Source organism: Mesorhizobium sp. B3-1-8 (genome assembly GCF_006439495.1).
GTDB lineage: Bacteria > Pseudomonadota > Alphaproteobacteria > Rhizobiales > Rhizobiaceae > Mesorhizobium.
The window spans coordinates 112,803-168,513 of sequence record NZ_VFTK01000004.1; the positions used below are offsets into that span (position 1 = coordinate 112,803).

The window sequence follows — 55,711 nt, forward strand, 5'->3', positions numbered from 1 at the left end:
CTTCCGTCATCGCATCATCGAGGGCCCTGAGGACCGCTTGCCGAACCCATATCTTAGCCAAGGCGAAATTCTCCCAATACGCAGGTCGGATGGTTGATGCAGGCTTGCGAAGCTAGCGCAGGCAACGAAATTTGGAAACGTTTTTATTTGGTCCAGATCACTCCGGCTTATAGCTCCCGAAGGCTTGCGCCGATTGGATCAGTTCGACGCGGAAACCGTCTGGATCGATGAGATAAACCGCCTTGCCGCCCTTGTTCGGACCGATCGTCGGCGTGACCGGGGCGGAGACCGATTTCACGCCTTTGGCCACCAGCTCCTCGTAGAGGCTCATCAGGTCGTCGACGTTGAACGCAATGTGGCCATTGCCGATGTTGCCGTTGCGCATGTCGACCCGGACCTGTTCGATATTGCGGTATTCGAGCAGCTCGAGGCATACATCCGTGCCCGGCAGCCGAAGAATGGCGCCGTGCAGATCCACGCTCGGATAGCCGACAAGCTCACCGATGTATTCGGCCTGCGGGTTCCATTGGAAGGCCAGCTCGAAGCCCAATATGTCGCGATAGAAGGCGATCGAGCGTTCGAGCGAGCGCACGGTGAATCCGGTATGATGGGCTTTGGTGATCCTTGCCAAGTCAGCCTCCGGCCGGTGGTCGGCCCATGCGTTCGGTGTTCATGCCGTTAGATATCCGTCGTCGCACATGACGATGTGTCCGGTGACGAGTTCGGACGCATCGCTCGCCAGAAACACGGCCGTTCCGATCAACTCGCGCGGCAGCCCGAGCCGGGGCCGTAGCATGCGCGCCTTGATGAAATCCGCCGTGATCGACGAGCGGGAAGCCGCGGCCTTGGTGAGCGGCGATTCCATCAGCGTCGGACCGATGCCGTTGACGCGCACGCCGCGGTCTCGCCACTCCAGCGCCAGTGCCTTGGTCATCTGCAGCACGCCGCCCTTGGAGGCCAGATAGGCGCTGGCCCAGGGATAAGCGTTGAACGAGCCGATCGAGGCGAGGTTGATGATGCTGCCCCTGCCCTGCGCCAGCATCACATTGCCGAAAGCCTGGCAGCAGAAATAGGTGCCCTTGAGGTTGAGATCGAGGATGAAGTTGAACTTGTCCTCCGGAAACTCCTCGGCCGGACTGCGGAAGGCGGAGCCGGCGCTGTTCACCAGAATATCGACGCTGCCATGGTCGGCTTTGACTTTCCTGGCGAGGTCGAAGCAGCGATCCCGCTTGGTGACGTCGAGTTCGGCAGCGACGGCTTTGCCGCCCTGCTCGGTGATCGTCGCCAGCGTCGCCGCCATTCCCGCGGCGTTGATATCGGCGAGCACGACAGTGACGCCGAGTTGCGCATAACCGATCGCGATCGCCGCGCCCAGCCCGCTGCCTGCGCCGGTGACGACGGCGACGCGGCCGGAAATGTCGAAAAGACCTGCCGTATAGTTCGCGGGTACTGTGATCTCATCGTCCGCCATGACAGCTCTCGCCTGTACCGGTGCGTTCCTACTGCAGGATGTTGTCTGGATCCTGGTGCGGCTGGCTCAGGCACCACGCCTTGTCGATCATCTTGCCGAAGCCCGGCCCCTGCGGCAGCGGCTTCATCAGTCCGCCTGCCATGATCTGCGGCTGCGCGAGGGCATCGTCATAAGGGTGCACCCCTGTCCACGGCACGCCCCATTCGATCGGCTTGTCGTCGAAGCCCCAGGCGCTGAACACCTGACTGTGGGTATGCGGGAACATGTGCGGGCCGAAATCGACGCCCGCCGCGAGGCACTCGTCGATGACGGCGCGGCCGCCGGTGATACCCCCCATGCAGGTCAGGTCGACGCGGACGCGATCGACGGACCCAGCCATGATCAGGGCTTCCGGGTAGTAGGAGCCACCCTGTTCATCGCCCTGCCAGATCGGCATGGGAACGCGCTTGCGGAGCGCCGCGAGCATGCCGGCATTGCCGGGCGGGAAAATGTCTTCGATGCAGCCCATGTCGATGTCGGCGATGCTGTCGGCGTAGGCGGCTGCCTCGTCGACGGTCTTGAACATCCAGACAAGATCGGTGCCGAGCCAGGCATCGGGCGCCGCGTTGCGTATCGCGCGCAGCCGCGCCGCCGACAGCTCCCAGGTAGCCGCCATCGGGGCTTTGAAGCGCCGCCATCCTTTGGCGTAGAAGTCGGCCGCCTGCGCGCCGGTCTTGTCCGGCGGCATGATCGCGGGCGGATAGCCGATGATGCAGGTTGCAGGCATCGGCTTCACCTTGCCGCCGAGGAACTCGGCGATCGACTTGTCGGCGATCTTCGCGGCCGCGTCCCAGGCGGCGAGGTCGACGATCGAAAGCGCCCGCAGGCCAACGCCGGCGCTATGCGAACCGTAGGTGCGTCCCTTCGCGGTCCGGAAGGTCGCTTCGCGGTCGGCGATGTCGGTGCCGGCATAGACCGGGGCGATGCTCTTGCGGATCTGCTCGGCGACGGCGCCGTCGCGCGTCAGCGTGAACGCCCACCCCTCGTGCCCCGACGACGTGCGTATTCGCACCGTGGCGAATTCGCGCATCTTCATGACCCAGTCGCCGAAAATCACCGGCGCCGGCAGCTGAGCCTGAATGGTGGCTACGCTGACGTCGACAACAGTAGAAGGACTAGGCATTCCATCCCCTCCCAAGGGTCCGGCCGAGCCGGGAATTTGCCGCCACCATAACGACGCATTTTTGCTCGGTCAACCGATTGATTACCGTTAGTCAAACGATTGACATGGTTTTCGCGATTGCCTAGTCTCGACTTCCGTTCACGGGGTCCAAGGGTATTTTGCGGCCTTTGTTTCAGGTACCGGTTCGGCATCATCGGCGCGCGGTCCCAACCGGGATCGCGGCACCAATTTTGAGGCGACGAAGAGTTTCTGGATGGGGTCGATCGGTCTTCGCAAGGTTGGTAAGCTCTACGGCCCGGTGCAGGCCTTGAAGGATGTCAACCTGGAAATACGCGACGGCGAATTTGTTGTCTTCGTCGGACCTTCCGGCTGCGGAAAATCCACATTGCTGAGAATGATCGCCGGGCTTGAATCGGTCACGTCGGGAGAGATCAGCATCAATGGCAAGACCATGAACGACGTGTCGCCACGCGACCGCGACATCGCGATGGTTTTCCAGAACTATGCGCTTTACCCCCAGATGACCGTGCGCGAGAACATCGCTTTCGCGCTGGAACTGCGCAAGACGCCGAAGTCGGAAATCGACAAACGGGTTGCCGAAGCCGCCCGCATCCTCGACCTGTCGGAGTTGCTCGACCGCAAGCCGCGCGAGCTCTCCGGCGGCCAGCGCCAGCGCGTCGCCATGGGCCGCGCCATCGTCCGCAATCCGGAAGCGTTCCTGCTTGACGAGCCGCTCTCCAACCTCGACGCCAAGCTGCGCGTGCAATTGCGGGCCGAGCTGTCGCGTCTGCACACAAGGCTTGGCGTCACGACGATCCACGTTACCCACGACCAGGTCGAGGCGATGACGCTCGGCAGCCGCGTCGCCGTATTCTCGCGCGGAACGCTGCAACAATACGACACGCCGCACGCGCTGTACCACGCACCGGCCAACATATTCGTCGCCGGCTTCATCGGCAGCCCTGCCATGAACTTCCTCGAGGCAAAGGTCATCGAGACGCGATCCGATGCTCTCGTTGTATCTATCGGCGATCGGCAGGTCAGCGTGCGACCAAAGGTGAAAGAACCTGGGCTCGCGGCCGGCGGCACCGTCATACTTGGCATCAGGCCCGAGCATTTGTCCTGGCAGCCTGCCGGCAGCGGTGCCGGCATTCCGGCCAAGGTCGAGTTGGTCGAACAACTGGAGCCGGAATCGTTCATCGCGGTATCGCCCGCAAGCACCTCGGTCATCATCCGGACAGCCGACGACTACGCCCGCGGCGCGGTTGTCGATCCGGCGGAGTTGGTCCGTATCGACGCCCGGCTTCTCGTGCTGCGCGTCGGAGCCAGCCGCGTGCCGGCACGCCAAACCAGCCTCGAACTCGTCGTCGACGGCGAGCGGGTCCACCTTTTCGATAGCAGCACGGGCAAGGCGTTGTGATAGGGAGGAAAGCCATTCCGATTTTGCTGGGAATTACGGCCGGCGGTCGCGGTTTGCACGCCGTCTTCCGTCTCCGGGGCAAAGTTTCGATTGGCGAAAATCCTCCTTTTGGCAATGTTTTGATGGAGATCAGATAATGCGTTCCACGCTCAAGATGCCCAAGGTCGGCGACGCGGTCGACGAGGTGGTGATCAACGAAATTCAGGTCCAGGTCGGTGCCAAGGTCAACGAGGGCCAGACCCTGTTCGTGGTGGAGACCGACAAGACCCAGGTAGAAATCCCGTCCCCGTTCGCCGGCACCGTTGCGGAAATCCTGATCAAGGTCGGCGACGACGTCCGGACCGGCGCGCCGACTTTGGTGCTCGAGGGCTGAAATGGCGAAAATCCACTCCGCGCGCGACGAAAGGTTCGGTGGGTATCTCGACGACTACCGGACCGGCGATGTTTTCGAACATTGGCCGGGCAAGACCATCACGGAGGCGGACAACCATCTGTTCTGCCTTTTGACGATGGCCGCCAGCCCACTGCATATCGACCGGCGCTTCGCGGAGACGGAGATGGCCGAGGGCCGCAACATCGTTGTCGGCACCTACGTCTATTCGCTGCTGCTAGGGATGAGCGTGCCCGACATTTCCGGCCGCGCCATCGCCAATCTCGGCGTCAGCGAACTTCGCCATCTCAAGCCGCTGTTCCATGGCGACACGCTCTACGGCCAGACCGAGATACTTGAGACGCGGCCATCCGCCTCCCGCCCCGGCGAAGGCATTCTCACCGTTCGCACCGATGGCTTCAACCAGGACCGGGCAAAGGTCTGCACATTCACCCGCGCCGTGCTTTTGCCGATGCGCGCCGGCCGGCCGGCTGGTCGCGGTCGGACGGCTTCGGTGGCGGCCGAAACCTGATGCGCAACGCATGGGTCAAAACGCATTTGCATGGAAGTGTCGGCGGCGGAGAGCGATCGCATGACGGACAAGGCTGATCCCGAACCGGCGCGCGAGACGCCCGGGCCTCTTGATGGCATACGCGTCGTGGAACTGGCCACCGTCGTCGCCGGACCGGGTGCCGGGCGATACCTGGCCGACTACGGCGCCGAAGTGATCAAGGTCGAAGGCCCCAACGGCGATCCGACCCGTCGCATGGGCTGGACCGGCCCGGACGAGACCGATTCGTATTTCTGGAAGCTGGTGAACCGCAACAAGCAGGTCGTCTCGCTCGATCTCAAAACCGAGAGCGGACAGCGCAATCTTTGGTCGCTGCTCGAAGGCGCCGACGTGCTGATAGAGAACATGCGCCCGGGCAAGCTCGAAGCGCTCGGTTTCGGCCCGGACGAATTGCAGCGGCGCAATCCGAAGATGGTGGTGCTGCGCGTGACCGGCTTCGGTCAGGACGGGCCTTATGCCTTGCACCCGGGTTTTGCGACGATCGCCGAGGCGATGAGCGGATTTTCCAATCTGCTGGGTGAGGCAGGCGGCCAGCCGCTGCTGCCGCCGGTGGCGTTGACCGACGAGGTGACGGCCCTGGTCGGCGCCTTCGCCACGCTGGCCGCGCTGCGCCACGCCGAGCGCACCGGCGAGGGACAAACGATCGACGTCAACCTTCTGACCTCGATGTTCCAGATTATGGGTCCGCTGCCCTCGGCTTATGCCCATATGGGCTATCTGCAGCCGCGGCTTGGCTCGGGTATTCCCTACACGGTACCGCGCGGCACTTACCGATGCGCCGATGGCGTCTGGGTGGCGATTTCCAGCTCGGCGGATTCGATCGCCAAACGGGTGCTGGCGCTGGTTGGTCTGGGCAGCGACGACCGCTTCTCGACATTCCAGGGCCGCAGCCGCAATCGCGAAGCGCTCGAGGTCTACGTCGCCGACTGGGTGGCGTCGCGACCCTCGCAAGAAGTGATCCGCGAGTTCCGCCGCGTCGACGCAGCCATCGCCAAGGTGCTCGACATGAAGGATATCTTTGCCGACGAGCATTATCGCGCCCGCAACATGATCACGCAGGTTGACGGCGTTGCAATGCAAAACGTCGTCGCAGGATTTTCGAAGACGCCCGGCCGCGTGCGTCATGCAGGACGTCCATTCGACGCGGATACGAAGGCGGTGCTCGACCGCTTTGCAGCCACCAGCTCCAAAGCCGAAAGCTGATGTTTGGCTTATGCCAGGAAGATCAACCGCCAGCCACCACCGATGAAAGCTGGCGCCTCAAGAGCTTCCCATTGGCATTGCGAGGCAAGCTCGGGACGAAGAACACCTGCTTCGGGCGTTTATAGGCGGCAAGGCGCCGCTCGGCGATCGCAATGATGTCATCGGCTGTGGTTCTGCTGTCCCCGTCACGCACGACAAAGACGGCAATCACGGTAACGTCGCTCCGCACATGGTGCTCAGCCGCCGCAATCTCGGCAACCCCCGCGCATCCGGTCAGCGCGGCCTCGACCTCCAGCGGCGACACGCGATAGCCCCCTGCATTCATGATGTCGTCGGCACGCCCGCGATGCCAGAGATAGCCGTCGCCATCGAACGCGGCGAGATCGCCGCCGACAAACCAATCACCGCGAAACACAGCCTGCTGCTCCTCGGGCCGCTGCCAATAGCCGAGCATCAGACCGGGATCGCTACGGTGAATGGCAAGCAAACCCGTCTCGCCGGCAGCAACGGGCTCCACGCCGCCGTCCAGCGGCAACACCGCGATCGGCCGTCCGGCTTGCGGCTTGCCGGGACTCCCCGGCCTGACAGGCATGCCCGGATGATTTGACACGAAGGTCGAGCATTCGCTCATCCCGAAAGCCTCATACAGTTGCTTGCCTGTGGCGGCGTGCCAGCCGTGGAGGATCGCCGGGCTCAGCGCTTCGCCGGCGGCAAGCGCGTGGCGAAGCTTCGGCAGACATCCTGGCTGCAAGCTGCAATATTTCAGCATCTGGCGATACAGCGAAGGCACTGCCGCAAACAGCGTTGCACCCACGGCATCGATAAGCTTCGGCCAGATCGCGATGTCGTTTGGCCCGTTGTAGAGCACTGCCATGGCGCCGCATGCCCAAGGGTCGAGGAGCCCGACACCGAGCGTATAGCTCCAGTTGAAGGCGCCGGCATGCAGCACGACATCGGATGCCGAAAGGCCTTGCCAGTCGATGTGCATTGGTTTTCGCCCGAGAACCGTGCGGTGCGCGTGGACGACGCCTTTGGGCCGACTGGACGTTCCCGACGTATAGATCATGTAGGCCGGTGCTTCGGCGTCGGTATCGGCAAAGCCAGCCGGCTCCGCTGTATTTTTCAGTCGTATCAAGGCCGCGTCATCCAGAACCTTGCATGCGGAAGGAGCGGTTACGGAGGCCAGCGACGATGTCTCGACCATCGCCGCAGCGCCGGAATCGCCGACAAGGGACGCCGTTTCGCTGCCGGTGAGTTGCGCCGAGATGGGAACCGGCACCAGGCCGGCCGCCATCGCGCCAAGAAACAGCAGGGCATAGTCGCTCGTGTTCGGCAACCGCAGCACGATACGATCGCGGGGCGAAAGACCTTCCGCCAGAAGACCTGCCGCCACCCGGCGCACGGCAAGATCGAGCGCCGCATAGGTCCAACGCTCAGCATCCTGCGGCCTGTCGGCGTCGCTCACGACAAGAAGCGCGGTCTTGCCCGGACTCGTCGCAGCCGCGCGGCCGATGCAATATTCCGCAAGATTTAGCTTTGCCGGCATCATGAGGCTGGCGTTTGCAGCCAGGTCGGCGCCTCGGGAATACCTTGTACGATCCAGCCACCGTCAACCACGACCGTTTGGCCCGTCATGTAGGACGACTCGTCGCCGGCAAGAAACCGGACGGCCTCGGCGATCTCCTCGGTCCGCGCCAACCGCTTCATCGGTACACGGGCCACCATCCAGTCTTCCTGCAAAGAGCCATCCTTCAAACCTTGCTCTATGAACTTGGTGCGCGTGAAGCCGGGTGCCACCGCATTGACCCTTATGCCCGCGGTCGCGACTTCAAGCGACAGCGCGCGCGTCAGTCCGAGAATGCCTGCTTTGGCGGCGCAGTAAGGCCCCCGCCCCGGCAGGCCGACGAAAGCGGCGGTGGATGCGATGCTGACGATTGCCCCGCCGGCGCCGCGCTCGACCATGCGCGGTACGACTTCTGAGGCGCACAGGAAGAGGCCGTGCAAATGGGTGGCGATCACCGAAGAGAAGTCGGCGAACGATATCTTGCCGACCAGGCCGACACGCTGGATGCCGGCGTTGCTGACGAGGATGTCGACTTGACCCGCTTTGTCGTCGACGGCCTTGAACGCAGCGCCCACACTGGCCGGATCGGTCACATCCGTCTCGATGTAAGTGACGCCCCTGCGCGGCTCGTCTGGAAGCATTTTGTCCAGCGCAAAGACTTTTGCGCCGTCGGCAATCAGTCGGCCCGCGATGGCATCGCCGATGCCGCGCCCCGCGCCCGTGACGACCGCGACTTTTCCCGAAAGCGATCCTGACACGGTTCATCCTCCTCTGATCTGGACCTGGCCTTCTTGCGGTCGTCGTCAGTACATCAGCCAGCCGCCGCTGACGTTGATGGTAGCGCCGGTAATGTAGCCGGCATGGTCTGAGGCCAGGAACAGCACCGTACCTGCCAGATCCGACGGCGCGGCCATGTAGCCAAGCGGTATCTGGGCGACTTGCGCGTCGAGCGCCGCCTGATCCATTCCGGAGCGCATCATGGCCGTGTCGGCCGCGCCCGGGGATACCGCATTTACGGTTATCTTGTCCTTGGCGAGCGACCGCGCCAGTCCGCGCGTCATCGACACGACGCCGCCTTTGGTGGCGGCATACGCCACGGAGCCGCCGAAACCGCCGCTCTGCCAGCCTTGCGAGGTGAAATTGATAATGCGGCCGCCCCTTCCCTGATCCTTCATGACCCGCGCCACCGCCTGATTCAGGAAGAAGGATGCTTTCAGGTTGACGTCATGCTGGAGGTCCCAGTCCGCCTCGCTCACGTCGAAAACGCTGGGCCGGCGGATCAGGACCGCAGCCGTGCAGACCAGGACGTCGATGCCGCCGAACACGGTCACGACCTTTTCTATCAGCGTCTTGTGATGTGCGATCGGCTTCAGGTCACATGCGATCGGAAGATGCGGACCGGCTTCCATTTCGGCAGCGACCGCATCGACCTTGCCCTGATCGAGATCGACGACCGCGACGCGTGATCCGGCGGCAGCGAAGGCCCGGCAGGCCTCGCGGCCTATGCCGCCGCTGCCGCCGGTGACAACGACGCTTTTGCCTTCCAGCCCGGAACCGATGTTGAAAGCCATGGAGCCGTCCTTCAGCCAATTGCCGGTGGTTGCACCGCCGTCTGCTCGGTGACGAAACATGCCTGTATTTCGCGGGTGAATTTCTTCCGATCTTCGACGAGGAGGCTCTTGAATGGTTCGGTGGCGAAGGCTTTCAGCGCGTCCTCGACGCTGTCGAACCAAATCTCGCCGACGCCGTCCCAGGCATCCTCCGCCGGCGTCCAGCTTTGCACGCGGCCGAAGCGAAGCCCGCGCAGGCCCGGCATCTGGCGCACGATATCGGCATGCGGCCCTGTCCAGTGAGCGAAGAAATCTTCCTGGCTCATGCCTTCCTTGCGGCGCAGGAAACTGATGCGCTTGATCATGCGGATCGATCCTTCCTCGGTGTCTGGAAAAGTTCCAGCGTAATGCCGTCGTGAATGCGCAGATAAGCCGCCTGAGCGCCGATGTTGGGGCCGCCGTCGATCGCCACCGGACCATCCGGCGAGATCGGCTTCGCGCCGCAATCGACAGCGCGCTGCCAGGTGGAGCGCGCATCGGCGACTTTCAGGCAAAGATGCACGTTGCCGGGGTTGGCGGTCGCGTCCGCGTTCGCCGTCCGGCCGGCAACCTGATAATCGAGCAATTCGATGACACCACCGCCAGGCAGGTCGATGAACGCCGCGTTGATGGCGACGTTCGGATAACCGACGACGCGGCTGAGATAAGGCCTGTCGAGCACGGTGGTCCAGCGTGCAGGCTTGCCCAGAAATGCCTCCCAGAAGCGGAGCGCGGTTTCAAGGCTGGCCACCGTCATGCCGATGTGGTGCACCGCTTCTATTGTATGGGCGGTTTCGCTCATCGTGCCATCAAATCCTGAACAGCCGCTCTGCATTACCGGAAAACATCGCTGCTTGCTCGATTTTCGGAAAGCCGGAAATGATCTCGGCATAGGCGTTTATGACATCCGGATATGAGCTGAACATGCGGTCGACCGGCCAGTTCGTGCCAAAGACCACCCTGTCCGCTCCGAACGCCTCGATGCTGCCCAGCACGTAAGGGCGGATGGTTTCGACCGTCCACTGCGGATCGCCCATACCCAGCCCTGAAATCTTCATGGTGACATTGGATGACTTCGCCATCACGTCCATTGCGCCGCGCCAACGCCGGAAGCTCGCCTGATCGCGGCCGATCGGAATCGCGCAATGGTCGATACAGATCTGCGTGTCCGGAAAGGCCCGGGCGAGGTCCAGAATGTCGTCGGCCAGTTCGACCCGCGTGTCGATGCAGGAAACCAGATTGCGGGAGCCGAGCTCGGCGAAGCCGCGCCGCCAGGCGGCATCGACAAGGTAGCGCCCGTCGCCAAAATTGCGAATGCCGCGAACATTCGGATACTTCAGATGCTGGTCGAGCACGCTCGCCGCGTCGGGTCGGGCGAGATGGCATTCCGCGATGATGCCGTGCGGATAGCCCGTCTGGTCGGCAAAGGCCTGCAGCCAGGCAGTTTCGACCACCGGATCGGGCGTATTGACCGCCGCTTGAACGTGCACCGCCTTGGGCACATTGGAAAAGCGGATTTCGGCGATGTAGTCCTTGACGAGATAATGCTGCGATTTCAGTGGATCGGTGTCAGCCAGAAAGCCATGAACCGCGTCGGGTTCAAGCCAGCCATAGCGAAGCTGCCGGTGCTTCATGTCGTGCAGATGGAAATGCGTATCGACGAAGGGCAGCTCAGCCATGGCGACGCGTCTCCGCGGGGTGGGCTGAAACGGCATCGGCTATGGCCTGGCCGAGCGCGCTGGTCGAGGCCGTGCCACCCATGTCGCGCGTCAGGTTCTCGCCTGACAGAAGCACCCGCTCGATCGCCGAGACGATGGCAGCAGCGGCTTCGGTCGCCCCTAGGTGGTCCAGCATCATCGCGCCCGACCAGATCTGGCCAATCGGATTGGCGATGCTCCTGCCGGCGATGTCAGGCGCTGAGCCGTGCACGGGCTCGAACATGGATGGAAACCTGCGCTCCGGATTGAGGTTGCCGGAAGGTGCAATGCCGATCGTTCCGGTCACCGCCGGGCCGAGATCCGACAGGATATCGCCGAACAGATTGCTTGCCACCACCACGTCGAAGCGCGATGGGCGCCCGACGAAATGCGCGGCCAGAATGTCGATGTGAAATTGCTCGGTCGCGACCGCGGGGTAATCCTTGGCGACGGCACGGAATCTCTCGTCCCAAAATGGCATTGTGTGAATGATGCCATTGGATTTGGTTGCGGAGGTCAGCCTGCGTTTGCGCTTCATGGCGAGCTCGAAGGCAAAGCGCATCACGCGATCGCAGCCGAAGCGGGTCAGCACCGTGTTTTGGATGACCATCTCCTGATCCATGCCGGGAAACATCCGGCCGCCGATCTCGGAGTATTCGCCCTCATTGTTTTCCCGCACGATGTAAAAGTCGATCACGCCGGGCTGTGCCAGCGGCGACGGCACGCCGCCGAACAGCCGCACGGGCCGCAGATTGACATACTGCTGGAAGTTGCGTCGGATCGGCATCAGCAACGTCCACAGCGATTCCACGTCGGACACGGTTGGCCAACCGATGGCGCCGAGGAAGATCGCATCATGCCCGGCGATCTTGTCGAGGCCGGCTTCCGGCATCATCCGCCCGAAGCGGGCGTGATGGTCGCACCCCCAGTCGAACGCCTCGAAACGCAAATCCAGCCCGAAAACACGCGCCGCTGCTTCAAGGACCTTACGTCCCTCGGGTACGACTTCCTTGCCGATGCCGTCTCCGTCGATAACCGCGATTCTGGCCGATGACATGATCCTCAATTCTCCACGGCGATCGGGCCCCTTTGGGAAAATATCGTTTCAATTCATAGTCACCACTTAGCCTCTTTGCAAGCGTCCCCTGCAGCACGATTTGGAAGAAAAGGAGGCGCGCCGCTCTCGACCGGCATGCGCGTCAAAGTCTCAAAATATTGACCAAGCCGCGACTGAATACTGCATTTTGCGGCTATTTTCGTCGGCTCAAGACGAAATCACCGAGAGGGATATGCTCAAGCGAACGTGATCCGTCGAGCCCGCGTTTGAGAGCCGAACAGAAATTGCTTGCATGTCTTGATAACGTTTCAATATAGTTCGAGGGATATCGCACGGCACCTTCTTCCTGACGTGGTTTGAAGCTGCCGCGGGTCGGCCGCTGGGAGGTAGGACATCTGAATGGGTTCGCCAGCGCGAAATCGTCGCGGCGTCGTGACCGGAGCCGGCAGCGGCATCGGCAAGGCTGCCGCATTGCGGCTTATGCGACAAGGCATTGACGTCATTGCTGTCGATATCGATGAAGAAAAGCTCGCCGATGTCAAATCCGCCGGATGCAAAACATTGACGATCGACCTGTCTGATGCCGATGCCCGCGCCCGTCTTGCCGAGGCTGCCGACGGTTTCGACTACATGGTGAACTCGCACGGCATTATTTTGATCAAGTCGATCTTCGACGTTAGCCTTGAAGACTGGCGGCGGATTCAGACCGTCAACGCCGAGTCGATTTTTTTCCTCTGCCAGCAGATCGGCCCGCGCCTGAAACCGGGCGGCGCGATCGTCAACCTGTCTTCGAGTTCCGCGAAACTGGCTGCAACCGTCGAGGTCGCCGCCTATGCGGCTTCCAAGACGACTATTACCTCCATTACCCGCTCCTTTGCCTATGCGCTGGCATCGCGACCTGTAAGGGTCAATGCAATCTGCCCGGGCATTGTCGACACGCCGATGCAAGATCACGTGCTGGCAGGCGTGTCGAAGCTGCGCCAAGCCGAGATCGCGGAACTGGAGAGCGCTCGCACCCGCGCCGTGCCGCTGGGCCGCGCGGCGACGGCTGACGAGTGCGCAGGCCTCATTTGGTTCCTGTTGTCGGATGCGGCGTCATACATGACCGGCCAGGCGGTGAATTTCACCGGCGGAATGGTCACCTGGTGAAGGGAGGAGAATCGTGAAGAAACCGCAGGTCATCCGGGCCAAGGGGCTCGGGCATCCCGAAGGTCCCTACGAACTTGACGACGGGCGCGTCATCTACGCCAACACCTACGCCAGCGAGATCGGAGTCTGGGATCCGAAGACCGGCAAGCAAGGGCAATATGCCTTTGTCGGCGGCGGCCCGAACGCCTGCATGCTGGGCAGCGACGGCGCAGTCTATTCGACGCAGACCCCGAATGTCGGTTCGTGGGTCGCGCCGGTGCACAGACCGCCGTCCATCCAGAAGACCTTGCCCAACGGGAAAGTCGAAATTCTCGTGACGGAAGCCGACGGCAAGAAGTTCGACGGTCCGAACGACCTGAGCTTCGGTCCGGACGGCAGGCTTTACTTCACCGATTCAGGCGATTGGAACCAGGCCGACAAGCCGCATCCGGGCCGGATCGTGGTCATCGAAAAGAACGGCGTCGCCAGGATCCTCGAGGAGCTCGATCACGTCTATCCGAATGGCATCGTTGTCGAGAAGGACGGTTCGATCGTCTGGGTCGAATCTTACACGTTGAACGTCATTCGCCGCAAACCCGACGGCAGCAAGTCGCTGTTGTGCAAAATGCCGGAGGGACACATTCCTGACGGGTTGAAGATCGATGAGAAAGGCGATTTCTGGATCACCGCCGTCGCGGCCGGTGGCGTCGACCATTTCTCCAGGGACGGCAGGCACGTCGAGTTCCTGGAAACCGGCGGCACCATCCTCAATTGTTGCTTTGGCAAGGGCGGCAAGCTGTTCTGCTGCGACATGGGGCCGTTCGATACGAGCGGCGCCGCGATGACCGGAAACCTCATAGAAGTAAGCCTCGGCGTCGAAGGCATGCCGCTGTTCCGCGGCGCGATCGGATAAGGACCGGCCCACCATGAAGATCGCCAGGATCGAAGCCATTCCGGTCAGCTACCCGGAACCCAACGACTTCAACGCGCTGCGGCATTTGTGCCTCGCCAAGATTACCGCCGATGACGGTCAGGTCGGCTGGGGTGAATCGATTACCCAGTTCCCCGAAGCGAATTTTGCCGCCAAGGCGATCATCGAAGGCATGGCGCCCAACCTGATCGGCAAGGATCCGGTGCAGACCGAGGCGCTGTGGCGGCAGAACAAGCAGCAGGCCTGGTGGTACGGCTATCATGGCGGCATCGCCTCCTACGCCACGGCCGCGATCGACATCGCATTGTGGGATCTGAAGGGCAAGGCGCTGGGCCGCAGCGTGCTCGACCTGCTGGGGGGCTGCGTCCACGAGCGGCTGCCGGCGATCGCCTCTTGCCATGCGCATTACGAATCCATCGAAGAGATGGCCGAAGAGACGGCCGAATGGGTATCGACGGGACTGCAGGGGCTGAAGACGGGCTTCGGCAAGCGCGGCAACGCCAACCTCGGCTATGACCACAAGCGCGACGTGGCATACGTCAAGGCGATGCGCGAGGTGCTCGGCGACAAGATGCTGATGATCGACAACGGCATCAACATCAAATGGGATGTCACCGATGCGGTGCGCCGCGCCAAGGCGATGGAGGAATACAATCTCGCCTGGATCGAGGAACCGCTCGGAGCCTGGGATCCCGAGGGTTATGCCAACCTTCGCTCCAAGACGACAACCCGTATCGCTTATGGCGAACGCGAATGGACGCTGGAGCAGTTCGAGCGGGTCATCGCGACCGGAACGGTGGATGTGATCGGCGTCGATCCCGGCCGGGCCGAAGGCATCACCGGCTTCAAGAAGGTGACCGAGCGCTGCGAGTTCTACCGCCGCCAGGCCAATGCCCATGCCTGGTCATCGGCCATCGTGACGGCGGCCAGCCTCGCCATTTCGTTCAACTCGCCATCGTGCAAGCTGTTCGAGTTCAAACCGCTGCGCAATCCGATGCAGCACGATCTCGTCACCAAACCCTTTGAACACGTCGATGGCTGGGTCTATCCGCCGACGGGTCCCGGGCTCGGCATCGAAGTCATTGAAGACGTTGTGGAGGGCTACCGCAGCGAGAAGGTCTTGGGGTTGGTATAGCGACGCGAAAGCAGCCTCGTCGCCAAGAGATCAAGAACAGGGAGGAAGAAGTGGGTATTTCATATCGTCATATGTTGCTTGCAGCGGCAAGCTGCGCCACTCTGGCAGTCGCAGCGACCGCGTTCGCACAGAACGCCAGCGAAAGCCAGATCCCGTCAACAGGCGAAAAGGTCGAAGGAGCCCCGTTCGAAGTGAAGCGGGATTGGGGCACTTTCAAGCTCGCCGACCGCATCGCCGAGAAGATCAAGAAAGGCGAGTCGATCAATTACGTCTTCTCCTACCAGGCCTCGGGCATTCCGTTGTTCTCGCCGCAGTACAAAGCGGGCTTCGACATGGGCTGCAAGATGGGCAAGGACATCTATCCGATGGAGTGTTCGGCGATCGCGCCGGTGCAGAATGACCCGAACCAGCAGGTCAGCCAGATCGAGGCCAAGCTTGCAACTGGCGAGATCGACTGCATCGGCATCGAGCCCGTCAGTTCGGACGCGATGACGGCCATCACCAACAAGCTGATGGATCAAGGCATTCCGGTCTTTACAGCCGGCGTTACGTCGCGCGGGCATGAGTTCACCAACTTCACCCAGATTCCGGACAAGGAAGGCCATACCGCAGCCGAAACCGTGCTGAAGTGGATCAAGGACAACAACAAGTCCGACATCAAGGTCTTCGCGGTTTCCGGCGGCGACCCGACGCAATTCTGGGCGCAGGGCCGCATGAAAGGTTTTGAGGACGGCATCAAAGCCGCGATCCCCGACGCCAAATTCGTGACGTCGGCATCCAATGGTCTCAACACCAGCTATGAGCCGGGCAAGACATTCGATGTCTTCCGCTCGTTTCTGACAGCCAATCCGGACGTTCAGTTCATCGAGAACGTCGACATCGGCGCCGAACATGCCGACCGTGCGATCGAGAGCCTTGGCCTGGCAGGAAAGGTCTTCACGATTGGCTGGAATTCGTCCAAAGGGCAGCTCGACGCGATCGAGAAAGGCATCCAGGTCGCCCAACTCGACCAGCGCTGGCCCGATCAGGCCGCTTTCGGGGCGCCGGCCTGCGCGCAATTCCTGAAGAATGGCGTCATCCTGCCCAACACGCAGACGCTCAAGGCGGTGATGAAGGACGGCGTGGAGCAGGCGCGCAAGGAACTCGACACCACGATGTCGCAAAAATAGCGACCGCACCGACAGGACGGGCCCGCATCTTGCGGCCCGTCCGATTCTGGCTCACGGTCATATCGCAGCCGCTGCGGCAACAAAATCTTTGAGGTACGGATGCATTCAGGCGAAACCACGCAGCCAGCCGAGCGGCGCCAAGGGTTTTCCGCTGCGGGAAAGGCGACCATCGATGCGGCGTTGCGTATTGGCGGCCTGTTTGCCGCCGTTATCGTGGTCGCGCTCGTCTTCGTCTTTATCAATCCGAACTTCGCCAATCCCAATCTCGCCGTCTCGGTGCTGAGAGCCATGAGTTCCGTCGCCATCATGGCGATGGGACTGACCCTGGTCATCGTCGTCGGCGAAATCGACCTGTCGTTCGGCGCGATGTATGGGCTGGCGGCAAACACGCTGGCGGTCGTGTGGATCCTGTGGGGTGTTTCGGTCTACCTGGCAATCCCGATCGCAATCGGCGTCGGCATCCTGGTCGGACTGTTCAACGGGTTCATGGTGACGGGTTTGAAAATCCCGTCCTTCATCGTCACATTGGGCAGCTACAATCTGCTCTACGGGCTTTCGCTCTGGATCAGCAACACCGGCACGTTCAACCCGAATTATCCGCCGCCGGGAGGCAATGTCGACCAGGGCGAACTGAACTTCTTCATCGGGCTCACCCAAAACGTCGGCAAATACAGCCTGTCGGTGGAAATCTTCTGGATGCTCGGCATCGCAATTGTCGTTGGCTTCCTTTTGCACCGCTCGCTGTTCGGCTTCCGGCTGATGGCGATCGGCGGCAATCCCGAGGCGGGTAAACTCGCCCGCCTGCCGGTCAGGCGCTACAAGATCCTCGCCTTCATTCTGTGCTCGATCCTTGCGGCTATCGCGGGCGTCCTCGACTTCTCCTTCATCCAGACCAGCCAGCCCGATATCGGCCTGTCGCAGACATTTCCGGTTTTCGCGGCCGTCATCATCGGCGGGGCGAGCCTCAGCGGCGGCAAGGGCACGATCATCGGCACCCTGGGCGGCGCGTTGTTGCTGGCAGAGCTTCAGATCGGGCTCGCCCTGCTCTCTCCCGGTCCGCATGTGCAACAGATATTCCTCGGCGCGGTGACGATCGGCGCGGTCGCGCTCGACCTTTTCCTGACCAAGTTGCGCAAGAGCCGCGCAGCATGAACGCAGAAGGCATCAGCATCCGCGGGATTACCAAGCGCTACGGCAGCACGATCGCGCTCGACGGCATCGATCTCGATATCTTGCCCGGCGAGGTGCTTGGCATCGCCGGGCCGAACGGCGCGGGAAAGAGCACGCTGGTGCGCATCATCGCCGGCGAGGAGAAGCCTGATGCAGGCAAGCTGACCTTCGATGGCCGGCCATGGTCCCCTTCGGTTGACTGGCATGCCGTCGCCGTCGTGCACCAGGAACCGCAGCTCTTTCCCAACCTGACCGTGGCGGAGAACGTCATGGTTGGCCGCGAGGGCACCAATTCCGCGCGTCCGCGCCTCGGTTCGGCCGACGCCAAGGTGATGGATGCGCTCGGCATCGGTCGGCTGAAGGACCGACAACTGGCCGATTGTTCCCTGGCCACCCAGCAACGCACCGAGATCGCCCGCGCGGTAGCGCGCGATTCACGTGTTTTCCTTTTCGACGAGCCGAATTCCGCCTTGACGGCAGACGAGTCGGACCAGCTTTTCGGAGAGATGCGCGCGCTAGCCGGCACCGGAAGGATCGTGCTTCTCGTCACGCACCGTCTGGGCGATCTCGTCGAGCATTGCACCCGGGTGGCGATCGTGCGCGACGGCAAGGTTAGGGCGATACTTTCTGGCGACGCGCTTACGGAAGACGCGATCGCGCGGCAGTTGGTGACAGACGCAGCCATTGTCGACGCTGTTGCCGCCCGCCGCCCGAGCGGCTCCCCGACGGTCGAAACGCTTTTTTCGGTCCGCGACTGGACCCATCCCAAGGCATTCCGAGCCATATCGATGCAAGGCAGGGCCGGCGAGATCATCGCGCTGATGGGCGTCGAAGGATCCGGCTCGCGCGAACTGATCCGCTCGTTTGCAGGGCTGGAGCGATGCACGGGGACGATGCAGATCGAGGGCGAGGCATCAGCCTCGGCCTTGCGGCATCGCACCGCCTATGTGCCGGCGACGCGCCAGCTTAGCCTGTACAGCAATTTTTCCGTCGGCGAGAACTTGCTCGTGCGGCTGGGCTATCCGGAAATCGCCGGGTTCGGCCTCACGCTGAAGAAGCGCAAGATGCGCGACATGGCGAGGGACGCAGTGCGTCGTTTCCTGGTCAAGACCCGCACGACGACGCAAGGCATCCGTTCCCTGTCCGGCGGCAACCAGCAGAAAGTCGCGATCGCCCAGGCGCTGCACTGTGCCCCGAAACTGTTGCTTCTGGAAGAGCCGACCCGCGGCGTCGATATTCACAGCAAGGCCGAGATCTACAGGCTGCTGCGCGACTATGCCGATGCAGGCAATACGGTCATCATCTTCTGCACGGAAGTATTGGAAGTCTATGAAGCAGCCGACCTTGTCTATGTCGTCGCCGCGGGCATGCTGACAGAGCCGCTGAGGGTGGGCAACCATGAGCACGTCGAGACGCTCGCCACCGACATCACGCAGCTTGAACAGAAGCGGCGCAAGGAAAAAGCAGCGGCCTGACGGCTGTCACGTACGGTCGTATGCTATGGCCTTGAGTTACCAGCAAGATCGGTGACGTCGACTGCATTTCAGTCATCGACAGGGCTGAACGGGCTCAGAGTCTATACTTGCCGATCGTCTTCTGGTCGAGGACAAGCCCGAAACCGGCGCCCTGCGGCACTTTGTAGACGCCGTTGTCGAATTTCGACCGGTTCGCCACAAGTGCATAGAACATCGGATCGCGATCCGGATGAAACGTTTCCAAATACGTCCCGTTGGATATGGAGGCCAGAAGGTGCGCGGAAATCTGTGGCTCCTCGTGATGCCCCATCTCCACCGCGAAGCATGACGCCAAGGCCGCGACCCGGCGCCATTCGGTCGGTCCGCCACCCCAGCTCGCATCGAAATTGCAGACGTCGATCGCGCCGGCCATCATCAGGTCTCGGCAACCGGCACGACTGATCTCGCTTTGCCCGGCCGCAATCGCAATACCGGTCTGGCTGCGCGCCGCAGCGAGGTCGAGCCGGTCGTTGTACCAGCGGACCGGTTCCTCGAACCAGCGGATGTTGAGGTCGGACACGTAACGCGAAAACGCAACCGCGTCGCGCAGGCTCCAGCCTTGGTTTGCGTCCACAAGAAGCACGAAATCGTCGCCCGCGGCTTGGCGCGCCGTGCGCACGCGCTCGGCGTCTTCCTTCGGCGTCCGTCCGCCCACCTTGAACTTGCAGCCGCCGTATCCGTCGGCGCGTATCTGCTCCATCTCGCGGCCGAAATCCGCCAGAGTCTTGTTTTCCTCATAGTATCCGGCGATGCAAATGACCGGCAACGCATCGCGATAGCCGCCCCACAGCTTGTAGAGAGGGGTGTCGAGCGCCTTGCCGACAGCGTCCCACAACGCACTGTCGACGCAGGCCTGCGCGCACATGGCGAGTTTGCGGTCGCGCAGGATATTGTAGCTCGGCTTGCGCATCGCTTCCCAGCATCCTTCGATATTGAAGGCATCCTTGCCGACCAACAGCGGCTGGATCTCATCCAGGATGATCTTGACAACTTCCGCCTGGGTTTCGAACTCATCGCCGTTGTAGACCTCGCCGATGATTCCCTCGGAGGTGTAGACGCGCGTGATGATGGTGCAGCGGTGCGTCATGAAATAGTTGCTGCCCCTGAAGGTACGTGGCAGCGGCATGCAGAGCGGAATGCATTCTATGCGTTCTATTTTGAGGGAGCTTGACATTGAAACGCTCGTTTTTCGAAACGTTTCCAAAAATAAGGGCTTGGCTTTCGGAGGTCAAGCGCAAAGCACGAGCTTCCCGCTTGTCGTCAAAGTCGCCGTCGCGCTACTATGCAGTTCTATAACAAGACTGGGCAGTTAAATGGTTGCCTGGTTCGACCGGTATTGACGGGGGCTCGGTGAGAAAAGGGATCGACAAGCCGGCGACAATTCGGGACGTGGCGCGTGTCTCCGGCGTTTCTGTCGGAACCGTTTCACGCAGCCTGAATGCTCCTGATACCGTGCGGCCGGGAACCCTCGGCAAGGTACGCGCCGCGATCCATTCCCTTGGTTTCCAACCGGATTCACGCGCGCAGAACATGCGCCGCCGCAACACGATGACGGTGGGCTTCGTCATCGATGATATCGCCAATCCGTGGCATGCGAGCTGTTTCAAGGCGGTCGACTCGCAGATGCGCGAGCGCGGCTTCTCCCTTTACCTCATGAGCACCAACGGACGGGCATCGGACGAAGCCGCGGCCATCGACATGCTCCAGCACGGCCGCGCGGACGGCATGATACTGACGATCAACAACGAACAGGATCCGCGCACCATCAAGCGGCTCAAGGAATTGCGCGTGCCTTCCGTGCTTCTCGACCGCGACATACCGCTGGAGATCGACGCGGTGCTGACCGAGCACGCGACGGGCTTGAGACAGGCGACCGGCTATTTGATCGAGCTCGGTCATCGCCGCATCGCCATCATCACGGCGGGCAAGGACATAAGGCCAGGACGCGAGCGCGTCCGCGGATTCGTCGAGGCGTTCCAGAAAAGCGGGCTGGCCGTGCCTGAGCATCTGATCCGTTCGCAAAGCCTGTCGGCTGATTTCGGTTTCCGCGAAGCCACTGCCCTGCTCCAGATGCGCGAACGCCCGACAGCCATCATAGCGGCAGGCAATCGTATCCTGGTCGGCGTGTTGCGTGCCCTCCAGCAGCAAGGCGTTTCGGTGCCGAACGATATTTCCCTTATCGGATGCGACCGCTCCGATGTGGCCATGCTTTATCCCGGCCCCATCACGCTTATCGACCGCCCGGTCGAGGAGATAGGACGTACGGCAGCACTGCTTCTTCTTGAACGGCTGGGCGGCCAGGCCGATCGGCCAGCGCAACGGATTTCTTTTCCGACGCACCTCATTCTCGGCGGCTCTTGCCGGCCGGTCAGCGATTAATTCGTTCATGGGGCACTCAGCCAAGGAACTGCCCGAGCGACGCCAGCCTCGAAACGCCAATTGAAATCGCGTGTGCCCGGGCACCCTCAACCGTGCAAGGATTCTCGCCGCAGCTCCGCACGTCGCGTTCGATGATATTTGATCAATCGGTCGAGTGAGACGGCAAGCACGGTCACCGCTCCGGTAACGAAGGTGCTCCACGTCGCATCGATGCCAAAGAAGATCAACCCGCTCGAGATGACCTGGATGATCATCATGCCGATCACCGCGCCGATGATCGTGCCGTGCCCGCCAGACAGCGGCGTGCCGCCGATGATGACGGCGGCAATGACAACCAGGACGAAGTCGCTGCCTTCATTCGGATCGATGGCGCCGCGAAAGCCGAGATACATTGTGCCCGATAGCCCGCATATCGCGCCCATCAGCACCAAGGTCTGAAGGCGCACCCGGGCAGTCGGTATGCCGGCATGCGTGGCGGCTTCCGGATTGCTGCCGACCGCTTGCACACGGTAGCCGAAACGCGTGCGGTGAAGCACAACGTGCATTGCAATCGCCAGCAGCACGAACACCAGCGCCGCCACAGGCAGAACTCCGAACAATTTATAGGAAATCACCCAGAAGAAGCTGCTGCTCTGGTCGGACGGTACGATCGCCCTGCCGTGGTTGACCACCAGCGACAGCCCCTGGAACATCGAATAGGTGCCAAGCGTCACGATGATCGACGGCAGACGCAGCGTAACTGCAATCAGACCGTTGACGAGCCCGAGACAGGCCCCGAACACGATGCCGGCCAGCGCCGCAAGCCACGGGTCGAACCCCGCGACCATCAGAAGCGCTGCAATCACCGCCGAGAAATTGAACATCCAGCCGACCGAAAGGTCGATCTCCCGGATCGCCAGCAGAAACACCATGCCGATCGCCAGCATGCCAAGAAACGTCGTGTTGCCGAGCAGCGAAAACAGGTTGATCGGATTGAGGAAACGCGGCCGGGCAACGCCGATCACCGCCATCATGACGGCAAGCGCGACGATCACGCCGATCTCCTCCGGCATACGAAAGCGCCACTTCGGAAAGTCCTGGGGCCGTGGAGCGATTGTTTCCGTGCGGTCGGCTTCGGTCATGCCCTGTTCGTTTCTTGCTGCGGATTTCGAATCCTCCCCGGCATCTCGCCCGTGTTGACAAGATGGAGGATGGAACGGCTGTCCATGTCGCCCGAGGAAACAATGGCTGCCAACCGCCCCTGATAGACAACCACGATGCGGTCGCAGAGACCGATGAGTTCAGGCAATTCGGTCGAGCTGAACAGCACGATGCCGCCATCGGCGGACATCTGACGGATGAGGCCGTATATTTCTCGCTTGGCGCCGACATCGACGCCGCGCGTCGGATCGTCCAGCAGAAAGACTTGCGGACCTATCTCCAGCCACTTCCCGATCACGACCTTCTGCTGGTTGCCGCCCGACAGCGAATTCGTCAGTGCGTGCGGTCGGCCTTTGATGCGCAAAGCCTCGATCTGGCGGCCAGCGCGGCCCAGGGCGACTTTTGGCGAGAACCACGACGGGCCGTCGTCTCGCGCGCCCACCACGATGTTGGAAATGTTGAACAGGATCGACTTGTCGAGCATCAGACCGTTGCGGCGGCGGTCTGCCGGCACCAGGCAGACATTGCGGCGGGCCGCATCCGTCGGATTTTTTGGAAGTCCACGGCCGTCGGGAAAGCGGACCTCCCCCCTGCGCGCCCTGCGCAGTCCAAACAGGATATCGAACAGGTCTGAAATGCCGGATCCCTCGAGCCCGGCAAAACCCACGACCTCGCCCGACCGAGCCGTGAAATCGATCTGACGCAGCCTGCCGCCGCCGAGCCCGCTGACGGCGATCTCTTTCGCAGTTCCGGCTCTGGCAGGCAGAGCAGGCGGAAACAGCGCCTCGCGTTGGCGTCCGATCATGCCTTCGATGACTTCTGGAATGGTAAGCGCTGAACGATCCCCGGTCAGCACATCGCGACCGTTGCGGGTTATGGTGATGCGGTCGCAGATTGAAAAAACCTCTTCCAGCCGGTGCGAAACGTAAATCATGGTGATGCCGCGCTCGCGGATGCGTTTCAGCACCGCAAACAGCTTCTCGGTCTCGCGCTGGTTCAAAGCCGAATTCGGTTCGTCCAGGATGAGCAGGCGGGGATTTTCAAGGAGCACCCGGCACAGTTCGACAAGCTGCCGTTCACCTATGCTCAGACGGTTGACCGGTGCCCTCACGTCGACATGAAGCCCCAATTCGTCAAGAAGCGGCCGGCATCGTTCCTCCATAACCGTGTTGGAGATGAGGCCGCGGCGCACCGGCTCGCGGTTGACGAACAAATTGGCCAGAACCGAGCGCTCCGGAAAGAGGCTGAGCTCCTGGTACACCATGCCAATGCCGTGCTGGCGTGCGGCGTTCGGTCCGTCGATGGCGACAGTGGTGCCGTCAAGTTCTATGGTTCCGCTGTCCGGTCTGACGACACCGGCCAGCACCTTCATGAGGGTCGACTTGCCGGCGCCGTTCTCACCGACCACGGCGTGGATGGTGCCGCGTTCAACCGCCAGGCTCATATCGTCGAGCGCAATGACGCCGCCATAATGCTTGGCGAGGTTGTGCACGGATATGATGGGCCGGTCGGACATCTGTGCTTTGCAAGGGACCCAGACAGAATCGGGGGCGGCTTCCGCCACCCCGCTTTCATTCAAATGGTGCGGTGCTTATTCGGATTCCGCGGAAATCGGCTTCGGCGTCGCCGACAGCATGTCGGCCGTGAGCGTCTGCGTCCAGGCCTTGTAATAGGCCGCGGTCGCTTTCGGATCGGCCGCCAGCTTCTGTGCCTCATCGAAAGAGATCGGCGTCAGGCCGTTGCCCATGTCGACCTTGTCGGCGGTCACGATCTGCGAACCGGCATTGTAGAAGCCTGGATCCAGTTTCTTGCCGCCCTTGATCGCATTGACCAGCAGCGCGACCGGCAGATAGCCCTGCACGAAGGCGCTTTGGCCGATGGTCACGTAAGCGTGGCCTTCCTTGACGGCCTTGAGGTTCAGTTCCGTCAGATCGTAGCCGCCGGCCACGAACTTGTCGCCATTGGCGGCGTTGAGCTTGCCGAGGCTGGTCACGTCCGGCGCGCAAAGGCCGATCAAGGCCACAGCGTCAGGATTTGCGCTATAGAGCTGTTCCCAATGATTGTAGTTGTCGACCGCCGAAACTTTGACATCGAAAGGTCCCAGCACCTTGATGCCGGAGGCTTTGGCGAGCGATTCCTCGACACCCTTGGCGCGATTTTCCAGAACCGGGAAACCGGGGAAGCAGTTGCCGATGATGACCGTTCCCTTGGCGCTTTCGCCGCCGATCTTGTCCAGCACCATGCGACCGAGAACGCGGCCGCTCTCGACCGATTTTTCACCGACATAGGGTGCGTTCACCGCCTTCGACAGCAGGTTGAACTGCACGATCGGCACGCCGCTCGAGATGGTGTCGTTAAGACCCTTGGCCATGGATTCGCCAGGCACCGACGTCGCTATCCCCTGGGCGCCTGAATTGGCGAAATTCTGCACCAGCTTCAGCTGCCCTTCCGGTGCGCCGCCGGCCTGTTGCGCTGTCACCAGCTTGACGCCGAGATCGTTGGCGGCGGCCTGCGCGCCATCCTGGATTTGCTGCACGAACGGGTCGCCCTGCGCATGAGCGACGAAGCCGATGGTGATGTCTTCAGCGAATGCGCCTGACACGCTGAGCGCCAGCGCCAGCGCGCCGAGCGGCAAAGTCGTCTTGAACCTTGTGATTGCCATGTGAATTGCTCCTCCCTTTTGATCGTTATCGGTCTGCACGTCTTCTTTTGATGGAGCCGGGTCAGATGGCGGTCAGGCCGCCATCGACGAACATGAAGGACCCGGTCATATAGGACGCGTCGTCGGAAGCCAGGAACGCCACAGCGCCTGCGATCTCTTCGGGCTCGGCGCCACGCTTCAATGGGATGTTCTGTATCTGCCATTCATAGACTTTAGGGTCGGCAACAAGTTCCCGTACGATCGGGGTCAACGTGAAACCGGGAACAACCACATTCACCCGGATGCCTTCCGGCGCATGATCGACAGCCATGACGCGCGACAGGCCATGCACTCCTCCCTTGCTGGAGCCGTAGGCGACATTGGCCGGCGTGCAGCCCGACATGCCGGTAGGCGATCCGGTCAGCACCACCGCACCCTTTCCGGCCGTCGCCTTGATCGCGGCGACGCCGTGTTTGCAGCTGAGATACATGCCAGTAAGGTTGACTCCAACGATCTCGTCCCACACCGCTTTGGAAAGCCCGTCGACTTTGCCGTCGCGTTCGCCGGAGAATATCCCGGCATTGGAAACCAGAATGTCGAGGCGGCCAAACCTGGCGACGATCGCCTTGAAAGCGGCCTCGACCTGAGATTCGTTGCTCACGTCGGCTTTCAGCGGCAGCGCTTCGCCGCCCGCCTGCGCGATCTGCTGCGCGGTTGCCCTTGCGCTCTCCTCATTCCAGTCGAGTATGGCAACCTTGCACCCCTCTTCCGCAAGACGCTTGGCCGCCGCCTGCCCTATGCCGGAACCTGCGCCCGTCACTGCGGCAATCTTGCCGTTGAGGCCCCTCATCAGTGCTCCTCCGCCGGCCGATCACGGCAAAAATGCGCCGTTGATCGCGCCGATGCATCAAAACAATATCGTTTCCACGATACCTGTCAAGGACGATGACACCGTTGATATTGCATACAAGGATTTGGCCGTAACAGTCAGAACATAAAGCAGTTTGTGGTATGGAAATAGGAATTGTCGAGCTTATATCGTTTCCAAGTGGTGGGTCGATTCAAACGACATATTGGACTTCTTGGCTTGCCGTTTTTTCGACGGCTAAGCCTGCCTGCCCCCAAAATCTCACGTTCATATCGAGGCCGCATCGAGGCGGAACCCGACATCGGCTCGTTCAAGGGCATCAAACCGAGTGTCAGCACGGATCATCGGCCATAACACCATCTCCGTCGACGACCGTGACCCTCGGCTCGCGGATTCAGATCCAATGAATGTAGAAGGCGGCGCAGGCACCAAAGAATTGCGACTTCCAAGCTCCTGCGACCAAAGCGCCTGCTGTTGTCCGCTTCGGGTCGGATAACGTGGACGACGCGGACAAAACAGGGAAGCACGTCAGGGATAGGGATTGGGATGGCTAGGAAAAACCCTGGCAAACTTCAAATTGGCGAAAGTCAAAAGGTTCATCAAGGCGCCAGTTGGTTCGTTTCGAACTTCGGCAAAGGAAGAGTCGTTAATTGCCTGAGCAGGCGAGTGCTCGGACTATTTTTCTTGCCGTACCAAGCGATCGCTGTTCGTGTCCTTGGCATGACCCCCATGCCGCATCATGCGTCGAAAGCTCATTGAGATATGCGCACGCCTGATGTGTCCGATCGACTCCCAGTCGCCGATCTCCGCCGCGGCCAGGACCTCCTCCATTTCGCGCCGGAAGGCCGTGAACTCCTCCACCAAACCTAGTTGTGGCATCATCTTCAGGACGACACGCGCCACCTGGAAATACAGTCTCTCGCTGATCTCGCGCAGGGGCTGGTTCCCTGTCATGGCGGTCAGTTCAGAGAAGAAATCCATGTTCAGCTGCAGGAAAGCCCGCTGATCCGGATTGAGCATATCGGAATCACAACGTGCAATCAGTGCCCGGATCCGGTCCAGGTCGGCGGCCGTCCGCGGGATCGGCGAAAGCTTGCCGACCAAAAGCGCCAGTTCCAGACGCAGGTGATAGACCTGCTGCAATTCCTCGATATCGACATCGGTGACTATGGTGCCGACGCCGTGGACGGATTGAACCAGACCCTCGGATTCGAGGCGCGCCAGCACGCGGCGGACCGGCGTGCGGCTGATCTCGAATTCCTGTGCGAGTTCTTCCTCGGAGAGCCGGCTTCCCGGCGGGTAGTCGAGCAGGCAGATGCGATCACGCAGGATCCGGTAGATACGCTCGAACCGTTCCCGCGCCGAAAGCGGTCGTGGCGCGTCTACGATCGCGGTGGTGGCCGAGGCATCCGTCTCCAGCGTCATCCAGCCTCCAGGACAGCGTGCAGGAACTGCCGCGTCCGCTCGTTCTTAGGGGCACCGAACAGCTCGCCTGGCGGTCCCTGCTCGCATATCTTGCCCTGGTAGAAGAAGCAGACGCGATCGGAAAATTCCTTGGCGAAGCCCATCTGGTGCGTGACCATAAGCATCGTCAAATCATGCTCGCGGCCGATTTGCCTTATCACTTGCAGCACTTCGCCGACAAGTTCCGGGTCGAGCGCGGAGGTCACCTCGTCGAACAGCATGATCTTGGGCCGCATCGCCAGCGCCCTGGCGATGGCGACGCGCTGTTGCTGGCCGCCGGAGAGCTGGGAAGGATAGTGGTCCTTCTTCTGTGACAACCCGACCATGTCGAGAAGCTCGGCCGCTCTCGCCTCGGCATCGGCCCGCTTCATGCCAAGCACGGTTATCGGCGCCTCGATGCAGTTGGCCATCGCCGTCATGTGCGGAAACAGATTGAAGGACTGGAAGACCATGCCGATCTTCGCCCGGATGCGGCGGATGTGAGCAAGGTTGGCAGGCACCAGCTTTCCATTCTGCTGCATATGCGTCAGCGGCTCGCCCTCGACCCAGATGACGCCGTCATTGATCGTCTCCAGCGTCATCAGCATGCGCAGCACGGTGGTCTTGCCGGAACCGGACGGACCGATGACGGAAACCTTCTCGCCGCGCGCGATTTCGAGGTTCAGGCCGTCGAGAACAGTCAACGCGCCGTAGCGTTTGGAAACATTGTCGAAGCGGACCATCGGTTGTTCCGTCATCGCGCGTTCCTCCGGTTGAGCAGGCGTTCAAGGGCACGAATAAGCGCGGCCGAAACCAGGCTCATCGCGAGGAAGAACAGGCCGACCAGTGTGATAGGTTCGGTGTAGCGGAATGTCTCGGAGCCGATGATCTTGGCTGTCTGCATGAGTTCCAGCACGGCGATGGCCGAAAGCAGCGGCGTCTCCTTGAACAGCGCGACGAGATAGTTGCCGAGTGCCGGCACGATCGGCGGGATGGCCTGCGGAATGATGATGTCGCGAAAGGTCGTCCAGGACGAGAGATTGAGCGCGATCGAGGCTTCCCATTGGCCTCGATGGATATTGTCGAAGCCCGCTCGATAGACCTCCGAGCAGTAGGCGGCATAGTGGATACCGATCGCCAGAACACCGGCCGTGAACGCGTCGAGCACAAGGCCGAATTTCGGAAAGACGAAATAAACAAAGAAGATCTGGATGAGCAGTGGCGTCGAGCGGATCAGTTCGACCAGCACCGAGATCGTCCAGCCTGTCCACGGCACGGCGATGCGGATCACCGCCAGGATCAGGCCGAGCGAGGCCGCGATGGCGAAACCAAGCAGCGTCGCCTCTATGGAGATGACGGCGGCGCGGGCCAGCACCGGCAGGATCTCGAGGGCAAAACTCCAATCCCAGATCATGCTGCCTTTCCTCGTGCCAGGCCGAGCGAGGCTCGCCTTTCGAGAAGCCGCATGCCGATGGAGACGGTGAGCGACATGGCGAGATACATCAGCAGCACCAGCGTGAAGATCGGAATGGTCTTGAACGTGTTCTGGTTCATCTGCTGCGCCTTGAAGGCGAGGTCGGACAGTGTGATCAGCGACACCAGCGCGGTCGACTTCAGCAGCTCGATGAACAAATTGCCCCAGGGCGGGATCATGGCGATGAAGGCTTGCGGCAGGATGATCCGGCGCAGCATCTGCGCACGGCTCATGTTGAGCGCCGTTCCCGCTTCCCACTGGCCGCGCGCGACCGACTGGATGGCGCCGCGCACGCACTCGGATCCGTAGGCCCCGACATTCAGGCCAAGCGCGAGCACGGCAACGGGAAATGCGTCGAGCGTGACGCCGAATTGCGGCAGCACGAAAAACAGCCAGAACAACTGCACCAGCGCCGAGGTGCCACGAAAGATCTCGACATAGACCGTCGCCAGCCATCTGAGCGGCGCCGGACCATACATGCGTGCCAACGCGGCGAGCACGCCCATGACGACCGCCAGTAGGCTGCCTAGGACTGCGATCTCGATCGTCAAGGCGGCGCCCTGCAGCAGTCCCGGCAGGAACAGGCTGTATGTTGCCTGCGTGGCCAGCACGGCGATCAGGGCCAGCGAGACGACCAGCATGCCAACGAGCGTGCGGATACCCATCTGCTTCTCCAAGGAAAAAGGGGGCGGCGCTCTCACACCGCCCAGCAGTTGGGAACTTATTCGCCCTTGCAGAGCTGCGCGGTTGTCTTATTGGGCAGATAGTCCTTGCCGAAGCCGAGCGGTTCGACCAGCGCAATGTGTTCCGGCGAGCCGATGAATTTCTTCAGTTCGGCATTGAACGCTTCCTGCAGATCGGTGTCTTCCTTGCGGAAGCCGAAGCCGCCATGCCCCTTCACCGACTTGCCGGCAACCTCGCCGAAGGGCTTGGTCGATTCGACGCCATCGGCCTTCTTGGCCATATCGGCGATCGACAATGCGGTAAGCGCGGCGGCGTCGGCGCGCCCTGCCTGGACGGCGGCGACGAGACTGGACTGGTCGGGCAAGGCGACGATCTGCCCCGCCGCGACACCTGCATCCTTGGCGTATCCGCCCTCGACCGCGCCCGCCATCACGGCGAGCTTGAGGTCCGGATTATCCTTGATGCTCGAATAATCCTTTATGCCCTTCGGATTGCCCTTGGTCACCAACATGGCCTGGCCGATACCGTAGGACGGTTCGGAGAAATTGATCTCGGCGCACCGCTTCGGATTGATGAACATGCCGGCGGCGATGATGTCGAAGCGCCCGGCCTTCAGGCCTGGGATGAGCGAGCCGAATTCGGTCAGCACGCCGTCGACCTGCGCAATACCCATCTTGGCAAGCACCGCCTTGGCGACCTCAGGCGCTTCACCGGTCAATTTGCCGTCGGGCGTCGCAAAACCAAACGGCGCCTCGTTGGCGAAGCCGACACGGATGTAGCCGTCCTTCTTGGCCCGCTCGAGGGTCGTCTCCGCATGGGCCGGCAACGCCGTGAATGCGGTCGCGGCGAGCGCAAAGCCGGCGACCACCTTCACAACCGTGCGGCGAGATATCTGTGACATGAGCATGCATTCCCCTTTTCTTTTTGACGATTGCCTTGGCTCGGATGACGTTTCTCCTCCGTCGCAGCGAGCATGTAAGACGTATACAACTGATCTAGACATATCGCAAGACACACTGTACGAATCCTGAAAAATCCGCACATTCGGATCGAGTGTACGGTCGAATAGCCGATAGTTGTGCACAATTATGCTATTTTTCTCGAATTGACGCGGCGGTCAGGGGAAACGGGTTTGAGCGGCTCAGCCAGCTTCACAAAGGCAGAATATGCACGGCGCCTGACAGGCGTGAAGCGGCGCATGGAAAGGGCTGGCTTCGATCTCATCATCTGCCAGGACCCGGCAAATATGTGCTGGCTGACCGGCTATGATGGGTGGTCCTTCTACGTGCCGCAGTGCGTGCTCGTCCATCTGGAGGAAGATCGGCCGATCTGGTTCGGCAGGGCGCAGGATGCCAAGAGCGCCTGCATGACCACCGGCCTGCCTGAAGAAAACATCGTTTCGTTCTCGGAGCGGCTGGTACAGCAGCCCGTCGAGCATCCCTATGACGAGCTCTCCGGTCTGATCCGGACACGCGGTTGGGGACGGGCGCGGATCGGCGTGGAAATGGATGCGCACTATTACACGGCGCGCTGCCATGCCCATCTCGTCGGCGGCCTGCCCGAAGCGAACCTCGCCAACAACCACGACCTGGTCAACTGGGCCCGGCTGGTGAAATCGGACACCGAACTGGCGTTGATCCGCCAGGCCGGCGCGATCTGCAGCAATGCCATGAACCGCGCCATCGAAAAGATGCGCCCGGGCGTGCCGCAGAACCACGTGATTGCCGAAATCTATCATGCGCAGATCATGGGCGTGCCGGGCGCCGGCGGCGACTACGCCGCGATCTGTCCGCTGATGCCGGTCGGCGAAGGCACGAGCACACCGCACCTGACCTGGTCGGACGCGCCGCTCCCCGACAGCGGGCTGGCCATCATCGAGATCGCCGGCGTGCGGCGGCGCTACCACGCGGCGCTGACCCGGACCGTGCATTTCGGCAAGCCGCCGACCGCCCTCTCCGACATGGCCAAGGTGATCGTCGAAGGCGTCGATGCCGGTCTCGATCTGGCACGGCCCGGCAACACCTGTGAACAGGTCGAGGCCGCATGGCAGGCGGTGCTGCGCAGAAACGGACTGAAGAAGGAAAGCCGCGTCGGCTATCCCGTCGGGCTCGCCTATCCGCCGGATTGGGGCGAACGCACCGCAAGCCTCAGGCCTGGCGACAAGACCGAGCTGCAGCCCGGCATGTGCTTCCACTTCATGGCCGGCGTCTGGCTCGACGATTTCGGCGTCGCCATTTCCGAATCCTTCGTCGTTACCGAAGCCGGCGGCGAACGGCTTTGCGACGTGGCCCGCGATATCATCGTCATTGACTGACACCACCACCCGACAGCCGGTAACTTCAAGGATACCCAATGGACCGCAATCCCTTTTCCGAAGCAGAAATCGCCGGCCGCCTGTCGAAGGTCTGCACTGCGCTGGCAGAGCGCGGGCTTGATGCAGCTATCTTCTCTGCGCCGGAAAACATCTTCTACCTTACGGGCCTCGACCATTGGGGCTACTTCGCGCCACACTTCCTGATCATCCCGCTCGGCGGTCGACCGGTTCTAGTCACCCGGTCGATGGAAAAGGTGACGATCGAGAACCAAGTGAAGGCGGCGGATTTCCGCGGCCATTCCGACAGCGAGACCGCCGCCGACCTTGCCGCGCGTGTCCTTGCCGAGCTTGGCCTGACGGGCAAGCGCATCGGTCTCGAGCACTGGACGTCGGGCCTCAGCCACGGCCTCGCCCTAAAGCTCGAGGCGCAGGCCAACGCCAAATGGAGCGATGTCTCCGGGCTGGTCGACAGGATGCGGCTGGTGAAGAGTGCCGAGGAGCAGGCGCTGATGCGCCGCGCTGCAAAGGTTACGGATGCCGCTGCCGGTGCAGCGATCGCGGCGATTTCCGACGGGGCTGCCGAGCAGGAGGTCGCTGCCCAATGCGTGGCGGCGATGATCCGCGCCGGCGGCCACGCGCCCGGCTTCGGCCCATTCATCCGTCCCGCCGCCAGGCTTGGCGAAGAGCATACGACCTGGGGCGACGGCATCTACCGCGCCGGCGAGCCGGTCTTCGTCGAACTCTCTGGCTGCATCTCGCGCTATCACGCGCCGCTCGGCCGGCTGATCCGCATCGGCAGCATCAAGGATGAAGACGCGGCGATGGCCGAGGTCACAGCCAAAGCATTCGATGCCGTCCTCAAGGCGCTCAAGCCTGGCGTCAAGGCGCGCGACGTCTATGGTGCCTGGCAGGGCGCCGCAGACGAAGCAGGTCTCTCGCATTATCGCCGCCACCATTGCGGCTACCTGGTCGGCATCGGCCAGCCGCCATCCTGGACCGGCGGCAACTCGGTGACCGGCCTGAGGCACGATTCCGATCTCGATATCGAGACGGGGATGAGCTTCCATATTCTGTCCTGGCTGATGGGCACCGGCCGCGGCGACCATTTCATCTCAAACACCGTGCTGCTGACCGACGCGGGCGCTGAAGTGCTGACCCGCACCCCGGCCGGCTCGATCGTCCGCTAGACCACGAACATGTCGCGCTATTCGGCGTTCTCGATTTTCCGTAACGGCCTGTCCGGCCAGAAGAGCTGGCAGCGCGCGTGGCGCGCGGCAGAGCCGAAGCCGGCTTACGATGTGATCATCGTGGGCGGTGGCGGACATGGGCTGGCCACCGCCTTCTATCTCGCCGAGAACCACGGCATCCGCAATGTCGCCGTGCTGGAGAAGGGTTATATCGGCGGCGGCAATGTCGGCCGCAACACCACGGTGATCCGCTCCAATTATCTGCTCGACGGCAACACCCAATTCTACGAATTCTCGGTCAAGCTATGGGAAGGCCTGTCGCAGGCGCTGAATTTCAACGTCATGTTTTCGCAGCGCGGCCAGATCGTCACCGCCCATTCGGCGGATCAGCTCGACACGTTCAGCCATCGCGCCAACATCATGCGGCTGAACGGCATCGATGCCGACATTCTCGACCGCGAGGAGGTGCGGCGGCTCGTGCCCTATCTCGATTTCTCCGACACAGCGCGGTTTCCGATCCATGGCGCGATCCTGCAGGGCCGCGCCGGCACCGCCCGCCACGATGCCGTCGCCTGGGGTTATGCGCGCGCCGCCGACGGCCATGGCGTCGACATCATCCAGAACTGCGAAGTGACCGGCTTCGTCCGCGACGGCGACAGGATCGTCGGCGTGGAGACGAGCAAAGGCCGCATCGGCGCCGGCAAGATCGGCCTCGCGGTCGCCGGCCATACGTCGGTGCTCGGCCAGAAGGCCGGCCTGGAGCTGCCGATCGAGAGCCACGTGCTGCAAGCCTTCGTCACCGAACCGCTGAAGCCGCTGGTCGACCATGTCGTCGCCTATGGCGCCGATCATTTCTATGTCAGCCAGTCCGACAAGGGTGGGCTTGTCTTCGGCGGCAATCTCGACGGCTACAATTCCTACGCCCAGCGCGGCAATCTCGGCGTCGTGCGCGAGGTGGCCGAGGCCGCGATCGCGCTGATGCCCTGCATCTCGCGCGTCAGGCTGCTGCGCCATTGGGGCGGTGTCATGGACATGACGCCCGACGCCAGCCCGATCATCTGCCCGACGCCGATCGATGGGCTCTATCTCAACGGTGGGTGGTGCTATGGCGGCTTCAAGGCGACACCGGCTTCTGGCTGGTGTTTTGCGCACACGCTGGCAACCGGCAAGCCGCATCCATTGATCGCCGCCTATGGGCTCGACCGTTTCCGTACCGGCCACACGCTCGACGAGGCTGGAGCCGGCCCCGCGGCCTGGCTGCAATAGGAGCAAGACGAATGCTTCGCATCGAATGTCCGTGCTGCGGCCCGCGCGATCATGACGAGTTCCGCTATGGCGGCGACGCTTCGGTTATGCGTCCGCGTCATGACGATCCGGACCCGGAGTCCTGGTACCGTTATGTTTATGTACGCAAAAACCCGCCCGGGCCACATAGCGAGTTCTGGCAACATGTGACCGGCTGCCGGCAATGGCTGGTCGTCGAACGCGACACCCGCAACCATTCCATCCTCTCCGTCGGCTTTGCCAGGAAATAGAAGCATGAACTCGAGCGACAGACGTTTGCCGGCCGGTGGCCGTATCGATCGTGCGCAACCGATCGACTTCAGCTTCGATGGCCGCAAGCTGTATGGCTATCAAGGCGACACGCTGGCTTCGGCCCTGCTGGCCAACGGCGTCACACTCACCGGACGCAGTTTCAAGTATCACCGGCCGCGCGGCATCTTTTCGGCCGGACCCGAAGAGCCGAACGCGCTGGTCACGCTCGGGGCTGGTGGACGACGCGAACCCAACATGCCGGCAACTACGCTCGAACTGGCGCAAGCCATGATCGCCGAAAGCCAGAACCGGTGGCCCTCGCTCGGCTTCGACCTGCAGAGCATCAATGGGCTGTTTGCACCGTTCCTTTCCGCCGGCTTCTACTACAAGACCTTCATGGGGCCGTCGCGGCGCGCTTGGATGTTCTATGAGCATTTCATTCGCCGGGCGGCAGGCCTGGGCCGAGCCGGCGCCGAGCCCGATCCCGGCCGCTATGAGACGCGGCATGCATTCGCCGACGTCGCCGTCGTCGGCGGCGGCCCGGCCGGCCTCTCGGCGGCGCGCGCGGCGGCGGCCGCCGGCGCCAGGGTCGCCCTCATCGAGCAGGATTTCCTGCTTGGCGGTCAGCTGCTGTCGGAGCGTCCCGATGGCGAGGCGGCAGCCTGGCTGAAGGCGACCGAGGCCGAACTCATGGGCCTGCCCAACGTCGCTATGCTGCGCAAGACGATGGCATTCGGCACCTATGACGGCAACACGCTAGGTCTGATCGAACGAAACGACGATCCGGCCGAGGAAGGCGCTGCGCGGCAGGTCTTCACTATGCTTCGCGCCCGCTCCATTATCCTTGCGGCGGGTGCCATCGAGCGACCGCTGGTGTTCTCCAACAATGACCGGCCTGGTGTCATGCTGGCATCGGCCGCCCGGGCCTACCTCAACCGCTTCGCCGTTCTGTCCGGCCGACGGATCCTGGTTGCCACCACCAATGACGGCGCCTATCGGACCGCCTTCGATCTTGCTGCCGCCGGTGCGGAGGTGACGGTCGCGGATCAGCGCGGCGACCCGACCGCCGCTCTGGCCGCGGAAGCCAGGCGCCTGAACATAACGATCCGATCCAGGGCCCAAGTTACCCATCTGCGTGGCGGCCATGCAGTCAAAGCCGTAAAGCTCGGTGGGCCGGGTGGCAACTCAGAGATCGCTTGCGACCTCCTCTGCGTGTCCGGCGGCTGGTCACCGACCGTGCATCTCACCGCGCATCTCGGTGTCAAACCCGTCTATCGCGACGACGTGGACGGCTTCATTCCCGGCGGCTTTCCGGCAGGGCATTTTGGCGCGGGCGCAATGATGGGCCGCTTTTCAACCGCCGGCGCCATCGACGGCGGACACCATGCCGGTATCGAAGCCGCAGCCTTCTGCGGAAAATCGGCAGCCGCACCGGCTCCCGCGAGGCTCGATCTCGGCGAAGCCGCAGCCAACGCGTTCCGCGCAATCCCCTTTGTCGGCCGCGGAAAGGCTTTTGTCGATTTCCAGATGGATGTGACCACCAAAGACATCGAATTGGCGCATCGCGAGGGCTATGAATCGGTCGAGCACCTGAAGCGCTACACCACGCTCGGCATGGGCACCGATCAAGGCAAGACCAGCAATTTTGCAGCACTTTCGGCCATGGCGGCGCTGCGCCACGAGACGATCCCGCAAACCGGGACCACGACCTTTCGACCACCCTACGCGCCCGTCGCCATCGGCGCGCTCGCCGGCCGCGCCGTCGGCCACCATTTCAAGCCGTTTCGCCTTACGCCGATGCATGACTGGCATGTGGCGAATGGCGCCGACATGCTCGAGATTGGGCTGTGGATGCGTCCGTATTTCTACCGCGCCGCCGGCCGCGACGTGAACGAAGCCTATGTCGCCGAGATGCGCATGGTGCGCGGGGCCGCGGGGCTGATGGACATTTCAACCCTCGGCAAGATCGACGTGCAAGGGCCGGATGCGGCCATTTTCCTCGACCGTATCTATGCCAATGGCTTTGCCAGGCTGCCGGTCGGCCGCGCCCGCTACGGAGTCATGTTGCGCGATGATGGCATCGTCTTCGATGATGGCACTACTACACGGCTGTCGGAAAGCCGGTTCTTCATGACCACCTCGACCGCCAAGGCGGCGGATGTCCTGTCGCGGCTGGAATTCCTGCTCGACACCGCCTGGCCGGATCTGCGCGTCGCCGTCACCTCGGTCAGCGACGAATGGGCGGCGATGTCGGTCGCCGGACCGAGGAGCCGCGATATCCTTGCCGCCGCCTTTCCGCAACTCGACGTCTCAAACGATGCACTGCCGCATATGGGCCTTGCCGAAGGCGAGTTCGGCGGCCGGGCGTTGCGGATCATGCGCCTCAGCTATTCGGGTGAACGCGCCTACGAGATCTATGTCGGCGCAACTGCCGGCGAGACGGTCTGGCGCCATTTGCTTGAGGCGGGCGCGCCCTTCGACCTGAGACCCTACGGTGTCGAGGCGCTGGGCGCGCTGCGGGCCGAAAAGGGCCATGTCGCCGGACCCGAAATCGATGGCCGCACCACACTCGACGATCTCGGTCTTGGCCGTATGGTCGGAAAACGCGCAGGTTTTGTCGGTGATGTCTTGCGACGGCGTCCGGCATTTCAAGCTCCCGACCGTCAGCGCCTGGTTGGCTTGGAATGCACAGAAGAGGGCAAGCGCCTTCGTGGCGGTGCGATATTGTTCATGCCCGGCGATACCGTCGCCGGGCACGGACGCGGCCGGATAACGTCGGTGACGTTCAGCCCGGGGATTGGCCGTTATGTCGGCCTCGCCCTGCTGGCAGGCGATGTCGCGGTGGAGGGAAGCGAAGTCCTCGCCACCTATCCGATGAAGGCTGAAACCGTTCGCGCCCGCATCGTCTCGCCCGTCTTCCTGGATCCGAAAGGAGAGCGGCTGCATGGCTGAGGCTCTGGTATCGAAAGATTTCACTCTGTCGAGGTCCGACTGCCCGATCGTTCAGGTCGAGGGCTGGGACGGGATGCTGGCCCGGTTTGAGCTGAACGTTTCCCAAATGCTGGGCACTGCCCTGCCGGTCTCGGTCGGCGAGACGGTCCGCCATGCCGACACGCTCATCGTTCGGGTCTCCCCCCGCCGTCTCTGGCTGATGATGGAGACGGATGCAAAACCGCCGCAGCCCGCGATCGATCCCGAACTGGGCTGTTCGGTTCCCCTCGGCGAGGGACGCGTGCGCTTCAGCTTGAGCGGCGCGCGCATCCTGGAAATCCTCTCCGGCTGCATCGCAGTCGACTGGCGCGCGCCAGGCGCAGCGCCGGGCCGCGCAATTCAAACGGCCTTGCATCACGTACCGGTGCTAGTCCTGCGCACGAGCGAGACCAGCTGCGTCATGATTGTGCCGCGAAGCTTTGCGCGCAGCCTTGCGGACTGGATCGCCGACAGCGCCAGCAAGCGTTCTTCGCCTGGAATTAAAGCGCGCAATTAACTGCCCGCTGGCCGACAAGATGGAACCGTTTCTCAACCCGTCCACTCAAGCAGCACGAGGCCCGGGTGTCGGCGCCCGCCGGCTGTTGATGGCCGAAGACGAATAGCTGGTGGTGGAAAGAGATGCCGCCGCACCCGGTCGCCGACGCTTTGGAGCACCAAGCCATCTCATTCATCTTCGTAAGCGCGTATTCGGCCGACGATTTCCAGGTTCCGGCAAAGCCGTTGGCTATGCCTTGTCCCGACAGCTCCATACACTCTTGTCACTTGCTGCCTTGCGCTCCGCTTTGACAAGCAGGCCCCGGCTGAAGCACAACGCGTCGATCCCTGCACCGGTTCATTCCGGTCGTTGCGAAACCGGCCGCCACGACTACCCGGCAAACCGCGAACAGGCTTTGACCTATCGCAAACGCATGGCCCAATCGCGCCGCACCCGTAAGTTCAGACGAAGCAATCAGGCTGCTTTCTGGTTCCGGCGGGTCGATCTGGACGCGCGCAAGGTACTGGACGCGCGTGACCTACGTCTGCGGCTCGAAAGGCGCGATGCGCGGGGGTGGACTTCTTTCCCGATGCGGAACGCCGCGAAAAGCGGATCCGCAGGTGAATTGGTGGAACGTTATCGTTGAACAGTTCGTTCCGTCGTCACAGCGATCCGGCGGGGGTCTTTTGCAAACCGATAGGAGATTGCCATGAAAGTCGGCGACTGCATGACGAGGGACGTCAAAATCGCAAATCCTGAACACTCGATTCGAGATGTAGCCCAGATGATGGGCAGCCTCGATACCGGGGTGATGCCCGTCGGCGACAACGATCGGCTGGTTGGCATGATCACCGACCGTGACATCGTGGTCCGCGGCGTAGCGTTGGGCAATGGGCCGGATGCCAAGGTGCGCGACGTCATGAGCGTTGGGGACATCAAATACTGCTTCGATGACGAGGATATCGAGCATGTCCTTGCGAACATGGGCGACTTGCAGGTGCGCCGGCTTCCCGTTCTCAACCGCGACAAACGGCTTGTCGGCATCATCTCCCTTGGCGACCTCGCGAAAAATGGAGAAGCGGCGGAAGCTGGGGAGGCTTTGGGTGGCATATCAATGCCAGGCGGAGAACATTCACAAACCGCCCATTAGAGTTCGCGGAGTGTGGGCCGGCGCTGCTGCAATCCTGTCACGCCGCCTACGCCCCGATGCTTTCGGGCCATAGCGCCTTGACATCCTTGGGCAGGCCATCGCGCACTTTCGCCGACTGGCCTAAATCGATGTGATGGGCAAGTGCCTTGAATACTGTTCTGGCCGCGTCGCCGGCGTTTACCGGTCGTCCGGACTTCAGGCCTTCGTTTATGGTGTCGAAGAACTCTTCGACAGAGCGATGTCGGTTCGGCACATTGGACGGCTGGTATTGGTCGTAATATGCACCACGGATCATAAGCGGCAGCTCCGCGCCAAGCTTGGCACCCAGTTCCGCGGGCAGCCTGTCGCGTAAGGCGCGCAGAACCACACCAAGCGCATGCCATGCGAGTTGTCGATCCGGGCCGAGATCGTCCATGATCTCGTTCAACCAGATATTGGTGATCTGAACGGTTTTGTCGAAAACGTCGAGGCCATTTGCGCTCATCGTAATCTCCCGGATAAAAGCGCGCCCCGCGCACCCTGCTTCAGTTGGAACGTCCGACTGAAACTATTGTTTCGTTCTCCGGGCCGGGTGTGCGAGCGCGGTTGCCCGTAGCGCGATCGGGGTGGCCCCAAGTGGCGAAGGACCAAACGCTGCCGCAGGCGCCGTCGGAACTTTTGGATCAAGGATCATTGGATCAAGGATCAATTGCGTGTCTGACGCGTTCCCGCCTTTTGGGGCGCGGATCAGTTGGGTCCCCTATCCGAGAAGGGAGAAAGCGATGCCCGACAAGAAAACCATCGAAAGGGCGCGACGGGATAAGCGCCAAGGCAAGTCGCCGAGCACGCAAGCGGGCGAGTTCGTGCGTGAGGAGATTGATGAGATTCGCAGTGGCAAGCACGGCGCGCGTTCCACAAAACAAGCGATCGCCATCGGCCTTTCCGAAGCGCGCCGCGCCGGGGTCGACCTACCCCCGCCAAAGAAGGGTAAGGTCAAGGAGAGCACGCGAAAAAGCGCTGAATATGCCCACGAAGTCGGCCAAGGTGAACGCAAACCCAAGCCCCGGCCGAAGGTTTCTAAGGCCGTGTCTGAGGTCCTCCAGCACGAACCGAAAAGCAGTGCGTCTCGCAAGGCGCTGTCGCGACAAACCAGGGAAGCGGCTTCGCAACGGACCGCTGAAGAGCGATCGGCCTCTGCCAAGAAAGCGGCCGCGACGAAAGGCGCAGCCGGGCGCTCGGCGGCCGCGCGGAAAGCTGTGGAGACCAAAGGCGCTCAAGGCAGGAAGCAAGCGGCGAAGAAGGCAGCCAGAACGCGTGCCACTCGCAGTTAGCCACAGATTGCCTTGACGGGCGCCTGCTGGACGAAGAACCGTTGCAAGAACCGTTGACGGGTATGGCCATCGCACAAACTTCGTCATCAAACACTCGACCGCGGTCGGGGTGCGTCACCGTGTTCGGGGGATCCGGCTTTCTTGGGCGAAGGATCGTCAGGCATCTCTTGGATCACGGGCTTATCGTTCGTTCAGCCTCCCGCCATCCCGCGCATGCGCGACCGGGGTGGGCTAATGGCAAGTCCTTTAGCGCAGTCAAAGCCGATATCCTCGATCGAAGCCAAGTTGTAGCGGCCGTTTCGGATGCAGCAACGGTAGTCAACGCAGTCAGCCTCTATTCCGAACATGGAGACGTTACTTTCGAACGCATCCACGTCGAGGCCGCTTCCCAATTAGCGGACGCGGCGCGGGAAGGTGGCGCCGAACGATACATACAGATATCCGGCATCGGCTCCGACTCACGTTCGCAGTCCCGTTACATCAGGGCGCGAGGGCAAGGTGAGGAGGCCGTCAACGTCGGATTTCCGGGCGCGACTATCGTCCGCCCTGCGGTGATGACCGCAACAGACGACAGGTTTTTGACAACGATCACGAGATTGTTGCCCATCCTTCCCGCATATCCGCTGTTCGGCAATGGCGATACCCGCCTCCAGCCAGCATCCGTTGAAGACGTTGCCGAAGCCATCGCGCGGATCGCCTCCGGAGGCGCCGACGCCCGTCTGTTCGAGTTCGGTGGACCGCGTGTCTACACTTATCGAACCCTGGTGCTGGAAGTCGCTCAATTGCTTGGCATCAAGACACGATTGGTGCCGGTTCCATTTGTCTTATGGCGCATTCTTGCCACTTTCGGCGAGTTCATCCCCGGCGCACCGCTGACACGCAATCAGGTCGACCTCATGCAGATCGACACCGTTGCGGACGCCCAGCTGCCGGGATTTCGCGACCTCGGAATAGAACCTCATGACATCGACCAGGTGCTGCGATCTGCAATCGTGCCGGCAGCCAGAACGCGCGCCAGCCGCCGCTAGCCCCGCTCGCTACCAATTGTCCCTGGATATTCCCTGCCAAAGGCAAGCAGGAACCTGCTCCAGCGCTTCCCGGGTCGGAAAATGACCGACACCCGGCAAGAGTTCACGTTCACAACTGGCCGCAAAATGACGCGGTCGTCATCGCCGTGCAACGTCGGCGTCGGCATCGAGATGACCTCCGCCTCAACTTGCTTGCGCGCTAGCTCGAAGGACTTCGCTACCCGTTCGAACAGCGCATCGTCGAACCATGGAAGCCTACTCAGGGGCAACACATTAGGAACACCACACTGCAGCGGCAGGGACACCACACTGCAGCGGCCGCCCAACCCTGCGCAATCGGGTTTGTTCCTTTTGGCCATGAGCCGCCTCAATCCGGCGAGGGAACCAACCGCAGCCTTGCTGGTTCGGAAGCCAACAGCGGAGCCTCGCCATGCCCAATCCAGCGGAAATTCTCGTCGACACCTTGATTGCCTGGAACGTCGAAGTCGTGTTCGGGCTCCCCGGCGACGGCATCAACGGCGTCATGGAGGCGCTGCGCAAAAGCCAGGACAGGATATCCTTTGTCCAGGTGCGACACGAGGAATCGGCCGCGTTCATGGCTTGCGCCTACGCCAAATGGACAGGCAGGCTCGGCGTGTGCCTGGCAACATCCGGACCCGGCGGCACCCATCTTCTCACCGGCCTCTACGACGCCAAGCTCGACCAGGCGCCGGTGCTGGCAATCACCGGCATGCAGTTCCATGACCTGATCGAGACTTTCACGCAGCAGGATGTCGATCTTACTCGAGTTTTCAACGACGTCAGCGTCTACAACGTCCAGGTCTCGGACGCCGCGCATATGGAGAACGTAGCAAGCCTCGCCTGCCGCACTGCGCTTGCCCGCAAGGGCGTCGCCCATCTTTCGATCGCCAGCGATATCCAGGAACAGCCCGCCGACGCGGCCAAGCGATCCAAGCGCAACCGCCCGGCGCACACGCCGCAGGACATGTTCGCTCCTCACTGCCTCGCGCAAGATGCGGAGTTGGACAAAGCCGCGGCCGTCCTCAATGATGCAGGGCGCGTGGCGATCCTAGCGGGGCGCGGAGCCATCGGCGCGGCGGTGGAGCTCGAGGAAACGGCGCGGCTGCTGCAGGCGCCGATCGTCAAGGCGCTGCTCGGCAAGGCGGTGCTGCCGGACGACCATCCCTACACCACCGGCGGCATCGGCATTCTGGGCACCTTGCCATCACAAGAGGCGATGGAGACGTGCGACGCCGTCCTCATCGTCGGCTCGACTTTCCCTTACATCGAATATTATCCGCAGCCGGGCACAGCGCGTGGCGTCCAGATCGATTGCGACGCGCAGCGTATCGGCCTGCGCTTCCCCGTCGAGGCCGGCCTGGTCGGCGATGCGGCCGAGACATTGCGCGCCCTCAACAAGCGGCTGAAGCAGAAAGGCGACGGCGAATTCCTGGCGGCCGCGCAAACCGCGATGCAAAGATGGCGCGAGATGATGCGCCAGTCAGAAGATGGCGCGGCGCATCCGCTCAAGCCGCAGCGCATCGCGCGCGCCTTCGGCGAACGCCTTGCCGAGAATACGGTACTGGCGACTGATTCCGGCCAGAACACGGAACTCGCCGCCCGCCATGTCGATCTCCGCGCTGGGCAGGCCTTCGGCGTCTCGGGCGCGCTCGCCTCCATGTCCTGCGGTCTCAGCTATGCGATCGCCGCCGGCATCGCCTTTCCCGGCCGGCCGATCGCGGCGATCGTCGGCGACGGCGGGCTTGCCATGCAGCTCGGCGAGTTTTCCACGGCGGTGCGCTACGGCATCCCGCTGAAAATCCTGGTCGTCAAGAACAACATGCTGAACCAGATCGCCTGGGAGCAGATGATGTTTCTCGGCAACCCGCAATTCGGCTGCGAATTGCAGCCGATCGATTTCGCCAAGGCCGCCGAGGCGATGGGCGGAAAAGGTTTCAGCATCGAGCGGGCGGAGGAGGTCGAGCGCGTGCTGGACCAGGCTTTCGCCACCAGCGGCCCAGTGATCATCGAGGCGCTGGTCGACGCCTATGAGCCGATGATGCCGCCGAAAATGCCACCCGACTACGCCAAGAACTTCCGCAAGGCGCTGCCTCGGACGCCGGGTCGCGGTGAGATCGAGGAAAACGTCGCCCGGGAGCCCGCCAAGACGATGATGGAGGCAGGACAATAGGAGGGAATTCCGATGCTCGATCTTTCCCGCGAGCGCCGTCGGATGGTCGATGTTCATCTCGGCCGCCGCGGCATCCATGATCGGGAAATCCTGGCGGCGATGCGCGAGGTCCCCCGCGAAGTCTTCGTGGATCCCGGCTACGAGGAATTCGCCTATGAGGATGGACCGCTGCCGATCGCGGAAGGCCAGACGATATCGCAGCCTTACATCGTTGCCTTCATGCTGGAGATGGCGGAAATCGGCCCGGGCGACCAGGTGCTCGAGGTGGGCACAGGATCGGGCTACGCAGCCGCCGTCATGAGCCGGATCGTCGACCATGTCTACACGATCGAACGCCACACAGCGCTGGCCGAAACCGCACGGCACCGCTTTCAAAGACTAGGCTACGACAACATCGAAGTTCGGACCGGCGACGGCACCAGAGGCTGGCCGGAAGCGGCGCCCTTCGATGCCATCGTGGTCGCGGCGAGCGGGCCGGGCGCGCCGCTGGCCTTGCAGCAACAGCTCGACGTCGGCGGCAGGCTGGTCATCCCGGTGGGCGACGATCCCGACGAGCAGCGCCTGCTCAAGGTAACCCGCACGGGCGCCTCGACCTACAGCGAGGAGGATTTCGGCGGGGTGCGGTTCGTCCCGCTCATCGGCGAACAGGGCTGGCGGGAGGAAAGCCGCGCGGCGACTGTCCGCGCGATTCCACTGGCGCGCCAGCGCAGCCTCCCGGAAATGATCGCCGCGGCCGCCGAGCCGCTGCCCGACTTCAACGATCCCGGCTTTGCCGAACCGTTCGACCGCTTCGCGGACCGGCGGATCGTCTTGCTCGGCGAAGCCAGCCACGGCACATCCGAATTCTACCGGGCGCGCGCGGCAATCACCAAAAGGCTGATCGAGAGACACGGCTTCACCATCGTGGCGGTGGAGGCCGATTGGCCCGATGCGGCAGCGATCGACCGCCATGTTCGCGGTAAGAGCACTTCCGCTGGCGCCGAGCGACCCTTCCTGCGCTTTCCGACCTGGATGTGGCGCAACACCGACGTCGCGGCATTCGTGGAGTGGTTGCGCGAGCACAATGACATGGTCAAGGCACTCCAGCCGCAAGCAGGCTTCTATGGCCTCGACATCTACAACATGCGCGGCTCGATCGCCGCCGTCCTGGAGTATCTCGACCGCGTAGACCCGGAAGCGGCAAAGGTTGCGCGCGAGCGCTATGGCTGCCTGACGCCTTGGCAGACCGAGCCGTCGACCTATGGCCGCGCCGCGCTGACCAGGGGTTACCGCGAATGCGAGGAAGCGGTTCTCGAACAATGCCGCGAGATGCTGGCGAGGCAGCTTGACGATACCGGACAAGACGGCGACGACCTCTTCGACGCCGCGCAGAATGCCCGTCTCGTCGCCTCCGCCGAGCATTATTACCGCACCATGTATTATGGCGGCCCGCAATCCTGGAATTTGCGCGATACCCATATGTTCGAAACGCTGGAGCATATCCTCGATGCGCGGGGCCCCAACGCGAAGGCTGTCGTTTGGGCGCACAATTCGCATATCGGCGACGCGCGCTACACCGAAATGGGCATCTCGCGCGACGAAGTGAATATCGGCCAGCTCTGCCGGCAGAAGTTTGGCGATGCCGCGGCACTCATCGGCCTAGGCACGCATGCAGGCACCGTCGCGGCAGCGACCGACTGGGACGGAGACATGGAAATCAAGTCGGTGCGGCCCTCTCGCGAAGACAGCTACGAGCGGCTCTGCCACGACGCCGGCATTCACCGGTTCCTGCTTGACCTCGGGCACGACCCGGACCTGCGCGACCGCCTGACCGAGCGCCGGCTGGAACGATTCATCGGGGTGATCTACCGGCCGGAAACCGAACTGCACAGCCACTATGCCGACGCCTCGCTGGCGCGGCAGTTCGATGCCTTTGTGTGGTTCGATGAAACCAACGCGGTCACGCCGCTCGGACCCGAGCACGCTGCCGAAGGCGTGCCGGAAACCTATCCATTCGGCGTCTGACGCCGGAACATTCGGCATCCCTTCCAGTTTGGCAGGCCATAGCAATTCCAAGAAAAGCGTGAGCGGTTTTCCGTCCGGAATTGCGTAAATCAAAGAGGTAGTGCGTTTCACCGTTTCCGTGAAACGGTGAAACGCACTAATCGAGGAACGGCCATGAGCGGAAACCAGCACCCGAAATCGAAAAGACCGAGCGACGCCGATATGGAGAACGATCCCGGCATTGGAACCTCCAAGGGCACCATCAAGGAAGGTGACGAGTTGGAGCATGGCGAGAACACGGTCGAGGGAGATGTCGAGAACGACACCACCTCAACGGGCGGAATCAACCCGCGTCAGAAAATTCGCACGAACAAGTAAACTGTCCTCGCCCTCACACCGACCGTGCCAGCGGCCACCGGCATGGGCGGGATTCCAAAAGCGACTTAATCCATTCGAATCCAATGGAACAAACCTCTCAGCGCTCGATTGGGCGCAAATAAGCGCCAACGTCAGGCGCGACAGGAGGAAAGCATGGACCGGGAAGAACGCATCAGGCAACGCGCCCACGAGATCTGGGAACGCGAAGGCCGCCCCGATGGGCGTGAGCAGGAACACTGGGATCAGGCCGTCCAGGAGATCGAATCGGAAGGCTCGGAAGCCGAGCGCGGCCCGGTGACGCCGGACCCCGCCGTTGGCGTCGGCTCGGATCCGGCCACCAACAAGCCCGGCGGCTGAAGGCACGGCGACCAGCGAATGCGTCGTATCGGTACACTTGTCGCGGCCCTGCTGATCGTGCTGATCGCCCTTTGGCTTTGGGCTGACCAGAACAACAGACGCCCCAGCGGCGGCGCCCAGCAGCCGTCGCCGCACGCTATCGACCAAGGTGGCTGAGGTACGGCCAGCCTCACCGGCCGCCGTGTCGCGTTTCAGTTTTGCAGCCTCGCGATCGAGCATGTCGGATCGTTGCCGTATTTCCGGATCGGCGCCACCCCGCCTGGAATAGCGCGCTCGCGCGGAGCCTGCACTGATCTCAGCCGTGTCGTCCGGCGACCCCGTGCTCGCCGGACGACCGGCTTTCAATGCACCAAACGGCTCCTGAGCCAGGCGAGATGGCCTTTTACGATCCTGCGAACTCGCGCGGCGGCCCAACTCGCGCCGGCATGACAGCTGCAGACGACATCATGCAGTTGCCAATCGGACAATTCAAAGAAGCGCCTCGTCCGGAGCGATCAGATATTCATCTTCGATGATCAGTGCCAAGGGCGTCCGCATCTCGGCCTCCGTTAGTCTACCGTGCCCCTCCTTGGCTCGGGCTCGCGATTGTTCTCAGCGTGCCCGCCAGGAAAGCGCGGGACGTGTTGCTGCGCCGCGGTTGCGGCGCTGCCGATGGGATTTGGACCAGCCTGCTCCTTGCCGAGACGGAGTTCTATCACGTCAGGGCTCGACAAGGCGGCGCGCGCCTCGAAGAGACGAAGAAACTCCGGTCTGAGCCCATCGCCCCGTGAATTTGCAAGCATATGCAGTGACATGAAAGGATGCATCATCATACCTTTCACAGACGCCGCCTTCCCTCACATCGCGGTGGTTGCCCTTTCCTGCCTTGCTTCTTCGAAATCGACGGACAAGACGACATGACCGCCGCCGCCACAAACCCGAACCGCCCAGCCGTCCTGACGCGGTTCAGCCGCATCGTCGAGCAGATCGATCGCCGAGCGCACCGCTTCATGGCGAGCAGCTTCGAGGTCGGGCAATTCAACGCCTTCGACCCGCCTCACACTGCCGCCGTCGCGATATTCGAATGTGTACGGACCTTGGTCCATATCGCTTTGCCGCTCGACGCCAGGCCGGCCTGCGTCCACCTTGCCGTCCGGTTCGTCTCGTTCTGCCGGGTAGCTGAATGCCGCGCACTGAAACATCATCTCTCTGGCGCGATCGATAAGCGCGGCGTCGCCAAGCAACGGGTCGGACACAATCATGGTGACAGCGATCCTTTCTCCGCCCTCGCCAAGAAACTCGACTGTCGCGCCTTTGGGATCGGCATGTATCGCTGTGTCGAGAACTTGCATTCCGGCCTCGTTGTCCTGCTATCGAGGATACAAGGCTCCCCTGACCCGAAAGTTCCGTCCGAGTTCAAGAATCGATCTCGGCAACCGTGCGCCTGACGTCGCGCAGGCAATGAAGTCGAAGGCGCTTGCTTGATCCCGCCTCCTGCCTTGACGCCCGGTTGGAACAGCGGGGCCGGAAGCAGGTTTGGAGACAAAGGAGGCGCAAAATGTCACCCAACCAACATACATCCGCCGAAGCACGCGGCGAAATCCAAGCCGGCAGGACCCAGGACAAGACGCCCGGATTCGACCCGGCGGCGGCGCCGCAGGAGACAGATGCCGAGGCCGGCGATGTCGCGACTTCCGCTCAGCCGGCCGAGGCGCGCAAATCGAACTTCACCAACCAGGCGAGTTTTGCCAACGCGATGCGACAGCCGGAGAACGCGCCCGACCTGCAGCCGCGCAGAAGCGGCCCGGTTCTGGTCGTAGTGGCGCTGGTTGTCGTGGCCGCCGTCGCATTTCTCGTCGCCGCGGTCTTCCGCTAGCCGCGAAAGGAACATCGCTCCCGGTTCCAGGTTGATAGCGCAGGAGGCTGTTGCGATGCCAAGCTTGAGGATTTTGTTTCGCCATCTGTGGCGCTGGAAAGCCCAACCCGCAACCGACCCGTCCCCCGTGGATGCCATTGTCCGCCTGCTGCGGGACGCAAACAAGCAGAACGGCGCGGGTGGCACCAGGTATCAGGATTGAGGCTGACATTGCGGGCGGCCTGACTTGAGCGGACCAGCAACAAAGCCGGCGGCGTGGCTCGTCTTCGAACCGAAGACCTTGGACTGGCACGGTATCGCCACCCTTGCGACCGGGGTAATGACCCTATTGATACAGCGCGCCGAGCACCGCGACACGCAGGCTCTTCAAGCCAAACTGGACGAGCTGATCACATCAAGTCGAACGGCGAGCGACGCTGTCACGGGTATCGACGAAAAGGAACCGGAAGAGATCGAAAAGGTGCGGGACAACCGCAGGAACATATCGGAGCACACGCGGTTGGACACTTGATGACCCGGCCGACCTTCCCCCCTACGAAAGCGCCACCATCCAAGGCTCGGATCGTCAGGGCGAGACGGTCGCCCGAAGCCGGCAGGAGAATATGATGTCGCTCACCGCGTTCGCGCTCAATTGCACGCTTAAAATGCCGACGGACGGGGAAGAATCCTCCACCGACAGAATGCTGGCGGAGTTGGCGAAGGCGCTGGCCGCGCATGACGTCGCATGCGAAACCGCCCGCGCTCTTGTCCACAACATCAGGCCCGGCGTGCTTTCCGATATGGGCGAAGGCGACGACTGGCCGAAGCTGCGGGAAAAGATCCTGGCCGCCGACATCTTCATCCTTGGGTTGCCGATCTGGATGGGGCAGCCGTCGAGCGTGGCCAAGCGCGTGATGGAGCGGATGGACGCTTTCCTGTCCGAGACCGACGACAGCGGACGCATGCCGGCTGCCGGAAAGGTGGCGCTGGTGGCGATCGTCGGCAACGAGGATGGCGCGCATCACTGCCATGCCGAGTGCTATCAGGCGCTCAACGACGTCGGCTTCACCGTTCCTGCCAATGGCGGCGTGTACTGGGTTGGAGAAGCGATGGGTGACGTCAACTTCGTCGATCTTCCCGGCGCGCCTGAAAAAGTCGTCGGCATGATCAAGATGGCGGCATCCAATGCCGCTCATCTGGCCGGGCTCTTCAAGACGAAAAACTATGTCGGCGTGCCAGAGGGCGATTGATATCGCTCTCTTATCGTCCGATCAGCGTCAGCCCGAAGAGGATGACGAGCCAAAGCCCGGCGGCCGCAACGGCGAGCCGCGGCAACATGCCTGTCAAATGCATGAACAACATGGCGATCAGGACCGCCTTCGCGGCGGCGATCGCCAGGTTGAGGGCGACATTGAAACCGCCAAGGTCGAAAAGGGACGAGCCGACCGTCAGTGCCAGCAGCGCGAGCAGCCCTAGATAGCCGAAGGTGAGTTTGCGCAGTTCGCTCATCGGTTGATCAGGTAAAGAACGGGGAACATGAACACCCAGATGATGTCGACGAAGTGCCAGTAGAGGCCGACGGCCACGACCCGGCGCAGCCGGTTGGCAGGGCTGGCGGTCCGCCAGAGCGCGACCATGCCGGCGATGACGACGATGCCGCCGATCAGGTGCAGCGCGTGCAGCGAGGTCATCGCGAAATAGAGGCCGAAGAAGAATTCGGCGTGGGTCGGATCCGGCCCGGCATAGCGAAACGGCAGGCCAAGGAGCGGCGCCAGGCCTTCACCGATTTCCTTGCCATATTCGATGCCTTTCACGGCCAGGAAGCAAATACCCAGCGCAGATGTCGCGGCCAGCGCCCAAACCGTAGCGCGCCAGCGTCTGTGAAGCGCAAGCATATGGGCCAGCGCCATGGTGAAGCTGCTGGTGATCAGCACGGCCGTGTTGAGGGTGCCGAGCGGCAGCGAAAGATGTTTCGATGCTGCCGCGAAGGCGGGGCCGAAATCGATATGCGCGACGAGAAAGACCAGGAAGATCGCGCCGAACAGCATCGCCTCGGAGCCGATGAACACCCACATGGCAAAATTGTCGGCGCGCCGTTCGCGCTGGGGGCTGTCGAAGGCGACGCTCTCGGTCCCGCTCATCCGCCTGCCTCCAGATGCGGACTGAAGCGTTCGTGCTCAAGCCCCTTCATGTCGTAGGCATAGGCCGGTCGGGTCACAACCGGCATCGTCTCGAAATTATGCGGCGGCGGCGGCGAGCCCGTCTGCCATTCGAGCCCGGTGGCGTTCCACGGATTGTCGGTCGCGCGAGCGCCGCGAAACAGCGACCAGCCGAGATAGAACAACGGCATCAAATAGCCGATCGCCAGCACCACTGCGCCAGCCGAGGACAGCACGTTCCAGAACTGGAACTCCGGCGGATAGGTATGATAGCGCCGAGGCATGCCGTCGAAGCCCAGCACATATTGCGGGAAGAAGGTCAGATTGAAGCCGACGAAAGTGACGGTCGCTGCTATACGCCCCGCGGTTTCCGAATACATGCGGCCGGTCAATTTCGGCCACCAGAAATGCAGCCCCGCCATGTACGCCGTCACCATGCCGCCGACCATGATGTAGTGGAAATGCGCGATGACGAAGTAGGTGTCGTGGACATGGACATCGACCGCCAACGCCGCAAGGAAGAGCCCCGCCAATCCGCCGAAGGTGAAAAGCGCAAGGAAGAACAGCGCGTAAAGCATCGGCGTCTCGAAGCTGATCTCGCCCTTGCGCAGCGTCAGGCTCCAGTTGAAGACCTTGATCGCCGACGGGATAGCGACGCAGAACGACAGGAACGAGAACACCACGCCGGCATAGGAAGATTGCCCGCTGACGAACATGTGGTGGCCCCAGACCAGGAAGCCGAAGATGGCGATCGCCATCGACGACATCGCCACCGCCTTGTAGCCGAACAGCGGCCGGCGGCTGAAACAGGGCAGCACCTCCGACACCACGCCCATGCCTGGCAGGATCATGATGTAGACCGCCGGGTGCGAGTAGAACCAGAAGAGATGCTGGAAGAGCAAAGGATCTCCGCCGAGATCGGGATTGAAGATGCCAATGCCGAACACGCGCTCCAGCACGATCAGGATCAGCGAGGCGGCGAGCACCGGGGTCGCCAGCACCATCACCAGGCTGGTGGCGTAGAGCGTCCAGACGAAGATCGGCAGGCGGAACCAGGTGAGCCCGGGCGCGCGCAGCGTGTGCACGCTGACGATGAAGTTGATGCCGGTCATGATCGTCGAGAAGCCGACGACGAAGACGCCGAACGCCGCGGTCGAGACCCAGCCATTGGCATAGAGCGTCGACAGCGGCGTGTAGAACGTCCAGCCGGTGTCGACGCCGCCCGCCACCACCGCAAACAGCGCGAACAAGCTGCCGAAGATGAAGACATACCAGCTGGCGAGGTTCAGCCGCGGGAACGCGAGGTCGCGCGCGCCGATCATCAACGGCAAAAGGAAATTGCCCAATGTCGCCGGGATCGACGGCACCAGGAAGAACCAGACCATGATGATGCCGTGCAGCGAGAACAGCCGGTTGTAGACATCGTCGGAGACGAGGTCGCCCGCCGGTGTCGCCAGCTCGATGCGCATCAGCACCGCCATGGCGCCGCCGAGGAAGAAGAAGGCAGTCAGCGAGATCAGGTAGAGCCATGCAACGCGCTTGTGGTCGGTGGTCAGCAGCCACGCGCGAGGCCCGCTCCCCTCCCCCAAATACGTGCCCTGCATCGCCACGTTGGTCATGGCATGGCTCCAGCCGTTGGTTGACGCGAAAGCGACTTCAGATAAGCGAGCAGCATCTGCAGTTCGCCTTCGTCGATCAAGCCGTCGAAGCTCGGCATGACCGGTTCATAGCCCGCCGCGATTTCCTTCTTCGGATTGAGGATGGAGTCGCGCAGATAACGCTCGTCTGCGATCACCGTCTGCTGGTTGTCGAGCGCCACCGGCCGGCCGAAGATGCCGTCAAGCGACGGCGCCCGCACCTTGCTGCTCGCGCCATGGCAGCCCGAGCAGCCCAGCGCGCGAAACAGTTTCTCGCCGCTCGCCGCAAGCGTCTCGCCTTCGCCCTGGCTGTTCAGCCACGCGGCATATTGCTCGGGCGCCATCACGGTCACCCAGCCGCCCATTTCGGAATGCTGCGTGCCGCAATATTGGGCGCAGAACAGGTGGTAGCGGCCTGGCTCGGTGGCGATGAACCAGATATGCGTCGTGCGGCCCGGCACCGCATCCTGCTTGATACGGAACGCCGGCACGTAGAAGGAGTGGATGACGTCCTGTGAGGCGAGCGACACCACGACAGGTTTGCCGACGGGAACATGCAATTCGTTGATCTCGCGCTGGCCGCCTGGCTGCCTGAATTCCCACATCCATTGCTTGCCGAGTCCGGTGATCTCGAGCGCGTCCGCCGGTGGATGGTCGCGGCGAACGAATAGCGTCGCGCCCCAGCCGAAGAAGATGAAGGCGATTATCAGGCTGGCGATCGTCCAGCTCATTTCCAGCGGCAGGCTGCGGGAACGCTTGCCTGTTCGGTCCGCCTTTGAGCCAACGCGGTATTTCACCGCGTAGCCGACGACCAGTCCGGTCAGCGCCAGTCCGAGAACGACGGAAAAAGCAAGCAAAGTGTAAAACAGCGCATCGACCTGGCCGGCTTCCGAGGAAGCCTCCTGGGGGAAGAAGGGAATGCCGAAGCTCACCTTGCCCTTCTCCAGCTCTGCCAGAGCACGGTTGCGCCGAGGCCAAGCAGCGTTGCCAGGCTCGCGACTTTCAGCGCCGCCCAGATCGCTGGCGTGTATTGGCCTTTCGAACTGTCGAAGCCGGCGCAGAGCAGGAAGACGTGATCGGCAATCGATCCGAGCCTGTTCTCCGACGCTTCGACCAGCGCGAGCTTGAGATCGCGCGGCGTGAAGGTCAGCGCCGGCAGCACCTGTGAAATCCGGCCAGACGGCGTAAGTGCTATGACCGCGATCGGATGGACGAACTGATCGATGCCTTTGCGCCGGTCGAAGGTGATGCCTGCCTCGCTGGCAAGCGCTGCGCCTGCGCCATCGCTGCTGGTCAGGAAACGCCAGGCGGGCAGGCCTGCCGGACCGGCGGCGGAAGCGATGTCATCTTGCGCCGTGGCCGCGTCGGCCGGGGTCTCCTCGGGATCGATCGAGATGAACAGCGCGCGGTAGTCTGCCGGCCGAAGCGATGTCTTGTTCAGGTCGGAGGCAACGGCCTGCTGGGTGACGCCGCACAGGTTCGGGCATTTGTCGTAGCCGAAGATGACAAGCGCCGGATGGCCGCCCAGCGTTTCGCCCAGCGTCAGCTTCCGGCCGCTGGCGTCGATCAGTTCGCGGTCCAGCGTCAGCTGTGCGCCGAGCTTTGGATCGAATGTCGGTCGCTCGGCGGCAGGGGCCGCGCCGGCAACGAACAGACAAAGGGCGGCTAACAAGCTTCTCATCGCCCTGCCCCGCTTTGCCGTCGGCAATTCTGGGCCTGCGGAGCGCGGGGAACGGCCGCTGTGACCAGGGCGCAGTCATCGGCTCCAGTGGTCGCGGATCGCTGCTGCGACCAATCCGGCAAACCGTTGCTGACAATTGCCCACATGGCGTCGTCGATCGGAATACGGGCGATGCCGGCATTGCGGTCGACCCAGCCAAGCATTTTGAGCTGGCGATCCTCCTCGGCGCGAAGACTTGCCAGGTCCTGCCTTGGCGCGGTCTGCAGATCGGGGCTTTCCGGACTGGTTTCCGTCGGAACCGGCAGCCATGTCGGCGTGGTGTTGAAGGCGAGCTTCATGCCGATCGCGGCCAAGGCGATGAACAGCAGCAGCCCGCCACCGAAAGCGAGCAGCACCCGCGGCTGGACATCACGCGTCTCGGGATGGCGGTGCGCCTTAGCCATGGGCGACCTCCCGCCTCCACCAGACGATCCTGTCTGGCCGGCGGAGCAGGAAGAGGAACAGCGCAAGCCACAGCCCACCCAGTCCCATCCAGGCGACCGCATCATGCCAGAGCGCTAGCAGACCGCCGGAAAAGAGCGGTGGCCGTATACGCCAGAACACATCGGCGAAATGGCCTGCGAGAGCTGCCCCCGTCAGCCAGACCAGGCCGTCATGGCTGCGCTTGAGCCGTCGGCTGAGCGAGCCTGTGAACGCAGCCGCCTGCAAGGCAATCAGCAGCCACAGCAGATGCCGCCAGCCCCCCGTCGCGCGAATGATGTACCACCCGATCTCGTCGGGCAGGTCGCCGCCCCAGACGACAACCCACTGCATGAAGACGAGGTAGATCCAGGTCAGCAGGAAGCCCAGCTGCATGTTGGCAAGGTCCTCGCTGAGCGCGACATCTTCCTCGCCACCGGGTATGACCTCCACTGCCCGTCTTGCGGCCAGCACAAGGATCGCCAGGGCGAAAGCTCCGACGACTTCGGCGGAGGCCTCACAAAGCGCATAGATGGTCGAGGTGAATTCCGGCTCGATCGAAAGCATCCAGTCGATGGCAAAGACGCTGACGGCAAGCGCGTGGAGGATCAGGCCAAGAGCGTATTTCCTCCCGTTGCCAGCTTTCTCGGAATCCTCTGAAGTCGAGCCGAGCACCACCCATGTGAGAACGAGCCAGATCGCCGCGCAGACAGCGAAGCGCAGCAGGAAGAACGGCATGTTGAGATAAGTGAGCTTCTCTCGAACCTTCTCAGAAAGCATCGCGGAATCCGCGCCGGCCCATGGGAAGATAAGGTCGAGTCTCATCAGCACCGGCAGGAGCAAGATGAGCGCAAGTGGCAGCATCGCGATCATGACCCGCAAAGGCTGGCGGACCGCCTCGCCCCAGCGTCCGCCGGTCAGCCCGTGCACCATCAATATGGTCAGCGCGCCGAGCGGCAGGCTGATTGCGAAGATAGCTGCCGCGACCCAGGCGCCCAGCATCGCTTTGGCATCGAGCGATGCGCCAAGAACGCAAAGAACAAGTCCCGCGACGCCGACCGCCACAAGACCTTGCTCGAGGCGGCTCATGGTGATGCCTCCGCTTCAAGCCGCGCGCGCAGGCTTTGCGGAAGTTCGGCGACTGGAGCGGCGCGCGAATATTGCAGCGCGCGGATATAGGCGACGATCGCCCAGCGGTCCCGTGGCGGCACGCGCGCCGCATAAGAGTACATCGCGCCGTAGCCGTTGGTGATGACGTCGT

General features: G+C 62.4%; 59 protein-coding genes (2 of these 59 only partly in view). 28 read left to right on the forward strand and 31 right to left on the reverse strand.

What is annotated here, in order from left to right; all coding sequences use genetic code 11:
• The 4 genes from FJ424_RS05255 to FJ424_RS05270 form a co-directional block, all read right to left on the reverse strand.
• Positions 1-61: the 5' end (the start) of a transketolase C-terminal domain-containing protein gene (locus FJ424_RS05255; protein WP_140652744.1), read on the reverse strand. It extends 947 nt beyond the left edge of the window; only the first 61 of its 1,008 coding nucleotides appear in the window; the start codon lies at positions 59-61; its stop codon lies beyond the left edge, outside the window.
• 96 nt (positions 62-157) lie between these two features.
• Complete coding sequence (locus tag FJ424_RS05260; RefSeq protein WP_140652742.1) at positions 158-631, reverse strand: VOC family protein; 474 nt, start codon at positions 629-631, stop codon at positions 158-160.
• Between the two features lie 39 nt (positions 632-670).
• Complete coding sequence (locus tag FJ424_RS05265; RefSeq protein ID WP_140640460.1) at positions 671-1,471, reverse strand: SDR family oxidoreductase; 801 nt, start codon at positions 1,469-1,471, stop codon at positions 671-673.
• Positions 1,472-1,499: 28 nt separating this feature from the next.
• The gene (locus tag FJ424_RS05270; RefSeq protein ID WP_140652740.1) at positions 1,500-2,633 is read right to left on the reverse strand and encodes an enolase C-terminal domain-like protein; all 1,134 of its coding nucleotides are present in this window, start codon (positions 2,631-2,633) and stop codon (positions 1,500-1,502) included.
• Positions 2,634-2,886: 253 nt separating this feature from the next.
• Here FJ424_RS05270 and ugpC point away from each other — a divergent pair, with 253 nt between their 5' ends.
• The 4 genes from ugpC (at position 2,887) to FJ424_RS05290 (ending at position 6,197) form a co-directional block, all read left to right on the forward strand.
• Positions 2,887-4,053: a sn-glycerol-3-phosphate ABC transporter ATP-binding protein UgpC gene (ugpC, locus tag FJ424_RS05275; RefSeq protein WP_140652738.1), complete on the forward strand. Its 1,167-nt coding sequence runs from the start codon at positions 2,887-2,889 to the stop codon at positions 4,051-4,053.
• Between the two features lie 136 nt (positions 4,054-4,189).
• Positions 4,190-4,426, forward strand: a complete 237-nt coding sequence (locus FJ424_RS05280; protein ID WP_140640466.1) for a biotin/lipoyl-containing protein — start codon at positions 4,190-4,192, stop codon at positions 4,424-4,426.
• 1 nt (position 4,427) lies between these two features.
• Positions 4,428-4,955, forward strand: a complete 528-nt coding sequence (locus FJ424_RS05285; RefSeq protein WP_140652736.1) for a MaoC family dehydratase — start codon at positions 4,428-4,430, stop codon at positions 4,953-4,955.
• 60 nt (positions 4,956-5,015) lie between these two features.
• Positions 5,016-6,197 (forward strand): CoA transferase, encoded by a 1,182-nt coding sequence (locus FJ424_RS05290; protein WP_140652734.1) that lies wholly within the window; start codon positions 5,016-5,018, stop codon positions 6,195-6,197.
• A 22-nt stretch (positions 6,198-6,219) separates the two neighbouring features.
• Here the strand turns inward: FJ424_RS05290 and FJ424_RS05295 are convergent, their stop codons facing one another.
• The 7 genes from FJ424_RS05295 to FJ424_RS05325 are packed head-to-tail and all read right to left on the reverse strand — an operon-like array spanning position 6,220 to position 12,104.
• Positions 6,220-7,746, reverse strand: coding sequence for a class I adenylate-forming enzyme family protein (locus FJ424_RS05295; protein WP_140652732.1), 1,527 nt, complete (start codon positions 7,744-7,746; stop codon positions 6,220-6,222).
• Positions 7,743-8,519, reverse strand: a complete 777-nt coding sequence (locus FJ424_RS05300; RefSeq protein WP_140652730.1) for an SDR family oxidoreductase — start codon at positions 8,517-8,519, stop codon at positions 7,743-7,745. The genes FJ424_RS05295 and FJ424_RS05300 overlap by 4 nt, the downstream gene beginning before the upstream one ends.
• Before the next feature lie 45 nt (positions 8,520-8,564).
• On the reverse strand, positions 8,565-9,332 hold the full coding sequence (locus FJ424_RS05305) for an SDR family NAD(P)-dependent oxidoreductase (RefSeq protein ID WP_181182013.1): 768 nt from the start codon (positions 9,330-9,332) through the stop codon (positions 8,565-8,567).
• An 11-nt stretch (positions 9,333-9,343) separates the two neighbouring features.
• The gene (locus FJ424_RS05310) at positions 9,344-9,676 is read right to left on the reverse strand and encodes an EthD domain-containing protein (RefSeq protein WP_140640479.1); all 333 of its coding nucleotides are present in this window, start codon (positions 9,674-9,676) and stop codon (positions 9,344-9,346) included.
• Positions 9,673-10,152 (reverse strand): VOC family protein, encoded by a 480-nt coding sequence (locus tag FJ424_RS05315; protein WP_181182012.1) that lies wholly within the window; start codon positions 10,150-10,152, stop codon positions 9,673-9,675. Before FJ424_RS05315 ends, FJ424_RS05310 begins: the two co-directional genes overlap by 4 nt.
• 7 nt (positions 10,153-10,159) lie before the next feature.
• Positions 10,160-11,029 carry an amidohydrolase family protein gene (locus FJ424_RS05320; protein ID WP_181182011.1) on the reverse strand — a complete coding sequence of 290 codons (870 nt, stop codon included), beginning with the start codon at positions 11,027-11,029 and terminating at the stop codon, positions 10,160-10,162.
• Positions 11,022-12,104, reverse strand: coding sequence for a tartrate dehydrogenase (locus tag FJ424_RS05325; protein WP_281405424.1), 1,083 nt, complete (start codon positions 12,102-12,104; stop codon positions 11,022-11,024). Before FJ424_RS05325 ends, FJ424_RS05320 begins: the two co-directional genes overlap by 8 nt.
• A 399-nt stretch (positions 12,105-12,503) precedes the next feature.
• Here FJ424_RS05325 and FJ424_RS05330 point away from each other — a divergent pair, with 399 nt between their 5' ends.
• The 6 genes from FJ424_RS05330 to FJ424_RS05355 all read left to right on the forward strand — a co-directional run bounded on the left by FJ424_RS05330 (position 12,504) and on the right by FJ424_RS05355 (position 19,112).
• Positions 12,504-13,253, forward strand: coding sequence for an SDR family oxidoreductase (locus FJ424_RS05330; RefSeq protein ID WP_140652723.1), 750 nt, complete (start codon positions 12,504-12,506; stop codon positions 13,251-13,253).
• A 13-nt stretch (positions 13,254-13,266) separates the two neighbouring features.
• Positions 13,267-14,145: an SMP-30/gluconolactonase/LRE family protein gene (locus FJ424_RS05335; protein WP_181167040.1), complete on the forward strand. Its 879-nt coding sequence runs from the start codon at positions 13,267-13,269 to the stop codon at positions 14,143-14,145.
• Positions 14,146-14,158: 13 nt separating this feature from the next.
• Positions 14,159-15,298 (forward strand): mandelate racemase/muconate lactonizing enzyme family protein, encoded by a 1,140-nt coding sequence (locus FJ424_RS05340; RefSeq protein ID WP_140640489.1) that lies wholly within the window; start codon positions 14,159-14,161, stop codon positions 15,296-15,298.
• Between the two features lie 191 nt (positions 15,299-15,489).
• Entirely contained in the window at positions 15,490-16,467 is a 978-nt protein-coding gene (locus FJ424_RS05345; RefSeq protein ID WP_181182010.1) for a sugar ABC transporter substrate-binding protein, read from the forward strand.
• 99 nt (positions 16,468-16,566) lie between these two features.
• Positions 16,567-17,619 (forward strand): ABC transporter permease, encoded by a 1,053-nt coding sequence (locus tag FJ424_RS05350; protein WP_140640493.1) that lies wholly within the window; start codon positions 16,567-16,569, stop codon positions 17,617-17,619.
• A complete protein-coding gene (locus tag FJ424_RS05355; protein WP_140652719.1) occupies positions 17,616-19,112 on the forward strand; it encodes a sugar ABC transporter ATP-binding protein in 1,497 nt (498 codons plus the stop codon). Before FJ424_RS05350 ends, FJ424_RS05355 begins: the two co-directional genes overlap by 4 nt.
• Positions 19,113-19,206: 94 nt before the next feature.
• On the opposite strand, the gene FJ424_RS05360 is transcribed toward FJ424_RS05355, so the two are convergent.
• On the reverse strand, positions 19,207-20,277 hold the full coding sequence (locus tag FJ424_RS05360; RefSeq protein ID WP_246677147.1) for a mandelate racemase/muconate lactonizing enzyme family protein: 1,071 nt from the start codon (positions 20,275-20,277) through the stop codon (positions 19,207-19,209).
• Between the two features lie 191 nt (positions 20,278-20,468).
• On the opposite strand from FJ424_RS05360, the gene FJ424_RS05365 reads away from it, so the two are divergent.
• Positions 20,469-21,530 (forward strand): LacI family DNA-binding transcriptional regulator, encoded by a 1,062-nt coding sequence (locus FJ424_RS05365; protein WP_140652716.1) that lies wholly within the window; start codon positions 20,469-20,471, stop codon positions 21,528-21,530.
• Between the two features lie 86 nt (positions 21,531-21,616).
• Here the strand turns inward: FJ424_RS05365 and FJ424_RS05370 are convergent, their stop codons facing one another.
• The 9 genes from FJ424_RS05370 to ehuB form a co-directional block, all read right to left on the reverse strand.
• Positions 21,617-22,651 (reverse strand): ABC transporter permease, encoded by a 1,035-nt coding sequence (locus FJ424_RS05370; protein WP_140652714.1) that lies wholly within the window; start codon positions 22,649-22,651, stop codon positions 21,617-21,619.
• Positions 22,648-24,186, reverse strand: coding sequence for a sugar ABC transporter ATP-binding protein (locus FJ424_RS05375; RefSeq protein ID WP_140652712.1), 1,539 nt, complete (start codon positions 24,184-24,186; stop codon positions 22,648-22,650). Before FJ424_RS05375 ends, FJ424_RS05370 begins: the two co-directional genes overlap by 4 nt.
• A gap of 75 nt (positions 24,187-24,261) precedes the next feature.
• Complete coding sequence (locus FJ424_RS05380; RefSeq protein WP_140652710.1) at positions 24,262-25,332, reverse strand: sugar ABC transporter substrate-binding protein; 1,071 nt, start codon at positions 25,330-25,332, stop codon at positions 24,262-24,264.
• A 61-nt stretch (positions 25,333-25,393) separates the two neighbouring features.
• The gene (locus FJ424_RS05385) at positions 25,394-26,161 is read right to left on the reverse strand and encodes an SDR family NAD(P)-dependent oxidoreductase (protein ID WP_140652708.1); all 768 of its coding nucleotides are present in this window, start codon (positions 26,159-26,161) and stop codon (positions 25,394-25,396) included.
• Between the two features lie 693 nt (positions 26,162-26,854).
• Positions 26,855-27,604 (reverse strand): GntR family transcriptional regulator, encoded by a 750-nt coding sequence (locus tag FJ424_RS05390; RefSeq protein WP_140640509.1) that lies wholly within the window; start codon positions 27,602-27,604, stop codon positions 26,855-26,857.
• Positions 27,601-28,380 (reverse strand): ectoine/hydroxyectoine ABC transporter ATP-binding protein EhuA, encoded by a 780-nt coding sequence (ehuA, locus tag FJ424_RS05395; protein ID WP_140640511.1) that lies wholly within the window; start codon positions 28,378-28,380, stop codon positions 27,601-27,603. Before ehuA ends, FJ424_RS05390 begins: the two co-directional genes overlap by 4 nt.
• Positions 28,377-29,036, reverse strand: a complete 660-nt coding sequence (ehuD, locus tag FJ424_RS05400; protein ID WP_140640513.1) for an ectoine/hydroxyectoine ABC transporter permease subunit EhuD — start codon at positions 29,034-29,036, stop codon at positions 28,377-28,379. Before ehuD ends, ehuA begins: the two co-directional genes overlap by 4 nt.
• Positions 29,033-29,761 carry an ectoine/hydroxyectoine ABC transporter permease subunit EhuC gene (gene ehuC, locus FJ424_RS05405; protein ID WP_140652706.1) on the reverse strand — a complete coding sequence of 243 codons (729 nt, stop codon included), beginning with the start codon at positions 29,759-29,761 and terminating at the stop codon, positions 29,033-29,035. The genes ehuD and ehuC overlap by 4 nt, the downstream gene beginning before the upstream one ends.
• A gap of 56 nt (positions 29,762-29,817) precedes the next feature.
• Positions 29,818-30,681 carry an ectoine/hydroxyectoine ABC transporter substrate-binding protein EhuB gene (gene ehuB / locus FJ424_RS05410; RefSeq protein ID WP_246677148.1) on the reverse strand — a complete coding sequence of 288 codons (864 nt, stop codon included), beginning with the start codon at positions 30,679-30,681 and terminating at the stop codon, positions 29,818-29,820.
• 231 nt (positions 30,682-30,912) lie between these two features.
• Between ehuB and FJ424_RS05415 the strand changes: the two genes are divergently transcribed.
• From FJ424_RS05415 to FJ424_RS05445, 7 genes are all read left to right on the forward strand, one after another.
• Positions 30,913-32,094 carry a M24 family metallopeptidase gene (locus tag FJ424_RS05415; protein ID WP_140652702.1) on the forward strand — a complete coding sequence of 394 codons (1,182 nt, stop codon included), beginning with the start codon at positions 30,913-30,915 and terminating at the stop codon, positions 32,092-32,094.
• A 38-nt stretch (positions 32,095-32,132) separates the two neighbouring features.
• Positions 32,133-33,281, forward strand: a complete 1,149-nt coding sequence (locus tag FJ424_RS05420) for a Xaa-Pro peptidase family protein (protein WP_140652700.1) — start codon at positions 32,133-32,135, stop codon at positions 33,279-33,281.
• Positions 33,282-33,290: 9 nt separating this feature from the next.
• Positions 33,291-34,547, forward strand: a complete 1,257-nt coding sequence (locus FJ424_RS05425; RefSeq protein ID WP_140652698.1) for a sarcosine oxidase subunit beta family protein — start codon at positions 33,291-33,293, stop codon at positions 34,545-34,547.
• An 11-nt stretch (positions 34,548-34,558) separates the two neighbouring features.
• A complete protein-coding gene (locus FJ424_RS05430; protein ID WP_140640525.1) occupies positions 34,559-34,816 on the forward strand; it encodes a sarcosine oxidase subunit delta in 258 nt (85 codons plus the stop codon).
• A 4-nt stretch (positions 34,817-34,820) separates the two neighbouring features.
• The gene (locus tag FJ424_RS05435) at positions 34,821-37,769 is read left to right on the forward strand and encodes a sarcosine oxidase subunit alpha family protein (RefSeq protein ID WP_140652696.1); all 2,949 of its coding nucleotides are present in this window, start codon (positions 34,821-34,823) and stop codon (positions 37,767-37,769) included.
• Entirely contained in the window at positions 37,762-38,304 is a 543-nt protein-coding gene (locus FJ424_RS05440; protein WP_246677149.1) for a sarcosine oxidase subunit gamma, read from the forward strand. The genes FJ424_RS05435 and FJ424_RS05440 overlap by 8 nt, the downstream gene beginning before the upstream one ends.
• A 688-nt stretch (positions 38,305-38,992) precedes the next feature.
• Positions 38,993-39,433 carry a CBS domain-containing protein gene (locus tag FJ424_RS05445; RefSeq protein WP_140652691.1) on the forward strand — a complete coding sequence of 147 codons (441 nt, stop codon included), beginning with the start codon at positions 38,993-38,995 and terminating at the stop codon, positions 39,431-39,433.
• Positions 39,434-39,479: 46 nt separating this feature from the next.
• Here the strand turns inward: FJ424_RS05445 and FJ424_RS05450 are convergent, their stop codons facing one another.
• On the reverse strand, positions 39,480-39,917 hold the full coding sequence (locus FJ424_RS05450) for a DUF2267 domain-containing protein (RefSeq protein ID WP_140640531.1): 438 nt from the start codon (positions 39,915-39,917) through the stop codon (positions 39,480-39,482).
• Positions 39,918-40,194: 277 nt separating this feature from the next.
• Between FJ424_RS05450 and FJ424_RS05455 the strand changes: the two genes are divergently transcribed.
• The 7 genes from FJ424_RS05455 to FJ424_RS33460 all read left to right on the forward strand — a co-directional run bounded on the left by FJ424_RS05455 (position 40,195) and on the right by FJ424_RS33460 (position 46,836).
• Entirely contained in the window at positions 40,195-40,743 is a 549-nt protein-coding gene (locus FJ424_RS05455; RefSeq protein WP_140652689.1) for a DUF6496 domain-containing protein, read from the forward strand.
• 62 nt (positions 40,744-40,805) lie between these two features.
• Complete coding sequence (locus FJ424_RS05460) at positions 40,806-41,771, forward strand: complex I NDUFA9 subunit family protein (protein WP_140652687.1); 966 nt, start codon at positions 40,806-40,808, stop codon at positions 41,769-41,771.
• Positions 41,772-42,201: 430 nt separating this feature from the next.
• Positions 42,202-43,962 carry a thiamine pyrophosphate-dependent enzyme gene (locus FJ424_RS05465; RefSeq protein WP_140652685.1) on the forward strand — a complete coding sequence of 587 codons (1,761 nt, stop codon included), beginning with the start codon at positions 42,202-42,204 and terminating at the stop codon, positions 43,960-43,962.
• 12 nt (positions 43,963-43,974) lie between these two features.
• Positions 43,975-45,966 carry a protein-L-isoaspartate(D-aspartate) O-methyltransferase gene (locus FJ424_RS05470; protein ID WP_140652683.1) on the forward strand — a complete coding sequence of 664 codons (1,992 nt, stop codon included), beginning with the start codon at positions 43,975-43,977 and terminating at the stop codon, positions 45,964-45,966.
• A 153-nt stretch (positions 45,967-46,119) separates the two neighbouring features.
• Complete coding sequence (locus FJ424_RS05475; RefSeq protein ID WP_140640539.1) at positions 46,120-46,323, forward strand: hypothetical protein; 204 nt, start codon at positions 46,120-46,122, stop codon at positions 46,321-46,323.
• A 153-nt stretch (positions 46,324-46,476) separates the two neighbouring features.
• Positions 46,477-46,680, forward strand: a complete 204-nt coding sequence (locus FJ424_RS05480; protein ID WP_140652681.1) for a DUF2934 domain-containing protein — start codon at positions 46,477-46,479, stop codon at positions 46,678-46,680.
• A gap of 18 nt (positions 46,681-46,698) precedes the next feature.
• Positions 46,699-46,836: a hypothetical protein gene (locus FJ424_RS33460; protein ID WP_181182009.1), complete on the forward strand. Its 138-nt coding sequence runs from the start codon at positions 46,699-46,701 to the stop codon at positions 46,834-46,836.
• Between the two features lie 680 nt (positions 46,837-47,516).
• Here the strand turns inward: FJ424_RS33460 and FJ424_RS05485 are convergent.
• On the reverse strand, positions 47,517-48,011 hold the full coding sequence (locus FJ424_RS05485; RefSeq protein ID WP_140652679.1) for a hypothetical protein: 495 nt from the start codon (positions 48,009-48,011) through the stop codon (positions 47,517-47,519).
• Positions 48,012-48,217: 206 nt separating this feature from the next.
• Here FJ424_RS05485 and FJ424_RS05490 point away from each other — a divergent pair, with 206 nt between their 5' ends.
• The 3 genes from FJ424_RS05490 (at position 48,218) to FJ424_RS05500 (ending at position 49,764) form a co-directional block, all read left to right on the forward strand.
• A complete protein-coding gene (locus FJ424_RS05490; protein WP_140640545.1) occupies positions 48,218-48,535 on the forward strand; it encodes a hypothetical protein in 318 nt (105 codons plus the stop codon).
• Positions 48,536-48,761: 226 nt separating this feature from the next.
• Positions 48,762-49,046, forward strand: a complete 285-nt coding sequence (locus tag FJ424_RS05495) for a low affinity iron permease family protein (protein ID WP_246677151.1) — start codon at positions 48,762-48,764, stop codon at positions 49,044-49,046.
• 94 nt (positions 49,047-49,140) lie between these two features.
• Positions 49,141-49,764, forward strand: a complete 624-nt coding sequence (locus tag FJ424_RS05500) for an NAD(P)H-dependent oxidoreductase (protein WP_140652677.1) — start codon at positions 49,141-49,143, stop codon at positions 49,762-49,764.
• Positions 49,765-49,774: 10 nt separating this feature from the next.
• On the opposite strand, the gene FJ424_RS05505 is transcribed toward FJ424_RS05500, so the two are convergent.
• The 8 genes in view from FJ424_RS05505 to FJ424_RS05540 are tightly spaced (each overlapping or abutting the next) and all read right to left on the reverse strand, a layout consistent with a single transcriptional unit that may run on beyond the window.
• Entirely contained in the window at positions 49,775-50,023 is a 249-nt protein-coding gene (locus tag FJ424_RS05505; protein ID WP_140640549.1) for a cytochrome C oxidase subunit IV family protein, read from the reverse strand.
• A complete protein-coding gene (locus FJ424_RS05510; protein WP_140652675.1) occupies positions 50,020-50,655 on the reverse strand; it encodes a cytochrome c oxidase subunit 3 in 636 nt (211 codons plus the stop codon). The genes FJ424_RS05505 and FJ424_RS05510 overlap by 4 nt, the downstream gene beginning before the upstream one ends.
• Complete coding sequence (ctaD, locus tag FJ424_RS05515) at positions 50,652-52,292, reverse strand: cytochrome c oxidase subunit I (protein ID WP_140652673.1); 1,641 nt, start codon at positions 52,290-52,292, stop codon at positions 50,652-50,654. Before ctaD ends, FJ424_RS05510 begins: the two co-directional genes overlap by 4 nt.
• Positions 52,289-53,242 carry a cytochrome c oxidase subunit II gene (gene coxB / locus FJ424_RS05520; RefSeq protein ID WP_140652671.1) on the reverse strand — a complete coding sequence of 318 codons (954 nt, stop codon included), beginning with the start codon at positions 53,240-53,242 and terminating at the stop codon, positions 52,289-52,291. The genes ctaD and coxB overlap by 4 nt, the downstream gene beginning before the upstream one ends.
• Positions 53,239-53,991 (reverse strand): SCO family protein, encoded by a 753-nt coding sequence (locus FJ424_RS05525; RefSeq protein ID WP_140652669.1) that lies wholly within the window; start codon positions 53,989-53,991, stop codon positions 53,239-53,241. Before FJ424_RS05525 ends, coxB begins: the two co-directional genes overlap by 4 nt.
• On the reverse strand, positions 53,988-54,434 hold the full coding sequence (locus FJ424_RS05530) for a hypothetical protein (RefSeq protein WP_140652667.1): 447 nt from the start codon (positions 54,432-54,434) through the stop codon (positions 53,988-53,990). Before FJ424_RS05530 ends, FJ424_RS05525 begins: the two co-directional genes overlap by 4 nt.
• Positions 54,427-55,539: a hypothetical protein gene (locus FJ424_RS05535; RefSeq protein ID WP_140652665.1), complete on the reverse strand. Its 1,113-nt coding sequence runs from the start codon at positions 55,537-55,539 to the stop codon at positions 54,427-54,429. Before FJ424_RS05535 ends, FJ424_RS05530 begins: the two co-directional genes overlap by 8 nt.
• Positions 55,536-55,711 carry the end of a cytochrome c gene (locus FJ424_RS05540; RefSeq protein ID WP_140652663.1) on the reverse strand. It continues 367 nt past the right edge of the window, so only the last 176 of its 543 coding nucleotides appear in the window; its start codon lies off the right edge, out of view; the stop codon is at positions 55,536-55,538. The genes FJ424_RS05535 and FJ424_RS05540 overlap by 4 nt, the downstream gene beginning before the upstream one ends.

Excerpts from the sequence above, each read along its gene's own strand:
- FJ424_RS05375 (WP_140652712.1), bottom strand. The coding sequence starts at position 24,186 with ATGTCCGACCGGCCCATCATATCCGTGCACAACCTCGCCAAGCATTAT.
- FJ424_RS05295 (WP_140652732.1), bottom strand. The coding sequence starts at position 7,746 with ATGATGCCGGCAAAGCTAAATCTTGCGGAATATTGCATCGGCCGCGCG.
- ehuB (WP_246677148.1), bottom strand. The coding sequence starts at position 30,681 with ATGTCACAGATATCTCGCCGCACGGTTGTGAAGGTGGTCGCCGGCTTT.
- FJ424_RS05360 (WP_246677147.1), bottom strand. The coding sequence starts at position 20,277 with ATGCCGCTGCCACGTACCTTCAGGGGCAGCAACTATTTCATGACGCAC.
- FJ424_RS05420 (WP_140652700.1), top strand. The coding sequence starts at position 32,133 with ATGGACCGCAATCCCTTTTCCGAAGCAGAAATCGCCGGCCGCCTGTCG.
- ehuA (WP_140640511.1), bottom strand. The coding sequence starts at position 28,380 with ATGACGGAACAACCGATGGTCCGCTTCGACAATGTTTCCAAACGCTAC.
- FJ424_RS05315 (WP_181182012.1), bottom strand. The coding sequence starts at position 10,152 with ATGAGCGAAACCGCCCATACAATAGAAGCGGTGCACCACATCGGCATG.
- ugpC (WP_140652738.1), top strand. The coding sequence starts at position 2,887 with ATGGGGTCGATCGGTCTTCGCAAGGTTGGTAAGCTCTACGGCCCGGTG.
- FJ424_RS05490 (WP_140640545.1), top strand. The coding sequence starts at position 48,218 with ATGTCACCCAACCAACATACATCCGCCGAAGCACGCGGCGAAATCCAA.
- FJ424_RS05455 (WP_140652689.1), top strand. The coding sequence starts at position 40,195 with ATGCCCGACAAGAAAACCATCGAAAGGGCGCGACGGGATAAGCGCCAA.
- FJ424_RS05435 (WP_140652696.1), top strand. The coding sequence starts at position 34,821 with ATGAACTCGAGCGACAGACGTTTGCCGGCCGGTGGCCGTATCGATCGT.
- FJ424_RS05350 (WP_140640493.1), top strand. The coding sequence starts at position 16,567 with ATGCATTCAGGCGAAACCACGCAGCCAGCCGAGCGGCGCCAAGGGTTT.
- FJ424_RS05290 (WP_140652734.1), top strand. The coding sequence starts at position 5,016 with ATGACGGACAAGGCTGATCCCGAACCGGCGCGCGAGACGCCCGGGCCT.
- FJ424_RS05530 (WP_140652667.1), bottom strand. The coding sequence starts at position 54,434 with ATGGCTAAGGCGCACCGCCATCCCGAGACGCGTGATGTCCAGCCGCGG.
- FJ424_RS05480 (WP_140652681.1), top strand. The coding sequence starts at position 46,477 with ATGGACCGGGAAGAACGCATCAGGCAACGCGCCCACGAGATCTGGGAA.
- FJ424_RS05265 (WP_140640460.1), bottom strand. The coding sequence starts at position 1,471 with ATGGCGGACGATGAGATCACAGTACCCGCGAACTATACGGCAGGTCTT.
- FJ424_RS05305 (WP_181182013.1), bottom strand. The coding sequence starts at position 9,332 with ATGGCTTTCAACATCGGTTCCGGGCTGGAAGGCAAAAGCGTCGTTGTC.
- FJ424_RS05425 (WP_140652698.1), top strand. The coding sequence starts at position 33,291 with ATGTCGCGCTATTCGGCGTTCTCGATTTTCCGTAACGGCCTGTCCGGC.
- FJ424_RS05460 (WP_140652687.1), top strand. The coding sequence starts at position 40,806 with ATGGCCATCGCACAAACTTCGTCATCAAACACTCGACCGCGGTCGGGG.
- FJ424_RS05270 (WP_140652740.1), bottom strand. The coding sequence starts at position 2,633 with ATGCCTAGTCCTTCTACTGTTGTCGACGTCAGCGTAGCCACCATTCAG.
- FJ424_RS05355 (WP_140652719.1), top strand. The coding sequence starts at position 17,616 with ATGAACGCAGAAGGCATCAGCATCCGCGGGATTACCAAGCGCTACGGC.
- FJ424_RS05470 (WP_140652683.1), top strand. The coding sequence starts at position 43,975 with ATGCTCGATCTTTCCCGCGAGCGCCGTCGGATGGTCGATGTTCATCTC.
- FJ424_RS33460 (WP_181182009.1), top strand. The coding sequence starts at position 46,699 with ATGCGTCGTATCGGTACACTTGTCGCGGCCCTGCTGATCGTGCTGATC.
- FJ424_RS05310 (WP_140640479.1), bottom strand. The coding sequence starts at position 9,676 with ATGATCAAGCGCATCAGTTTCCTGCGCCGCAAGGAAGGCATGAGCCAG.
- FJ424_RS05340 (WP_140640489.1), top strand. The coding sequence starts at position 14,159 with ATGAAGATCGCCAGGATCGAAGCCATTCCGGTCAGCTACCCGGAACCC.
- FJ424_RS05325 (WP_281405424.1), bottom strand. The coding sequence starts at position 12,104 with ATGTCATCGGCCAGAATCGCGGTTATCGACGGAGACGGCATCGGCAAG.
- FJ424_RS05485 (WP_140652679.1), bottom strand. The coding sequence starts at position 48,011 with ATGCAAGTTCTCGACACAGCGATACATGCCGATCCCAAAGGCGCGACA.
- ehuD (WP_140640513.1), bottom strand. The coding sequence starts at position 29,036 with ATGATCTGGGATTGGAGTTTTGCCCTCGAGATCCTGCCGGTGCTGGCC.
- FJ424_RS05280 (WP_140640466.1), top strand. The coding sequence starts at position 4,190 with ATGCGTTCCACGCTCAAGATGCCCAAGGTCGGCGACGCGGTCGACGAG.
- FJ424_RS05450 (WP_140640531.1), bottom strand. The coding sequence starts at position 39,917 with ATGAGCGCAAATGGCCTCGACGTTTTCGACAAAACCGTTCAGATCACC.
- FJ424_RS05385 (WP_140652708.1), bottom strand. The coding sequence starts at position 26,161 with ATGAGGGGCCTCAACGGCAAGATTGCCGCAGTGACGGGCGCAGGTTCC.
- FJ424_RS05505 (WP_140640549.1), bottom strand. The coding sequence starts at position 50,023 with ATGAGCGAACTGCGCAAACTCACCTTCGGCTATCTAGGGCTGCTCGCG.
- FJ424_RS05285 (WP_140652736.1), top strand. The coding sequence starts at position 4,428 with ATGGCGAAAATCCACTCCGCGCGCGACGAAAGGTTCGGTGGGTATCTC.
- FJ424_RS05525 (WP_140652669.1), bottom strand. The coding sequence starts at position 53,991 with ATGAGAAGCTTGTTAGCCGCCCTTTGTCTGTTCGTTGCCGGCGCGGCC.
- FJ424_RS05370 (WP_140652714.1), bottom strand. The coding sequence starts at position 22,651 with ATGACCGAAGCCGACCGCACGGAAACAATCGCTCCACGGCCCCAGGAC.
- FJ424_RS05390 (WP_140640509.1), bottom strand. The coding sequence starts at position 27,604 with ATGACGCTGGAGACGGATGCCTCGGCCACCACCGCGATCGTAGACGCG.
- FJ424_RS05440 (WP_246677149.1), top strand. The coding sequence starts at position 37,762 with ATGGCTGAGGCTCTGGTATCGAAAGATTTCACTCTGTCGAGGTCCGAC.
- FJ424_RS05380 (WP_140652710.1), bottom strand. The coding sequence starts at position 25,332 with ATGGCAATCACAAGGTTCAAGACGACTTTGCCGCTCGGCGCGCTGGCG.
- FJ424_RS05475 (WP_140640539.1), top strand. The coding sequence starts at position 46,120 with ATGAGCGGAAACCAGCACCCGAAATCGAAAAGACCGAGCGACGCCGAT.
- FJ424_RS05430 (WP_140640525.1), top strand. The coding sequence starts at position 34,559 with ATGCTTCGCATCGAATGTCCGTGCTGCGGCCCGCGCGATCATGACGAG.
- FJ424_RS05320 (WP_181182011.1), bottom strand. The coding sequence starts at position 11,029 with ATGGCTGAGCTGCCCTTCGTCGATACGCATTTCCATCTGCACGACATG.
- ctaD (WP_140652673.1), bottom strand. The coding sequence starts at position 52,292 with ATGACCAACGTGGCGATGCAGGGCACGTATTTGGGGGAGGGGAGCGGG.
- ehuC (WP_140652706.1), bottom strand. The coding sequence starts at position 29,761 with ATGGGTATCCGCACGCTCGTTGGCATGCTGGTCGTCTCGCTGGCCCTG.
- FJ424_RS05330 (WP_140652723.1), top strand. The coding sequence starts at position 12,504 with ATGGGTTCGCCAGCGCGAAATCGTCGCGGCGTCGTGACCGGAGCCGGC.
- FJ424_RS05445 (WP_140652691.1), top strand. The coding sequence starts at position 38,993 with ATGAAAGTCGGCGACTGCATGACGAGGGACGTCAAAATCGCAAATCCT.
- FJ424_RS05500 (WP_140652677.1), top strand. The coding sequence starts at position 49,141 with ATGTCGCTCACCGCGTTCGCGCTCAATTGCACGCTTAAAATGCCGACG.
- FJ424_RS05465 (WP_140652685.1), top strand. The coding sequence starts at position 42,202 with ATGCCCAATCCAGCGGAAATTCTCGTCGACACCTTGATTGCCTGGAAC.
- FJ424_RS05535 (WP_140652665.1), bottom strand. The coding sequence starts at position 55,539 with ATGAGCCGCCTCGAGCAAGGTCTTGTGGCGGTCGGCGTCGCGGGACTT.
- FJ424_RS05510 (WP_140652675.1), bottom strand. The coding sequence starts at position 50,655 with ATGAGCGGGACCGAGAGCGTCGCCTTCGACAGCCCCCAGCGCGAACGG.